The following is a 56,695-nucleotide window of genomic DNA, read 5'->3' on the forward strand; positions in this document are numbered from 1 at the left end:
TGGCCGAGGCGAAGCCGTAGACGCTCCAGTTCGGGGTGAACTTGTAGCCGACCTGGAGGTAACCGCCCTTGTCCTTGATGTCGCCGAACTGCGAGAGGTCGCCGAAGATCTGGCCGATGGCATTACCCGTATAGAGAGCGCTCTTCACGATGAAGTTGCCCGGCATCCACATGCCGCCCACTTCGAACGCCGTGCTCTTGATGTTGCTCTTGATCGGCGTGATCACCGTGCCGTCCACGCCATGCAGGTCCATCTTGCTGTAGTGGCCGGCGGCGAAGGCCTGCCAGTTGCTGCCCTTCGCCGTGATCCTCGCTTCGACCTGCGGCTTGAAGCCCGCATTGCCCGCCGTGAGGTAGTTCGTGGTCAGGCCGGGGCCGTTCCAGCTGCCTTCGAGCACGGCGAGGTCGAAGCGCCACTTGGTGCCCGTCGAGCCGTGGTTGAGGTCCTGCATCCAGATCACGCCCGGATAGCGCCAACCGATGACGCCGGTGCCATAGCCCAGCGGGAAGGCGATATGCGAGAGCGACTGCGGCACGTAGTCGAGCGGGAACATGAGGTCCCACATCTGGCCCACGCGGAAGGTGGTGCCCGTATTCGCGTTGGTGATGTCCATGTACGCCTGGCGCAGGCGCGGTGTCGGCTGCTGCTGGCTGTAGGGACCGGTACCGTTGAAGCCGCCGAAGAAGTCCATCTCGATGCGGCCACCGCCACCCCAGTTCTCGGTGAACTTGGCGCCGGTGAAGTCGAGCCAGAAGCGCGTGTTGCGCACGTCCACGCCGCTGAGCGAATCGTTCACGCGGCCGCCCTGGCCGGGAATCGGATATTCGGCGTTGGCACCGTTACCGAAGGTGTATCCCTTGCTCTGGGTGAAGGCGTTGGCGTTGATGAAACCGTGCAGCGCCACGGATACGCCGGGCGCCGAGGTGAACGTGGGCTTGGCCGGTACGGCGGCGACGGTCTTCTCGACCTTGGCGACCTTGTCATCGGTCTGCTGCGCCTGGGTCTGCGCGGCTTGCGCCGTGGCCGTGGCCTGCGTGGTGGCCGCCTTCTGTTCCTGGATCATGGCTTTCAGCTCGGCGAGCTGCTGCTCGAGCTGGTTCACCCTGGACTCGAGTTCCGCTTCGCGGCTGGAGGCCTTCTTCGACTTGGACTGGGCGTGGGCCGTGTCCGGCACCGCCGCCATGGGCAGCATCAGGGCACAGGCCACACTCAGGGCGATGGCCTTGCGGCCACCGGAACGGATCGTCTTCATCATGGTCTCCCCAACCATTGGCGAGCCGAGCATGTGACACACCCGGGTGGGGTGCCATTCGCCAAAGGTCGAACCTCGACCAAAGTCGTAGCGGAGTCGCAGCTTTATGTTGCGCCGCGAGGCTAAACTTCGGGCATAGCCCCACGCACCCTCGTCTCCAGGAGCAAGCATGTCCGATATCCATCCGGTCGATCCCGCCTTCGCCGCCCAGGCGCGCGTCCGCAAGGGCGACTATGAGCGCATGTACGCCCGTTCCATCCAGGACCCCGAGGGCTTCTGGAAGGAAATGAGCGAACGGCTGGACTGGATCGTGCCGCCGACGAAGATCAAGGACGTGTCCTTCGACCCGGCCGACCTGCATATCCGCTGGTATGAGGACGGCCAGCTCAACGTCTCGGCCAACTGCCTCGACCGGCATCTGGACCAGCGCGGCGACAAGACGGCCATCATTTTCGAAGGCGACGATCCGGGCGAGTCGCGCAGCATCACCTACCGGGAGTTGCACGCCGAGGTATGCAAGTTCGCCAACACGCTGAAGAACCTGGGCGTGGCCAAGGGCGATCGCGTGGTGATCTATCTGCCGATGATCCCCGAGGCGGCCGTGGCGATGCTCGCGTGCGCGCGTATCGGCGCGGTGCATTCCGTGGTGTTCGGCGGCTTCTCGCCCGATTCCCTGGCCAGCCGCATCGCCGATTCCGGCGCCAAGCTGATCGTCACCGCCGACGAGGGTTGCCGCGGCGGCAAGAAGATCCCGCTCAAGGCCAACGTCGACGAGTCGCTGACCCGGCCGCGCACCAACAGCGTGGAAACCGTGATCGTGGTGCGCCGCACCGGCGGTGCCATCAACCTGCAGTCGCCGCGCGACCGCTGGTACCACACGCTGATGGAAGGGCAGTCCACCGACTGCGCCTACGAGCCGATGAACGCGGAAGATCCGCTGTTCACCCTTTATACCTCCGGCTCCACCGGCCAGCCCAAGGGGGTGTTGCACACCAGCGGCGGCTACCTCGTCTATACCAGCCTGACGCATGAGCTGACCTTCGACCTGCGCGAGGACGACATCTACTGGTGCACGGCCGACGTGGGCTGGATCACCGGTCATAGCTACGTCGTCTACGGCCCGCTGGCCAATGGTGCCACCGTGGTGATGTTCGACGGCGTGCCGAACTACCCGGACTTCAGCCGCTTCTGGCAAGTGGTCGACAAACACAAGGTCACCCTGTTCTACACGGCACCGACGGCCATCCGTGCGCTGATGCGCGAGGGCGAAGGCCCGGTGAAAAAGACCTCGCGCAAGAGCCTGCGCCTGCTCGGTACGGTGGGCGAGCCGATCAATCCCGAGGCATGGAACTGGTACTACCGCGTGGTGGGCGACGAGCGCTGCCCGATCGTGGACACGTGGTGGCAGACGGAAACCGGCGGCTTCCTCATCACGCCGTTCCCCGGCGCGACCGACCTGAAGCCGGGTTCGGCGACGCTGCCGTTCTTCGGCATCGTGCCGGCCATCGTCGATGCCGAAGGCCGTCAGCAGGAAGGCGCATGCAGCGGCAACCTCGTGATCACGGATTCGTGGCCGGGGCAGATGCGCACCGTGTATGGCGATCACCAGCGCTTCATCGACACGTATTTCAAGACCTATCCGGGCAATTACTTCACCGGCGACGGCGCGCGCCGCGACGAGGATGGCTACTACTGGATCACCGGCCGCGTGGACGACGTGATCAACGTGTCCGGCCACCGCATCGGTACCGCCGAGGTGGAAAGCGCGCTCGTGGCGCATCCGAAAGTGGCCGAGGCCGCCGTGGTCGGTTGCCCGCACGACATCAAGGGCCAGGGCATCTATGCCTTCGTCACCCTCAATGCAGGGGAAACGGGCAGCGACGAGCTGATCAAGGAGCTGATCGCCGGCGTGCGCAAGGAGATCGGCCCCATCGCCGCGCCCGATCACCTGCAATGGGCACCGGGCCTGCCGAAGACACGATCGGGCAAGATCATGCGCCGCATCTTGCGCAAGATCGCGGAGAACCAGCCCGATCAACTGGGCGATGTGTCCACGCTGGCGGACCCCGGCGTGGTAAAGAACCTCGTGGAAGAACGGTTGATCAAGTAGCCCATGTCCGATGTCCTGATCGCAGACGACCATCCGCTGTTTCGCGACGCATTGCAGCGTGCGGTGCTGGCGGCGCTGCCGGACGCCACCGTGCATACCGCCGACAGCGTGCCCGCGCTGTTCGCCCTGATCGAATCCCTGCCCGACGCGGACCTGCTGTTGATGGACCTGCACATGCCGGGCGCCCGGGGTTACTCGGCACTCGCGCATATTCGCGGGCAGTACCCGGGATTGCCGACGATCGTGGTATCCGGCCACGAGGAAGGGCAGATCGCCCGGCGGGCGCTTGCACACGGCGCATCCGCGTACATCCCGAAGTCGGCGGCGGTGGAACAGATCGTCGAGGCGGTGCGCACCGTGCTCGATGGCGACGTATGGCTGCCGCATCAGCTGGTCGGCGGCAGCGTGGAACTGAAAGCGGACGAGGCCGACGTGGCCGCCCGCGTGGCGTCACTCACGCCACAGCAGTTCCGTGTGCTCACGATGATCGCGGAAGGTTTGCTCAACAAGCAGATCGCCTATGACCTGGGTGTGTCCGAGGCGACGGTGAAGGCGCACATGACAGCGATCATGCGCAAGCTGGGCGTCTCGAATCGCACGCAGGTGGCGCTGGCGGCAAGCCACCTCGACGTGGAGAAGGAAACCTTCCCGGGCGTTTCCCAGGAAGGTTGATTCAGGCGGCGTGCGTGCCGGTTCGCTTTGCCAGCGCGACCAGCAAGGCACGAAGCGCGGCGGGACGCACCGGCTTGTGCAGCAGGGGATAACCCAGCGTGCGTGCGCGTTGCTTCAGTTCCGTGCTGCCATCCGCCGTGACCATCGCCGCCGGTGGCATCGGCGCGATCTTCGTGCCGAGAAGATGCAGTGCCTCCAGCCCATCCATCTCGTCGCCGAGATGATAGTCGGCGAGGATCAGGTCGACGTGTGTCGTGGAAAGAATGTCCATCGCTGTATCGACATCGACGGCGAGACGACAATCGACACCCCAACGGCCGAGCAGCGCGCGCATGCCCTCCAGGATGGTTTCGTCGTTGTCCAGGCAGAGCACGGTGAGCGGCAACTGCTCGCCACCACCTGGGCGAACGACGGCGGGGGCACGCTTGCGCGACACGGCTTCGGTACGCGGCACGGAGATGCTGAAGCAGCTGCCGTGTCCCACGCGCGAACGCAGGCCTAGCGGGTGGCCGAGAATCCCAGCGAGGCGGTCGCAGATCGATAGCCCCAGACCGAGGCCTTTTTCGCCCCAGGGCGAGGGCCGTTCCAGTCGCTGGAACTCACCGAAGATCCGCGCTTGCTGTTCGTGTGCGATACCCGGGCCGCTGTCCCAGACTTCGATGCGTGCCTGCTCGCCGTTGCGACGAACGCCCAACACGACACCACCGGCGCGCGTGTATCGCAACGCGTTGGAAAGGAAGTTCGCGACGATACGGCGCAGCAGCTGTGCATCGGTACGTACGGATAGCGAAGTCGGCACGACGTGCAAGGTCAATCCGCGCTGCTCGGCGACCACGGCGAACTGTTGTCGCAACGAGTCGAACAGATCGGCCAGCGCGAAGGGAGCGATTTCGGGGCGGTAGCTGCCGGCATCGAGTCGCGAGACGTCGAGCAAGGCATCGAGCAGGTCTTCCGCGGCGCGGAACGAGGCATCGATACGCTCCGCGAGTTGGGCCGCTTCGCTGTCGAGTCCCGGGTGTTGTCGAAGTGCCGACGTGAAGAGGCGCGCGGCATTCAGGGGCTGGAGAAGATCGTGGCTGGCCGCGGCGAGGAAGCGTGTTTTCGACGCGTTGGCCGCTTCCGCCTCGCGGCGTGCAATCGCCGTCGCGGTCAAGGCTTCGGACAGTTCCGCCGTGCGCACGTCCACGCGTTGCTCCAACGTTTCGTTCGCGTCGATAAGCGCCTGCTCGACCGACTTGTATGCCGTGACATCGGTGAAAGTCGTCACGAAGCCGCCGCCAGGCAAGGCGCGTCCGCGCATTTCGATCACGGTACCGTCCGGCCGCACGCGCTGGAACACGTGTGGCGAGCCGGCGCGCATGTAGCGGATACGCTTGGCCACGTGCTCGTCTACCTCACCGGGACCGCACTCGCCATGTTCGGCATTCCAGCGGATCAGGTCGGCGACGGGCAGGCCGACGTACACCATGCCTTCCGGGTAATCGAACAGTTCCAGGTAACGGCGGTTCCACGCAACCAATCGCATCTCGCCGTCGACCACGCTGATGCCTTGCGAGACGTTCTCCAACGTCGTCGACAACAGCTCGCGGTTGAAGCGTAGTTCCTGCGACGCCTCGTCCATGAGTGCCATGGCCTCGGCGATATCCAGGCCTGTGCCGGACAACGCGCCCATGAGGATGCGTCGCGCACTGGCCGCGCCCACGGCACTGGCGAGGAGGCGTTCGGTGAACTGGATGAGCGGGCGGTCGGCGGAGTCGGTGGGGGAGAGCGTCACGCCATGACGTTGGCCGTACTCGTTGAATGCGCGCACCGTCACGCGGTCGCCGACGATCCGGCCGGCGATCGTGCCGAGGTCACGCACGGTCACGCGGCCACGCCAGTCGCCCGCGCCGGTGGCGCTGCGCACGAAGGGATCGACGAAGAGTGCCGCATGCAAGCGTTCGGCCACGCTCGGGCGGAAGCGCAACGAGATGAAGATGAGACAGCCCACGTTGAACAGCAGCGACCAGAATGTTCCGTGCGTGACGGACTCCCATCCTGACAGGTGGAACAGCTCGGTCGGTTTCAGCCAGCCGATACCGAAGGGACCGTCGTCCATCCATGCAGGATGCAACCATCCCGCACGCGTCATCGCGGGAAGCAGCAAGGTGTATGCCCAGACGATGAAACCCGCCAACAAGCCGACATATACGCCTACTCGGCTCGCGCCACGCCAGTACAGCGCGGACACGATGGCGGGTGCGAACTGTGCAACGGCGGCGAACGACAGCAGGCCCGTCGCGGCAAGATTCTCGGCATCCGCAATCACGCGGTAGTACATGTATGCGAGGCCCGCGAGCGCCACGATGGCGATACGACGAACGAGCAACACGATGTTCGACAGATCGCCGCGCCGCTCGAGGTCGAGGCGTTTCACGCGCAGCAAGGCCGGCATCACCAGGTCGTTGCTGATCATGGTCGCCAGCGCGACCGCGGCGACGATCACCATGCCGGTGGCGGCGGAGAATCCTCCGACGAACGCGAGCAGGGCCATGCCGTTGTCGCCGAGTGCGATCGGCAGGTTCAATACCCAGGCGTCCACGTGGCCCTGTGTCACCTGCGGCAGGTGGAGGCCGGCGCTGACGATAGGCAGCACGGCCACCGAGATCAGGATCATGTAGATCGGAAAGAACCAGCGCGCACGGCGCAGATCGCGCGGGTCTTCACACTCGACGACACCGATCTGGAACTGCCGGGGCAGGCAGAACATGGCGCAGAAGGCGAGCAGGGTCTGTGCGACGAAGCCCGGTGGCATGCTGCCTTTCTCCACCTGGAGCATCGGCGCGCGCATGGTTTCGACGATGCCCGGTCCATGCAGGTAGGCGTAGATGCCGATGGCGACGAAGGCCAGCAGCTTCACCAGTGATTCCACCGCCACCGCCAGCATCATGCCGTGGTGATGTTCCGTGGCATCGATGTTGCGGGTACCGAACAGGATGGCGAAGACGGCGAGAAGGGCGGCGCACCACAGCGCGGTATCCCCGAACCACCATGCGGTACTGCCCGAACCCAGCACGGAGAACGACATCGCCACGGCTTTGAACTGCAGCGCGATGTACGGAATGATCGCGACCACGGCGATGATGGCGACGAGCGCGGCGAGACCGTGCGACTTACCGAAACGTGCGGCGATGAAGTCGGCGATCGAGGTGATGTTGCGCTCGCGAGCCACGAGCACCAGCCGTTCGAGCAGGCCGAAACCGAGGACGAAGAGAAGCAGGGGCCCGAGGTAGATCGGCAGGTAGGACAAGCCCGAACGGGCGGCGGTACCGACCGCGCCATAGAACGTCCACGACGAACAGTACACCGCCAACGCCAGGCTGTAGACGACGGGACGCAGCTTCGGCTGTCGTGGATACAGCGGGCGTCGATCTCCCACATAGGCGATCGCGAAGAGAAGCCCCACATAGAGCAGCGACACCAGCAGCAAAAGCCAGCCTGCGATCACGAATGGCGCTCCCCGTATGGCACGGGCTCATTCTAGGGCCTGATGGCTGCGTGTTGCAGATCCGTTCCATTCAAAGCACGATCAACCGAATGAGCGATGCCCCGCCTCCCGTCCCGGTCCTGGGTCACGATGAAATCCACATCTGGCCCACCCGCTGGTCCGGCGGCGCCGGCGAAGTGGCGTTCGCCAGCCTGCTCGCCACCTATGCGGGCGCCGGTTCGCCGCCCATCGAACGCGGCGAACACGGAAAACCCCGGTTCCCGCCGCCGTTCGACACCCTGGGTTTCAACTGGTCGCACAGTGGCGATGTCGCCGTGCTGGCAGTAGGACGGGGACCGGCGGGCTTCGAGGTGGGTGTCGACGTCGAAACCATCCGTCCACGGGCGCGCGCCCTCGAGCTTTCGAAGCGATTCTTTGCACCGGATGAGACGGCCGTGCTCGAAGCGTTACCCGACGTGGACCGCCTGGCTGGCTTCCTCTCCCTGTGGACAGCCAAGGAAGCCGTGTTGAAAGCACACGGCGGCGGGCTTTCCTATGGTCTGCATCGCGTGTCGTTCAGTTTTTCGGCCGGCGTCGCCACGCCAGCCCACTTCGATGGCGACGTGGGACCGGCATCAGGATGGCGCATTCAGCCACTCACCTTGGGCGAAGGCCTGGTGTCCGCCGTTGCCTGGCGCGGTCATGAACGGCGCGTCCGCGTCTTCACATTTCCGCTTTGAACCTTTTCCCCGCGGGCCGTGTCTGATTCAACGTGTGTGTGACCGTGGAGTGCGCCACAGGGACGTGGCGAGTTATGCTGGGATGACAGTCATTACGCACGTTGCAATGGCGGCGTGCGTTTTTTTATGGACCGTCGATGACCCTACTCAGCGTCAACCTCAACAAGATCGCCGTGTTGCGCAACTCGCGCGGCGGCGATGAACCGGATATCGCCACCGCCGCGAATACCTGCATCGATGCGGGCTGCGGCGGTCTCACCGTGCATCCGCGCCCCGACATGCGCCACGTCACGCCCGACGATGTACGCACCTTGGCCGGATTGCTCCGCGGCCGCGTCGAGTACAACATCGAAGGCAATCCCTTCGCCGGGCCGCGTGGCGCATATCCCGGCCTGATCGAACTCGCCCGCGAAGTGAGGCCCACCCAGGTCACCCTGGTACCCGACAGTGACGGCCAGATCACCTCCGACCATGGTTTCGATCTCACCCAGGACATCGAGCTGCTCAAGCCGGTGGTCGCCGCGTTCCGCGAGCTCGGTTGCCGGGTCAGCGTGTTCGTCGACGCGGGCGGCGAGGGCTTCGCTCAGGCGAAGGCCATCGGCATCCAGCGCATCGAGCTCTATACCGGTCCTTATGCAGCCGCTTTCGGGAAAGGCGATGCACGGGCAGAGCTCGCATCGTTCGTGGATACCGCGACGCGTGCGCAACAGGCGGGGCTCGCGGTAAACGCGGGGCACGATCTCAGCCAGGCGAACCTAGGTACGTTCAAGTCCGCCATTCCTGGCCTCGCCGAGGTATCGATCGGCCATGCGTTGATCGGCGAAGCGTTGTACCAGGGCTTGGCCAACACCGTACGCGCGTACCTCGACATTCTTTCCTGAGCGCAACGGCGGAAGCCGAAAGCAAACCCGACACGGGAGCGATGAACCGGCAAGCCCCGGTGGGCAGAGCCGTTACGTGTCAGCCTCCCACCCGGTTCCGGCAGTGGCATGTGCGCATGCGAACCCGGAAATGCGCGAAGAACCAAAAAAAAACCCCGCCGGAAGGCGGGGTTTTCGGTGTTACCGGACGACCGTTGCGATCAGTTGTTGACGAAACCGATCTTGGTCAGGCCCTGGCCCTTCGCGTCGGAGAGCACGCGTGCCACGACCTCGTACTGGACCGCGTCATCCGCGTCGATCTGCAGTTCCGGCTGGTTCGACTGCTGGGCGATCACCGCGATCTGAGCCTTGAGGCCCAGTTCGTCGACCGGTGTGTCGTTCCAGTACAGCGAGCCATCCTGGCGAATCTGCAGCCGGACGGGATCCGGCGGATTCTCTGGGTTGACGATGTTCGGGTTCGGCTGCGGCAGATCGATCTTGATCTTATGCGACAGCATCGGAGCCGTGATCATGAAGATGATCAGGAGCACCAGCATCACGTCGACGAGCGGCGTGACGTTGATGTCCGACATCGGGCCACCGGAGTTGCCTGAGCTGAATGCCATGGTTCGTTACTCCTTGCCAGTCGACATGAAGCCGACGTGGACCATGCCGGCATCCTTGGCGTCGCCAAGGATCTTCTTTACCACCTTGTATTCGGTGGTGCGGTCCGCACGGATCTGGAGTTCCGGCTGCGGCGACTTCGCCGCCGCAACCGCGAACTGGGCCTTCAGTTCAGCCTCGCTGACTTCACCGTCATTGAGGAAGTACGTACCGTCCGGCTTGACCGCGAGATCCATCGGTTCGACCGGGGTGTCATCCTTAACGTTCGGATTAGCCTTCGGCAGATCGATCTGGACCTTATGGGACATCAGAGGTGCCGTGATCATGAAGATGATCAGCAGAACCAGCATCACGTCGACGAGCGGCGTGACGTTGATTTCCGACATCGGACCGCCACTGTTGCCCCCGCTGCTCATAGCCATGGGTCAGTTCCTCACTTCTTGGCAGGTGCGACCGGCGCATTGCCTTCGACGCGGGCGCCGGTGGCGAAGAAGTCGTGCAGGTCATGCGCGAATTCGTCGAACTGGGCGTACGTCAGGCGGTTCGAGCGCATGAAGAAGTTGTACGCGAGCACGGCCGGGATAGCGGTGAACAGACCGAACGCGGTCATGATCAGCGCCTCACCGACGGGGCCGGCGACCTTGTCCATCGAAGCGGAGCCCGAAGCGGCGATACCGATCAGTGCGTGGTAGATACCCCACACCGTACCGAGAAGACCGATGAACGGAGCCGACGAACCGACCGTGGCGAGCAGGGTCAGGCCGCCTTCCAGACGCAGGCTCTCGCGAGCCACGGCCTGGCGCAGGGCGCGGTCGATGAATTCCGAACGCGACAGCGTCTCGGCGAGGCGACCACCGGCGGCAGCCTGGTGGTGAGCGACGGCCGAAGCGGCGTCGAGAGCGATCTTCGAGAACGGTTCGCCCTTCGGCTGCTCTTCGAGCATGCGGATGGCTTCCTGCGTCGACGAGGTGTTCCAGAAACCCTGGATGACCTTGTCGGCGCGCGCACGCACCATGCTGTTACGGATGAAGTTGGCGACGATGAAGTACCACGAGAGTACGGACATCACGACCAGCACCACGAACACGATCCAACCGAGGGGATCGAAGTTGTGGATCAGGTGGTCGAAGCCCATCTGCTTGAGGGCGTCGGCGTTGGAGTTTTGACCTGGATTAGCAGGCTGAGCGGAGGTGTCTTGCAACATAACGCTACCCTTGGGGAAATCAAACATTAACGGAGCAGTAAGTCGAGGAAAACTTACAGCTGGTTTAGGTTGAACGTAACGGGGACACGTGCATAGCCTTCGACGGCCTGACCGCCTCGCTTGCCCGGGTTGAATCGCCAGTTCCTTGCCGCATCCTGCGCTGCCTTGTCCAGTTCGCGGAAACCGCTGGACTGATCGATCTGGATGTCTTTCGGTGCACCGTCGACACCCACGAGGACCAGTAGTACCACCGTACCTTCATGCCGCTGACGAACCGCCTGCGGCGGATACTTTGGCGGATTACGCTGACGGTACGACAGATTCTCGCTAGGTGCGATGTCGGCCGGCGGTGCTGGCGGCGCGGGAGGCGCCGGCGGCGGTGCCGGAACAGCATTCGTGCTCGCCTCTTCGACAGCCGGCGGCGGTGGGGCCGGCGGCGGAGGTGTCGGCGGCGGCTTCACCTGCTGGATGATTTTCGGGGGCGGCTGCTTAGGGGGTTCCGGCGGCGGCGGCGGAGGAGGCGGGGGCGGCGGCGGCGGTTCGATGAAATCGACCTGTACCACCTTCTCTTTCTGCTTTTCCTGCGACTTCGGCGGCGCCATCGGCGCGACCAGCAGCAGGAAGGCAAACGAGTGCAGTGCAATGGCTACTGCCAACGCACTTGTGCGCCCCCAACTGAACGGCGCTTGGCCGGTTGATTCGTTACTTGAGGCCATCAGTCACTATCAAGAGCTAATCAAGCGGAAGTGAGCCCGCACTGCTCTTCCGGCGCTCGGCGTGTTGACATTGCCGAAAACGCAGGTTTCTGCAAGCGGAAAGATATGCAAGTTACACCAGCATATGGTGTTTGTATAGACACCTGAAGGGAGGATTTACGGCTATTCACAAGCCCCCCTTCTGGGACTTTACAAGCACTTACTTGCCGGTACCTGCGGTTTTCAACCAGGCGTTGGCCTTGGCAGACGTTTCCGGGTCCTGCGCTGCCTGTTTCATGGCGGCGATGGCACCCGGCTTGTTCTTCAGACCACGCTCGGCTTCCGCGAGCACCATGTAGGCTTGACCCTTATGTTGCACACCCTTGCTGATGGCGTCCGTCGCGGCCTTCTTGGCCTCGCCGTACTTGTTTTCCTGTAGCTGGAGGCGCGCGACGCTGAGCGTCACCTCGCCATCCTTCGCGAGCGGCGCGGCCTTCTGGTAAGCGGCCAGCGCGGCCTTCATGTTGCCGCCAGTGATCGCTGCATCGCCCTGGAGCTTGTAGACCTCGGCGCTGGGCTTGACGACGCCCTTGGCAAGACCGTCCTCGAGCACCGAGCCTGCCTTGGCGGCATTGGCTTCCTGGCGGTCGGTGTGGTCCTGGCCGTCGATCAGGTAGACCTTGGCGAGGTTCACGTACTGCTTCTCGTCCTTGAAGGCACCCGCGGCACGACCCTTCTCCATCAGCGAGATCGCTTCCGGATACTTCTGCGCCTGGATCAAGGCCGAGGCGGCGTTGTTCAGCGCGGTGGGGTCGTTCGGGTTCTTCGCCAGTTCGGCGGCGGCGAGATCGGCGGCCTTGTCACCCTGGCCGGTCTCGGCATAGCTGGCGGCGAGGATCTGGTCCCACGAACCCTGCGGCTTCGCGTCCGGCATGGACTTGGCCTTGGTGATCGCGGCGATGGCTTCCGGGTACTTCTCGAGGCGGTAATCGATGTTGCCCTCGAGGCCGTACGAGTCGGCGGTTTCCTTCTTGCCTTCGGTGCGCCATTCCTGCAGTGCCTGAAGCGCGGGAGCGTACTGCTCGTCGGCGACGAGGAACTGCACGTACATGTACTTCAGCTGGAAGTAGGTGTCGTTCGGCATGACGCCGATATCGAGCGCCTGCTTCAGCGTGGTGATCGCACCCTTCACGTCACCATCGTTGTACTTGAGGTTGGCGATGCCCTGCAGCGCGAGCGCCTGTGCGTATTTGCTGCTCGTGCCCGAACCATCGGCGAGCGGCTGCAGGATCTGAAGCGCCTTGTCCTTCTCGCCATTGTTGGCGGCATCCAGGCCTTCGTTGATGGCCTTCTGGTCTTTCTCGCTCTTGAGGTCGAGCTTGGGCTCCGTGCGGGTGGCATTCGGATACAGCGCTTCTTTCTTTTCCTTGGGAGCGGTATCGCGAGCAACCGCGGCGCCACTGACAAGGGAAAGTGCGATCGCGGTAGCGAGCGCCATCTTGATGAAGGAACCCTGTTTCATTGACTGACCTCTGTTGAAGGAGTCGTCGCACAGTGACGTGCTCCGGGGGACTACAGAGGTTAACCCGATTCGATTCCTAAGAACAAGTCGCAGTGCAAGAAAAAATTCCAAATAAAACAATCACTTGTTATAAGAATGTTGGGACTTACCGATTTATGGCCAAAAGGCTGCCTTGAAAACGGCATTTTCGTCCCCGTTACGCGGAAATGTGACGGAGCACAAAAAAACGCCCGGTCGCTGCCGACCGGGCGTTCCTGTCCCTTCCACTGGCGTGGTAGAGCGTCCTCAGATGTCGAGGTTGGCGACCTTGAGCGCGTTTGCCTCGATGAAATCACGGCGGGGTTCCACCGCCTCGCCCATCAGCATCGAGAACATCTGGTCCGCCGCGACGGCGTCTTCGATGCCCACCTGGAGCATGCGGCGCGTCTCCGGATTCACCGTGGTTTCCCAGAGCTGCTCCGGATTCATTTCACCCAGGCCCTTGAAGCGCTGGATCGTGCGGCCCTTCTTGGCTTCATCGAGCAGCCAGTTGCGCACCTCGGCGAAGCTGAGCACGCCACGCGAGGCATTGCCACGACGCACCACCGCGCCGGGCTGCAGGCCCAGTTCGGCCAGCTGCTGCGAGATGGACTGGATCGCGCGGAACTCGGTACCGCCGAAGAAGCTCTGCGGCATGATCCACGTATGGCTGAGGCCATGCTGCATGCGCTCGACCTCGATGGCCGCGCCCTGCTGCTCGTTCAGGGCCGGACGGAAACGCAAGGCATAGGTGGGCTTGCCCAGGCCGCTGGCACTGAGTCGCTGGGCGATGCCGTCGAGCCATGCCTGCATGCGTGCCGGATCGGACCATAGCGCCTCGTTCATGGGCACGTGCTCGATCATCGCCGTGAGGGTCACGGTGTCGAAGCGGTGGCTGAGGCGCGCGATCTGGTCTAGCGAAGCCTGGTAGTCGCGCAACAGCTTTTCGAGGGTCACGCCATCGATGCCGGGAGCGCCTTCTTCCGGCGTCAGCGAGGCGTTGTCCACGGCGCTGGCGATCAGGTACTCGTTGAGGACGGTGTCGTCCTTGATGTACATCTCCTGCTTGCCCTGCTTCACCTTGTACAGCGGCGGCAGGCCGATGTAGACGTGCCCACGCTCGATCAACTCGGGCATCTGGCGGTAGAAGAAGGTGAGCAGCAGCGTGCGGATGTGCGAGCCGTCCACGTCCGCGTCGGTCATGATGATGATGCGGTGGTAGCGCAGCTTGTCCGGGTTGTATTCGTCCTTGCCGATGCCCGTGCCCAGCGCGGTGATCAGGGTGCCGACTTCGGCGGACGAGATCATCTTGTCGAATCGGGCCTTTTCCACGTTGAGGATCTTGCCCTTCAACGGCAGCACGGCCTGCGTACGACGATTGCGGCCTTGCTTGGCCGAGCCGCCGGCGGAGTCACCCTCGACCAGGAACAGTTCGGACAATGCCGGGTCCTTCTCCTGGCAATCGGCGAGCTTGCCCGGCAGGCCCGCGATGTCGAGCGCACCCTTGCGACGGGTCATCTCGCGGGCCTTGCGAGCCGCTTCACGCGCACGCGCGGCGTCCACTGCCTTGGAAGCGATGTTGCGGCTCTCGGCCGGGTGCTCGAGCAGGAACTCGGCGAGTTTCTCGTTGATGACCTGCTCTACCGCCGTCTTCACCTCGCTGGAAACCAGCTTGTCCTTGGTTTGCGACGAGAACTTCGGGTCCGGCACCTTCACCGAAAGGACGGCGATCATGCCTTCGCGCATGTCGTCGCCAGACAGGCCGACCTTGGCGTTCTTCGCCAGGCCTTCCTTCTCGATGTAGTTCTGCAGGGTACGCGTCAATGCGGCGCGGAAACCCGTGAGGTGGGTGCCACCGTCTCGCTGCGGAATGTTGTTGGTGAAGCAGAACATCGTTTCCTGGTACGCGTCCGTCCACTGCATCGCCAGCTCGACGGTGATGCCGTCGATCTGCGAGCTGAAGCTGATGACGGTCGGGTGCAGCGCGGTCTTCAGCTGCGCCAGGTGCTGCACGAAGGACTTGATGCCGCCTTCGTACGCGAAGATGTCCTTTCGTTCGTTGCGCTCGTCGACCAGCTCAATCGTGACGCCCGAGTTGAGGAAGGCCAACTCACGCAGGCGCTTCGCCAGGATGTCGTAATGGAATTCGATGTTGTTGGTGAACGTGGCCGGGCTCGGCAAGAAGCGCACCATGGTGCCGCGACGGCTCGTGTCGCCGAACACGGCGATCGGGGCGACCGGTTCACCGTGGGCGTACTCCTGGCGATGTTCCTTGCCCTCGCGCCAGATGGTCAGCCAGAGCCTGGAACTGAGCGCATTGACCACCGAGACGCCGACGCCGTGGAGACCACCGGAAACCTTGTACGAGTTCGCGTCGAACTTACCACCCGCATGGAGCACGGTCATGACCACTTCGGCCGTGGACCTGCCCTCTTCCGGATGGGTATCGACCGGAATGCCGCGGCCGTTATCCGCCACGCTGACGGAGCCATCCTGGTGGATGGTGACGGTGACGTAGTCGCAGTAGCCGGCAAGGGCTTCGTCGATGGCGTTATCGACGACTTCGAACACCATGTGGTGCAGACCCGTACCGTCGTCGGTGTCGCCGATGTACATGCCTGGACGCTTGCGGACGGCGTCCAGGCCCTTCAGGACCTTGATGCTGCCGGAGTCATAGGCGTTCGAATTCGTCGGATCGAGAGGTTCGTTCATGCGATGCCTGGTGATGGCGCTAGAGTGCGGTCCCGATGCGGCGCGGAAAAGCTTCGGGACAGTCGGTCGATTATAGCAAAGCCGTGACGGCACCCTGTTCCACGTGGAACATCGTGACGGACTGATCGGCAAGGGCGGACGGGATCTCGGTACCCGTGATAAAGACCTGCGCATCGCGGCCCAGAAGCTGCGCGACAACCCACTCTTGATGGGTACGATCGAGCTCGGATGCAAGGTCGTCGAGGCAGACGACAGGCCATTCTCCGCGGATTTCAGCGTGAAGGGAGGCCTGCCCGAGCAGGCAGGCCAGGGCACACAGTTTTTCCTGCCCGCGGGAAAGATGTTCCCGCAACGGGGCCTGTTCGAATGCGATGGAGAAGTCCGCGCGATGCGGCCCTACCGTGGTATGGCCCCTCGCCAGGTCGCGCAGCCGTCGTTCGGCCAAAGTGGTGGCAAGGTCAGCCGCTTCGTCCCAACCAGGCCGATAGCGCACGGAGAATTCGCCGAGTTCGGGAAGGACATTCGTGGTGAATCCGCGGATGTGGGGGATCAACCGGTCCAGATACCCTCTCCGGAAGTCCGTCATGCCCTCTCCCGCAGCGGCCAACTCCGCTTCCCACGGCTCCAGGAGTCCCCCGTCCAGCGGACCGCCGGCTCGAAGCAGCGCATTCCTCTGTTTCAGTGCCCTCTGGTACCGGCGCCAATGGTTCACGAAAGCATGTTCCACGTGGAACAAACCCCAGTCGAGGAACCGGCGGCGCTCGTCCGAGGCTCCCGCGATCAGGTCGTGCGAGCCCGGTTCGAAGCACACCACGGCGCATTCTTGAACCAGTGCGCCAAGCGACGCGGCGGAATCCCCGTCGACACGGGCCTGCCACCGCCCTCCTTCGCGACCCAGGCCGAGCCGGCGTGTCCGGCCGTCCTCGGAGCGCACCTCGGCAAAGACCGAAAGAGCGCTGGAACCCCGCTTCAACAGGACGTCGCGGGAGCCGGCTCGGAACGAGCGGCCATGGGACAGCAAGTAGGCCGCCTCCAGCACGCTGGTCTTGCCGGCGCCGTTCGGGCCAACGAACACGTTGATCCCGGCTGCCGGCGTCAACGACACCGATTCCAGGCAACGCAATCCGGCTATCCGCAGCGACTCGAACTTCATTCCCAGCCTTTCCCCGTCCAAAACGAACGACGCCGGGGTGTCGAAGACATCCCCGGCGTCGTGGGCCGAACTTTAACGTGCCTGCCCGTCAGAGGCGAAGCGGCATCACCACATGGCGAGCTTCTTCGTTGCCCTCTTCCTGCAGGAGGCAACTCGACTGGGCGTCTCGCAGGTTGATGCGAACCTTGTCGCCTCGCAGCGCCCCGAGTGCGTCCAGCAGGTAACCCACGTTGAAGCCGACGGCGAGATCATCGACGACGGTCTCCGCTTCGACTTCTTCCTGGGCTTCTTCCTGCTCGGGATTGTGCGCCACGATCTTGATACGACCAGGGGTGAGTTCGAGCTTCACGCCGCGGTACTTCTCGTTCGACAGAATCGCCGCACGCTGCAATGCGCTGCGCAGCACATCTCGCTCGATCGTCGCCGTCTTGTCGGCACCCAGCGGAATCACCGCCTCGTAGTCGGGGAAGCGGCCGTCGATCAGCTTCGAGGTGAAAACAACTCCGCCGCGGCGTACACGCAGGTGGTTCCGACCGAACTCGAGTTCGACCGACCCCTCGCCGGCCTCGAAAAGACCGATGAGTTCGTTGACACCCTTGCGCGGGATGATGATCTGACGGCGGGCGGAAACCGAGCTTTCAAGCTTGGTTTCCTTCAGCGCCAGGCGGTGGCCATCGGTGGCCACGCAGCGCAGCGTGTGTTCCTGCAGATCCAGCAACATGCCGTTCAAGTAATAGCGCACGTCCTGGTTCGCCATGGCGAACGCGGTGCGATCCATCAGGTCACGCAAGACTTCTTCCGGCAGCGTGACCCGTTCCACCAGTTCGATTTCGTCGATGGTCGGAAATTCGCTGGACGGCAAGGTGGCCAAGGTGAAGCGGCTGCGGCCCGCGTTGAGCGCGATCCGCTCGCCATTCAACTTGATGTCGATCTTCGCGCCGTCGGGCAACGCACGAACGATGTCGAACAGCTTGCGCGCTGGAATCGTGATCTCGCCTTCCTGCACGCCGTCGGCGGCGGTGGTGGCGATCATCTCCACTTCGAGGTCGGTGCCCGTGAAGGACACCTCGCTACCGGAGGCGCGCACCAGAAGGTTTGCCAGCACGGGCAGCGTCTGGCGGCGTTCCACCACGCCCACCACCTGCTGCAGGGGTTTGAGCAGTACTTCCCTCTGGATGCTAAATTGCATGCGTCCCCTACTCCTGCTTTTAAGTTTTTAAGATTTTAATAGTGGTAGTTGTAGGGCCGGTGGATATCTTGAGAAGTCTAAAAAAATACTACTATTCAAAGACTTGTTCAGAGATATCGACTGGCCCAGACACGCGATTTCATGTGGGTGCCTTGTGGATAACTTCAGGCCTCAAAACCGTCCTCCGTCCATCCACCTATTATCCACAGGTTCTCAGCCCGTCAATATACGGATGAGCTGCTCCCAGTCCTGGCGCATGCGCACGTCTTTTTCGCAGAAGCCGCGGATCGTGCGGCAGGCATGCAGCACCGTCGTGTGGTCGCGGCCGCCAAAGGCTTCCCCGATCTCCGGCAGGCTGTGCTCGGTCAATTCCTTGGACAGCGCCATGGCCACCTGCCGGGGGCGCGCCAGGGAGCGCACACGCCGTTTGGAGAGCAGGTCCGAGAGGCGCACCTGGTAGTAGTCCGCCACCGTCTTCTGGATATTCGGCACGGTGACCGCCTGCGCGTGCGTGTTAAGCAGGTCGCGCAGGGTTTCCTCGGCGAAGTCGGTGGTGATGGGCTTGCGGTAGAAGTTGGCGCGGGCGGCGAGCGTATTGAGCGCGCCCTCGAGGTCGCGCACGTTCGAACGGATGCGCCGGGCGAGCAACATCGCAACGTCCTCGGACACTTCCATGCCCTTGTCCGACGCCTTGGAAAGCAGGATGGCCGCGCGCGTCTCGAAATCCGGCGGCTCGATCGCCACCGACAAGCCCCAGCCGAGGCGCGACTTCAATCGCGGCTCCAGCTTGTCGAGTTCCTTCGGGTAACGGTCGCAGGTGAGGATGATCTGCTGCTTCGCCTCGAACAACGCGTTGAAGGTATGGAAGAACTCTTCCTGCGTGGTGTCCTTGCCGGCGAAGAACTGGATGTCGTCGATCAGAAGCGCGTCCACCGAGCGGAAGCGGCGCTTGAAGTCGTCCATGTTTTTCTGTTGCAGCGCCTTCACCATGCCGCTGACGAACTGCTCCGAGCGCAGGTACAGCACCTTGGCTCCGGGGTTGTTCTGCATCAGCAGGTTGCCGGCGGCGTGCATCAGGTGCGTCTTGCCCAGGCCCGTGCCGCCGTACAGCAGCAGCGGGTTGTATGCGCGGCCGGGATTCATCGCCACTTGCATCGCCGCGGCCTTGCCCAACTGGTTCGATTTGCCTTCCACGAAGGTCTCGAACGTGTAATGCGGGTCGAGGTTGTGCACGTGCGGTGGCTCCGGCGCCGCTTCCGGCGCGCGTGGCGATGCCGGCATCGAAGCGTGCGTGGCCGAAGCCGGGCGCATGGGCGCGGGGCGGCCGCCGGACGAACCGACTTCCAGGCGCACGGGCAGGGCGCGGCCCGTCAGGTGTTCCACGATCGACTGGATTTTCACCAGGTATTGCTCGCGCACCGTATCCAGCGAATAGGGATTGGGCGCGTACAGGAACAGGCCGGTCGGGTCCTCCCGCGGCTGCAGGGGCATCAGCCAGGTATGGACATCCTCGGCGCTCAATTCGCCTTCAAGACGCTCGAGACAGCGTCTCCAGAGATCACTCATCGGGTATTCTTGCCACAGAAGGGGCGCATGCGCGCGGGGTGGACGACGAAGTCTACCAGCGTCCGGCCCCTCGCCGGAGTCCGCGGGTCCGTGGTCTTCACCTTGAAGCCGTGCCCAAACGGTTGACAGTCCTCGCGAATCTCGGCCATACTTTCCGGCCATATTCAATCTTCACCCGGATGTAAGCGCCATGAAGCGTACTTTCCAGCCCAGCAAGCTCAAGCGCGCCCGCACCCACGGCTTCCGCGCTCGTATGGCCACGGCCGACGGCCGCAAGATCCTCAACGCGCGCCGCGCGAAGGGTCGCAAGCGCCTGATCCCGTAAGCGGCTCGCCTGTCGTGCGTGCCGCAGCCTTGCCGCGCGATGCGCGGCTTCGCCGCGCCGCCGACTTCGCAGCGTTGCGAACAGTCAGCGGTCGCCTCGGCGGCCGCTGTTTTCTTTTGCGCTTCGGAAACAACGAGCTCGACACCGCCCGGCTCGGCCTGGCCATATCCAAGCGCTGTTCCAAGCGCGCCGTCGACCGCAACCGGATCAAGCGCCTGGCACGTGAGGCATTTCGCCACGCACGCCCCGCCCTGCCACCCGTCGATATCCTGGTCATGGCCCGCGACAGCGCGGTCAACGAGACCGGCGCCGTGCTGCTGGCCGAGCTCGACGCCCTGTTCCGCCGTATCCGGCCGTTGAAGCGCGAGGGTGCCGACGGCACAATCGCGCGTTGACCTTCCCGTCCTCCCCGCCTTTCCCGGCCATCCGGCCGTGGCGCCATTCGGATCTGGCCCTGCAATGAATCAAACGCGCACGCTCCTCTTCTTCGCGCTCATGTTCGTGGCGTACCTGCTGTGGACGGAATGGGAGAAGGACTACGGTCCCCAACCCGCCGCTCCGACGCCGGCGGCCCAGACCGATGCCGGCAAGCCGAACACGGACAGCAGCATTCCCGGTGCCGCCGCGCCGGCCAAGGTGCCGGGTGACACCACCGCCCCTGCCGAGGAAGGCAAGGCCGAGCTGGTCACCTTGTCGAACGACGTGCTCCGCCTGACCATCGACACCCGTGGCGGCAGCATCGTCCGTTCGGAACTGCTGGCCTATCCGAACGAGCCGGTCACCAAGAAGAATCCCAGCCCGCCGCCGGCACGCCTGCTCGACGACGAGGCCGCGCATTTCTTCGCCGCCCAGGATGGCCTGGTCAGCAACACGGGCCCCGCGCCCGACCATCGCGCGTTGTTCCATGCGGAGAAGACCCAGGCCGCGTTGGCCGATGGCGAGAAGTCGGTGAGCATCGACCTCACCTGGACCGATCCGTCGGGCCTCAAGGTGGTGAAGCGCTATAGCCTGAAACGCACCGACTACGTGGTCGATCTCGACCAGCGCGTGGAGAACGGAACGAGCACGGCATGGACGGGCAACGCCTATCACCAGCTGCAGCGCGTTCCCGCCGAGAAGGTGAACTGGTTCAAGGCTTACACCGATCCGGCCCAGCACAGCTTCTTCGGCGCCGCGTGGTACAGCCCCGAAAACAAGTTCGAATCGCTGCCTTTCCTCGATTTCGCCAAGAAGCCGGTCAACCGCCAGATCACCGGTGGCTGGATCAGCATGCTGCAGCATTACTTCTTCGTCGCCTGGATCCCGCCGGCCGACCAGTCGGTGAACTACAGCAGCACCATCGTCGATCCCAACTCGGCCACGCCGCGTTATCTCGTGCGTGCGTTCGGTCCCACCCTCCAGGTGGCGCCGGGCCAGGCCGTGGACAGCGTGGCGCGCCTGTACATCGGTCCGAAGCTGCAAGGCACGCTCGATGTCATCGCCCCGGGCCTGGAACTGACCAGCAATTATGGTTGGCTGACGATCATCGCCCAACCGCTGCACTGGCTGCTGTCGCAGCTGCACGCGATCAGCGGTAACTGGGGCGTGGCGATCATCCTGCTCGTGTTGCTGATCAAGGCCGCGTTGTACAAGCTCACCGATGCGCAGTTCCGCTCCGGCGCGCGCATGCGCAAGTTGCAGCCGCGTGTCGCCGCGCTCAAGGAGCGTTACGGCGACGATCGCATGAAGATGCAGCAGGCCATGATGGAGCTGTACAAGAAGGAGAAGGTCAACCCGATGGCGGGCTGCCTGCCCATCCTGATCACTTTCCCGATCTTCATCGGCCTGCTCCGCGTGTTGTCCGAGTCCATCGAACTGCGTCATGCGCCGTTCTTCGGCTGGATCCACGACCTCTCGGCGCCCGATCCGTTCTATGTGCTGCCGGTGCTCTACTTCCTGGTCACGCTGCTCACCCAGCGCATGATGCCGACCGCAGGCATGGACCCGACCCAGGCCAAGATGATGAAGGTGATGCCGTTGATCTTCGGCGTCTTCTTCGCCTTCTTCCCTTCGGGCCTCGTGCTCTACTGGACCGTGAACGGCGCCACCAGCCTGCTCCAGCAGTGGTGGATCAACCGGAGCGTCGACAGGGCCGATATCAAGGCCAAGACGGCGTGATCACCGGGCGGCGCGTCGAAAGACGCGCCGCTTCGCTATCGACAGGTAAGCCATGAACCACGGTGAAGACACCATCGCAGCCATCGCCACGGGTGCCGGCGCGGCCGGTGTCGGCGCGGTTCGTGTTTCGGGTCCCCATGCGCCGGCGATCGCCCGCGCCATGCTGGGACGCGAACCGGTACCGCGTCATGCGTACTTCGCCGCGTTTCGCGATGGCGACGGTGAGCTGATCGATCGCGGCATCCTGCTTTATTTTCCTGGCCCCGCGTCGTACACCGGCGAACACGTGCTCGAACTGCAAGGGCACGGCAGCACGGTGCTCCTCGACGCGTTGCTTCGCCGGACGATCTCGCTCGGTGCCCGCCTCGCCCGGCCGGGCGAATTCACCGAACGCGCCTTCCTCAACGGTAAGCTCGATCTCGCCCAGGCGGAAGCGGTGGCCGACGTCGTCGCCGCCACGTCCGAAGCGGGCGCGCGCGCCGCGTTGCGCTCGATGGAAGGCATGTTTTCCGCGCGCGTGGACGAACTGCTCGGCGAGTTGATCGCGCTACGCGTGCATATCGAGGCGGCCATCGATTTTCCCGAAGAGGAAATCGATTTCCTCGCCGATCCGGTGATCGGACGGAACCTTGCCGCGTTGCGCGTGAACCTCGATACCCTGTTGGTCGAAACCCGCCGCGGTGTGCGCCTCAACGACGGCATCGTGGTGGCCATCGTGGGACGCCCGAACGCGGGCAAGTCGAGTCTGTTGAATGCGCTCGCGGGTCAGGAGCGCGCCATCGTCACCGATATTCCCGGTACGACCCGCGACGTGCTGCGCGAGTCGGTCAGCATCGACGGCGCCACCTTCGAGCTCGCGGATACAGCGGGTCTTCGCGAGTCCGACGATATCGTCGAACGCGAAGGCATCCGTCGCGCGCGCGCGCAACTCGAACGCTGCGATGTCGCGCTACTCGTCACCGACGATGAGCATGCGAATGAGGACCTCGCCTTCTTCGAGGGCACGCCAGGCCACGCCACCCGCGTCGTCATCATCAACAAGATCGACCTGTCGGAATCGGTGGCCCATCGCGAACAGCGTGACGGGCACGAAACCCTCTGGCTCTCCGCACGCACGGGCGAAGGCTTGGATCGGCTACGCGCGATGTTGCGGGACCTGGCGACCGCCGGGGCCGGTGAAGGCGCTTTCAGCGCGCGGCGTCGTCACGTCGTGGCGCTCGAATCGGTGCGCGACTATCTGGATCGTACGGCTATCGCCTTGCACGACAGCCATGCCGGCGAACTCGCTGCTGAAGAATTGCGTCATGCGCAGCAGGCGCTCGGTGAGATCACGGGGACGTATTCATCCGACGATCTGCTTGGGGCGATATTCGGTTCGTTCTGTATCGGGAAGTGAGGTGGGATCAATCGCGGACAGGGTCCGCTCCCACCGAGCGTGGAGCTTTCCGAAGTCTGTAGACCGGTCGGCTCTTGGTTAGCAGTGCTCTGGCGTCATGGCGATAGCGCGGCGCTCGTTGGCGACGGAAACCGACCAGATCGCCAACCCAGCGACCGCCAGCAAGCTGCCGACCCATCCCGGCGACGTCCACCCATACCCATGCGCGATCGCCAGCCCGCCGAGGAAGGGCCCCAGTGCGTTCGCCGTATTGAATGCCGAGTGATTGAGCGAAGCAGCCAGCCCCTGCGCATCGCCCGCGACATCCATCAGCCGCGTTTGCAAGACGGTGCCGAGTGCGCCGCCGATACCGATGAGAAAGACGTCGAGGCCGAGTGTCCAGACATTGGCGGCGGCCAGTGGGAACAGCGCAAGCATCACCATGCTCCACACCAGCAAGCCACCGGCGGTGCGCATCAGCGCACGGTCGGCGAAGACGGGCACCACCATGTTGCCGACGGTCAGGCCCACGCCGAAGATGCCGATCACCCAGGGAACGGTGTGCAAGGGCATGTGCGTGACGGAGAGGAGGATGTCCGCCAGATACGTATAGACCGCGAACATGCCGCCGAAGCCGATGGCTCCGATGGCGAGGGTGAGCCACACCTGCGAACGCTTCAGCGCACCGAGTTCCCGTAGCGGGCTGGCGTCCTTGTCCGCCGCGACTTCCGGCGCGAACACCGCGACGGCCGTCATCGTCGCGATGCCGAGTACCGCGACCAAGGCGAACGCCCAACGCCAGCCCACCGCCTGGCCGAGCCAGCTGGCCAGCGGCACGCCTACCACCGTCGCGAAGGTCAGGCCGAGGAACATCTGTCCCACGGCACGGGTCCGCCGGTTCGCAGGCACAAGGGATGAGGCGACCAAGGCCGCGACACCGAAGTAAGCCCCGTGCGGCAGTCCCGCGAGGAATCGGAACACCAGCATCCAGTGGTAGTTCGGCGACAACCCGGTGAGGCCGTTGAACACCGTGAACATGGCCATGAGGATGAGCAACAGCTTGCGCCTGGGCACGCGCGCACCCAGCACCGTCATGATCGGCGCACCGACCACCACGCCCAGGGCATAGGCGCTGATGACGTGGCCCGCAGTGGGCGCGTCGATGCCGAGCCCCTGCGCGAACAACGGCAGCATGCTCATCGAGGCGAACTCGGTGGTGCCGATGGCGAAGCCGCCCACGGCCAGGGCAAGGATCACCAGGCCGACATGGGGGGCGCGGACGGGCGGCGTGCCCGGAGCGATCGCGGGAGCGGTAGAGGTCATGGGTGGCCCGGGACGAGGGGCGCATCGCCGTGGTGCGACGCAGCATGCCGTCTAGGATACGCCCGGTGCCGGGTCGGTCGCCACCGTCCAGCGGGCGTCGCGGACGAATTCCACGAAGGCCCGCAGGGCCGAGGTCACCCGCCGCTGCCGCGGGTAATACAGCATGAAGCCCGGGTACGGAGGGCACCAGTCCTCCAGGACGCGAACCAGCTTCCCTTCGCGAACGAGGTCCGCCACCTGGTCTTCCAGCACCAGGGTCACGCCGATGCCGGTAAGGGCGGCCTCGACGGAAAGGCGGAAGTCGCCAAAGGTGACCCGGCCGCGCACATCCAGGTCGAGCTTCGTGGCGCCTTGCTCGAATTCCCACTTGTAGAGACGCCCGCTGGGAAAGCGAAAGCGGATGCAGTCGTGCTGGAAGAGGTCGTTGGGATGCTTGGGAATGCCGTGCGTGGCGAAGTATTCCGGCGACGCGACGCAGGCACCCCGCTGCTCGCCTCCGATCGGCACCGCGATCATGTCTTCGGGCACCGCCTCGAGGAAGCGGATGCCCGCGTCGAAGCCGAGCGCGACGATGTCGACCAGGCTGTCGTTGTCCACCGCCTCGAAATGGATGTCCGGATAGGTGGCGAGGAATCGGGGCAGGAGGTCCGGCAGCAGCAGCTGGGCCGTGACCCGGGGCATGTTGATGCGCAAGGTACCGGCGGGTGTCGCGCGGAAGTTGTTCATTTCCTCCAGCGCTTCGTTGACATCGGTGAGCGCGGGCTGCAACCGCTCGAGCAGGCGCTGCCCCGCCTCGGTCAGCGAAACGCTTCGCGTGGTCCGGTGGAACAAGGTCACGCCCAACCGTTCCTCGAGCCCTCGGATCGCGTAACTGATCGCCGAGGTCGACAAGGTGAGTTCCGCCCCGGCCTTGCGAAAGCTGGCGTGGCGGGCGACCGCGGCGAACGCGGCGAGATGGGAAAGATTGTCAGGGCGCATGATTGTGAAGGATAACTCAACGATTCATCCCGTAATCCCCGTTGGAAGGAACGATTGTTGAACCCTTATCGTTGCCGGCTACCGAACCACTCCAGAAGAGGATGACTCCCCATGTTCGAAGTCCGCGGATTCGCCGCCCCCCAGGCAAAGGCACCCCTCGTTCCCTTCAAGGTTCCCCGTCGCGATGTCGGCGCCCATGACGTCCACATCGAGATCCTCTACAGCGGCATCTGCCACTCCGACCTGCACCAGGCCCACAACGACTGGGGCAATTCCATCTACCCGATGGTCCCGGGCCACGAGATCGTCGGCCGGGTGAAAGCCGTCGGCTCGGCGGTGAAGAAGTTCAAGGTCGGCGACTACGCCGGCGTCGGTTGCATGGTCGACTCCTGCCGCGAGTGCGAGTCGTGCAAGCGCGACCTCGAGCAGTACTGCCTGAACCACACGAGCTTCACCTACAACGGCACGGAACAGGACCGCAGCACGCCGACCTATGGCGGCTATTCCACCGATGTCGTGGTCGAAGAGCGTTTCGTGGTGAAGGTGTCCGAAAAGCTCGACCTGAAGGCTGTCGCGCCGCTGCTTTGCGCGGGCATCACCACGTATTCGCCGCTGCGCCACTGGAACGTCGGCCCCGGACAGAAGGTCGGCGTCGTCGGCCTCGGTGGCCTCGGCCACATGGGCGTGAAGTTCGCCAAGGCGATGGGCGCGCACGTCACGATGATCACCACCTCGGCTTCCAAGGGCGCGGACGCGAAGCGCCTCGGCGCCGATGCCGTGCTGCTCTCCACGGACGCCGAAGCGATGAAGGCGGCCGCCGCCAGCTTCGACTTCCTGCTCAACACGGTGCCGGTGTCGCACGACCTGAATCCGTACATCAACCTGCTCAAGCTCGACGGCACGATGGTGCTGGTTGGCGTGCTGACGCCTATCGACGGCATGATCGGTGGCGCCCTGATGCTCCCGCGCCGCACGATCGCCGGCTCCGCCATCGGCGGCATGGCCGAGACCCAGGAAATGATGGATTTCTGCGCCGAGCACAACATCGTGTCGGATATCGAACTGGTCGACATGGCGTCGATCAACGAGACCTTCGTGCGCCTGGTGAAGAACGACGTGCGCTACCGCTTCGTGATCGACATGGCGACCATGCCTGCCTGAAGCGACCGACGTTCGTGACCGGGGCAGCTCCCATAGGCCGCCCCGGTCGTGAGCACTATTCGGCGATGACCAACCCGGGACTACCCGCTATCGTCGAAGCGAATCCCAAAGGACTCCGGGCTTGAAACGATTCCTCCGTTACCTGGCCGTCGTCGGCGGCCTGCTCGCCGTCTTTCTCGTCTTCGCTGTTGTTTCCGCGTGGCCCAACATTGGTTCGCGAGCGAACGAACCGCACGCCGCGAATATCGTCCGTTCGCCGCAATGGCACGGCGATCGCTTCGCCAATCCCTTGCCGATGTACAGCAACCTCAAGGGCGGCATCTGGCAGATGCTCGAATCGCGGCCGGGCGAGGAACCCGGCGTCCCGGTACCCACGATCGACTCATCGGCCGTCTATGCGCAACCGCCCGCGAGTGGATTGCGCGTCACCTGGTTCGGCCATTCCTCGATGCTGGTTGAAATCGACGGTGTGAACATCGTCGTGGACCCGCTATGGAGCGAACGGCCTTCACCCTTCCCATGGCTTGGCCCGAAACGCTGGTACGAGCCGCCGGTGCCGATCGATCGCTTGCCGCGTGTCGACGCGGTCGTGATCTCGCACGATCATTACGACCATCTCGACCGCGCGTCCGTGCAGGCACTGAACGCTCGTGGCACGCGCTTCATCGTGCCCCTCGGCATTGGTGCGCATCTCGTCGGTTGGGGCGTGCCGCGGGACCGGATCACCGAACTGGACTGGTGGCAGGAAGCAAAGGTCGGAAATGTACGTGTCGTGTCGACGCCGTCGCGGCACGCATCGGGACGCCTTTCGCCACAAAGCAACCAGACGCTGTGGACGGGCTTCGCGTTCGTCGGTCCCGCTCATCGCGCCTTTTATTCCGGTGACACCGGTCTCAACGATACCTTCGTCGACGTGGGCACGAGATTCGGTCCGTTCGATGTCACGATGATCGAGGCCGGCCAGTACGACCCGCAGTGGCCTGACTGGCACCTCGGCCCGGAGCAGGCGATGCTGGTGCACGAAGAGGTTCGTGGCCGCGTATTGATCCCCGTGCACTGGGGGCTGATCAAGCTCGCTCATCACGCGTGGACGGAACCGCCGGAACGCATTCTCGCGGCGGCGCGGTGCAGCCACGCCAATGTGCTGGTTCCGGAGCCGGGACAGGCGGTGGAACCGACGACGCATCCGGTGATTCCACGCTGGTGGCCAGCGCAGCGCTGGTTCTCGGGGGAACAACACCCGATCGTCGCGTCACGCCACGGCGATCCGGACGAGAAATTCGACGTGCCCGTGTGCCGAAGCGACGCCTGAACGCGCAAGCCGTGCGGGGATAGCCAGCAACCGTTTACGGGCGCCCGCGTTACGCCGGCAGCGATCCGTCAGGCATTTCCAGGTGCATCGGTATGCCGCCGAGCGGCTTGCCCGTCGACTCGTCCACCACCACGGCCCGTACCGGGCAGCCGGTCTCCTCGTTGACGAGGTGGCTGAGCTTGCCTTCGCCGTTGTACCGGCGACCCCATTCGCCCATGGCCATCAGGATCGGGATGAAATCCCGTCCCGCCTGGGTCAGCACGTATTCGTCGCGCGGCGGACGCTCGCTGTAGCGGCGCTTTTCCAATACGCCCGCCTCGGTCAGGGACTTCAATCGACGGGAAAGGATGTTCGGCGCGATGCCCAGGCTGGTCCGGAACTGGTCGAACTGGGTCATGCCGCGGCTGGCGTCGCGAAGGATCAGCGCGCTCCAGGCATCGCCTACCAGGGCGAGACTCCGGGAGATCGCGCAGGTGCCTGAAGAAAGTTTGTCGATGTCCATTGCATTATGATAGTGAAGTCACTATCGTAGGGCAACCTAGTTACTATCACTTTGCAAGTAACCCTACGGAGTCATCGTCATGAGCACTGAAAACAAAGGTACGGCCCTGGTCACAGGCGCTTCCTCGGGTATCGGCGAGGTCTATGCCGAGCGCCTGGCCGACCGCGGCTACGACCTGATCCTGGCCGCCCGCCGGGTGGATCGACTGGAGGCGGTGGCGCAGAAGATCGCCGCCCGCACCGGCCGTAAGGTCGAGGTATTGCGCGCCGACCTGACCGACCGCAAGGACATCTCGGCCGTGGAGCGTCGTCTCGCCGAGGACGCCTCGATCACCCTGCTGGTCAACAACGCGGGTGTCTCGCTCGACGGGAGCCTGCTCGAGAACGGCAGCGAGCCGATCGAGAAGCTGATCACCGTGAACATCCTCGCGCCCACCTTGCTCACCGCGGCGGCCGCGAAGGCCTTCGTCGCGCGCGACAAGGGCGGCATCATCAATATCGCCTCCGTCCTGGCCTTCGCGCCCGAAATGCTTGATGGCATCTATAGCGGTTCGAAGGCCCATCTGATCGCCATCACCCAGAGCCTCGCAGCCAGGGTGCAAGGCACGAACGTGCGCGCGCAGGCCGTGTTGCCGGGCGCGACGCGTTCGGAAATCTGGGAAAAGTCGGGCAAGGACGTGGACGCGCTGCTTCCGGGCATGGTGATGGAGACGGCCGACCTGGTCGACGCGGCGCTGGTCGGATACGAGCGCGGTGAGGTGGTGACCATTCCGCCGCTGCAGGATGAAGGTCAGTACAAGGCGTTCGAGGCGGCGCGGTTGGCGATGGCACCGAACCTCTCGCGCAAGGAAGTGGCGCCGCGCTACCGCGTGTGACGTCAATCGCCGACAAGTCGGCTCCCACCAGCCAACCGCAGCCATGTGGGAGCCGACTCATCGGCGATCCGGCGGCAGCCTGGTGGGAGCCGACCCTGTCGGCGATGCTCTCCAACACGAACAGTGGCTTACCACCACTTCCGTTTTGGCCCCGCACGAATGCGCGCTAAACTGTCGAACTCGCTAGGTTCTCGCGGTTAGGCATGCTCTCCTTCGTGTTCGGTGCCTTCGGGCTGTCCACCCTTTGGTTGCTTCCCCTGCTCTGGCGTCTCGGTGTCGCGATGGTCCGGCGACGGCGTCCGCCGACGATAGGCCCTGGTGCGATTCGTTTCTGGGCGGGGTTCCTTCTCGTGTTGCTTTCGAGCACCACGCTCGAAGGACTCGTCCTGTCGCACTACACGGACGATCCCTCCGTGGGCGGTGCGGTGTGCCATTGGCTGGCGGGGGTTGTATCGGGCTTCCCGGGCTTTGCCGCGCTGCTGTGTGTCGTCGCTATCGTGATCGCCTTGCCCTGGTACCTGGGTGTTTCCTGGTCCGCGTTCCTCTCGCGTGGCAATGCGCTGGTCGAACCGTTGGGCATCCTCGCCGTTGGCGGAATACGTCGGCTGTTCAATCGCTCGGCGACTCGCGCGACGGGCAGACGTTCCGTTCCCGCCGTGCGTCGTCCGGACCGTGCGCCCGCTCGACGGAGGAAAACGACAACGGCCGCTTCACGCGCGGCACCCGCTGCGCATAAGCCGCGCGTCGACACCGCGCGCCGCGAGCCCGTTCCGTCCGTTCGCCCTTCCGTCGCCACACCGGTGCCGCCGAGGCATCGCGCGCTCCCGGACACGGTGATTCGCGAGCCGTGGCTGGCGCCGAAAACGGCGGCTGCCGCGAGTGGTGGATCGGAGGTGGTCGCGCGCGCCGTGGAGCGTGAGGCGAGAGTTGAATCGCCGACAGGGGCGGCTCCCACCGGGCGCGGCATCGCGATGCCGGTCGAGCATGTTGCCGAGACGGTTTCGCAGAAGCGCTCGGACGATGTTTTCTACAGCGCGCCATCAGTTACCGTAGCAGTGCCTCCGGTAATCGCACCGTCAGTTGCAGCCGCCGTGCCTCCACCAGTCACGCCGTCTGTTGCGCCTGTTCCGGTCGCTCCCGTGTCGCGGTTCGCGATCGCGGCGAACGACGAAATGGCCGTCGAGTCAGTGCCCGTCGTTGCACTGAATCCGGTTCGTCCCCTGTGGGCGACGGAAACGAGTGTCGTTACGGTGCCACCGCTTTCCCTGCTCGCCGCCGCGCCGGCCAACGCCACCACCGCGATCTCCGAACAGGAACTCATCGATACCGGTGAACTGATCGAGCAGCGCCTGCGCGAGTTCAAGGTGCCCGTGCAGGTCGTCGGCGCGTCCGCCGGTCCGGTGATCACGCGGTACGAGGTGGAGCCTGCCGTTGGCGTGCGCGGCAACCAGATCGTCGCCTTGATGAAGGATCTCGCCCGCGGTCTCGGACGCACGTCGATCCGCGTGGTGGAAACCATCCCCGGCAAGACCTGCATGGGCCTCGAGTTGCCGAACGAACAGCGGCAGATGATCGCCTTGTCGGAGATCCTCGACTCGGCGGAATACCGCGATTCGGATTCGTTGCTGACCTTGGCCATGGGCAAGGGCATCACCGGCGAGCCCGTGGTGGCCGACCTGGCCAAGGCGCCGCACATGCTGGTCGCGGGGACGACGGGCTCGGGCAAGTCGGTCGCGGTGAACGCGATGATCTTGTCGATGCTCTACAAGGCCACGCCCGACGACGTGCGCATGATCATGATCGATCCGAAGATGCTGGAGCTCTCGGTCTACGAAGGTATTCCGCATCTGCTCGCCCCGGTCGTGACCGACATGAAGCTTGCCGCGAACGCATTGAACTGGTGCGTGGCGGAAATGGAAAACCGCTACAAGGTGATGTCCGACCTGCGCGTGCGCAACCTCGCGGGTTACAACCAGAAGGTCCGCGAGGCGCGGGCCGCCGGCAGGCCGTTGTTCAATCCTTTCCCCGCGCATCCGGAAGTGCCCGAGCACCTCGACACGTTGCCGATGATCGTGGTGGTGATCGATGAGCTGGCCGACCTGATGATGGTCGCCGGGAAGAAGATCGAGGAACTGATCGCGCGGCTGGCGCAGAAGGCGCGCGCCGCGGGCATCCATCTCATCCTCGCCACGCAGCGGCCGTCCGTCGATGTCATCACCGGCTTGATCAAGGCCAACATCCCCACGCGCGTCGCCTTCCAGGTGTCGTCGAAGATCGACTCGCGCACCATCCTCGACCAGATGGGCGCGGAAAGCCTGCTCGGCCAGGGCGACATGCTGTTCCTTCCTCCCGGCACGGGCTATCCGCAACGCATCCACGGCGCCTTCGTCGCCGACGAGGAAGTGCATCGCATCGTGGCATGGCTGAAGCAGTTCGGCGAGCCCGACTACAAGGACGAAATCCTCGCTGGCCCAGCCAGCGAAGCCGTCGATGGCGAGCCGGGCGAAGACGGCGTCGACGCCGAGCTTGATCCCCTCTACGACGAAGCGGCCGCCTTCGTGCTCCGCTCGCGTCGCGCGTCCATCTCCTTCGTGCAACGCCAGTTCCGCATCGGCTACAACCGCGCGGCACGACTTGTCGAGGCGATGGAGGCCGCGGGCCTCGTCTCGTCGATGGGTATCAACGGCCAGCGCGAAGTCATCGCACCCGGCCCGCAGGACTGACCAGTCCCGGTAAAGACTAAACCAGCCTCGGTTATGCAGGTCTGAGGTTCCTCGGTTATGCAGGTCTGGGGTTCCGTGTAGGTCCGGGCTTCGGTGGGAGCCGACCCTGTCGGCGATGGGTGCTTGCCATGACCTGGCCCGCTGCCGCGGGATCGCCGACAAAGTCGGCTCCCACAGGGTCTACTCCTACCTGGTTCATTCGACATCGATAGCGGCAAGTTCCGCTGTTGTGGGAGCCGCTTCAGCGGCGATTCCCGCGAAGCGGACGCATGAAAAAAGGCCGGGCCACCTTGTGGTGGCCCGGCCTTTCACGTAGCACGCGTATTACCTACGCACTTATTCCTTGGTGAGCAGCTTCAGCGGCACCGCGATCGACTTCTCGACCGGCTGCTTGTCGATGAGCTTCTTCGCCGTTTCGACGCCGAGCTTGCCGATCTCTTCCGGCTGCTGCGCGACGGTGGCGGCCATCGCGCCGCTCTGCACGGCGGTCTTGCCGTCCGGCGTGCCGTCGAAGCCGACGACCAGCACCTTCTTGTTCTTGCCGGCCAGGGCCTGCACCGCACCCAGCGCCATTTCGTCGTTCTGGGCGAAGATCGCCTGCACGTCGCTATTGCCCTGGAGCAGGTTCTCGCTCACCGAGAGGCCTTGCGCGCGGTCGAAATTGGCGGGCTGCTTCGCGACGACCTTCATGCCGGTGGTGGCGATCTCGTCGTCGAAGCCCTTGCCGCGCTCACGCGCCGCCGACGTGCCGGCCACGCCTTGCAGCTCGATGATGTTGCCCTTGCCACCCAGCGCCTTCGCCAGGTAATCGGCGGCCATCTTGCCGCCGGCGACGTTGTCCGAAGCGATGTGCGAAGCGACTTCGGCACCATCGACGCCGCGGTCGAGCGTGACCACCGGGATGTTCGCACGCTGCGCGGACTGCACCGCGCCAGCCAGGGCCGAGGAATCGGTCGGGTTGAGCAGGATCACGGAGACGCGCTTCTGGATCAGGTCTTCCACGCTGGAGATCTGGCGTGCCGGATCGTCCTGCGCGTCGACCACGACGAGCTGCACGCCGGCGTCCTTGGCGGCTTTCTCGGCGCCGTCCTTGAGTTCGACGAAGAACGGGTTGTTCTGCGTGGACAGCGCGAGCCCGACCACGGGCGTGCCCGAGGGCGCGGCGCCGCCGGCGGTCGCACCGGCGGCCGGCGCGGATTCGCCCGGGCCCTGCTGCGAGCAGGCCGCGAGAAGCGTTGCCGCGGCCGCGGCGAGGAATGTCAGTTTGCGCATGGTGTGTTCCCTCGTTGTTATTACTGCCGCCTGTCGAGCAGGACGGCGATCAGGATGACGATGCCCTTCACCACCTGCTGGTAGAAGGAGCTTACGCCGAGCAGGTTGAGACCGTTGTTCAGGAAGCCAATCAGCAGCGCGCCGACCAGGGTGCCGAAGAGCCAGCCACGGCCGCCGGCGAGACTGGTGCCGCCGAGTACCACCGCGGCGATGGCGTCCAGCTCGTAGCCGGCACCGGCGGTGGCTTGCGCGGAATACAGGCGCGAGGTGAGCACGATGCCCGCGAAGGCCGACAGCAGGCCCGAGAGACCGTAGATCGCCAGCTTCATCGGCGACAGGCGGACGCCTGACAAACGCGCCGCTTCCTCGTTGCCGCCGATCGCGATCACGTGGCGACCGAACACCGTGCCGCGCAACAGGAAGCCGCAGAGCACGAAGGCGACGAACATCCAGATCACCGGCAACGGGATCAGGTTGGCTACGTAGCCACCACCGAGCAGCGCGAAGCTGGGATTGGTGACGGGAATCGGGCTGCCCTGCGTATACGACAGCGTGACGCCGCGCAGGAGGGTCATCGTGCCCAACGTCGCGATGAAGGGAGCGACCTTGCCCCACGACACCAGGGCGCCGTTGACCATGCCGAGCACGAGGCCGAGCAGCAGGCCCGCGCCCGCCGACAGCACCATGCCGTGGCCCGCGGCCATGAGGCCGGCCGTGACCGCGCCCGTGAGGGCGAGGATGGCGCCGACCGAGAGGTCGATGCCGCCGGCCAGGATCACGAAGGTCATGCCGAAGGCGATCAGCGCGTTGATCGACACCTGGCGCAACACCGTCAGCAGGTTGCCCGTGGTGAGGAAGTCCGGACTCATGATCGACAGCGCGATGAAGAGCAGGATCAGCCCGATCACGGAGCCGAGGCGTTGCAGGAGCGTCGTGGCGCGGCTCCAGTCGAGTGGGAGAGTCATGTCACTTGCCTCCGGTCGCGGCGGTCATCACGGATTCCTGGGTGGCGCCGTGGGCGTCGAGCAGGGCCGTCGCACGGCCCTCGTGCATGACCAGGATGCGGTCGCTCATCGCGAGCACCTCCGGCAGTTCCGAGGAAATCATGAGGATGGCCACGCCCTGCTCCGCGAGTTGATTGATGATGTGATAGATCTCGGCCTTGCCGCCGACGTCGACGCCGCGGGTGGGCTCGTCGAGGATGAGCACGCGCGGCTTCAACGCCAGCCACTTGGCCAGGACGACCTTCTGCTGGTTGCCGCCGGACAGGGCGCGCACGTCGAGTTCCATGTCGCGCGTGCGGATCTTCAGGGCGTCGATCAGGCCGCGCGTCTGTTTCTTCTCGCCCGGGCGGTCGACCAGGCCCGCATGCGCAGGCACGCGCGGAAGGCTGACGTTCTCGCGCAGGCTCATGCCGAGCACCAGTCCCTGCGCCTTGCGATCCTCGGTGACGAAGCCGAAGCCGGAGTGGATCGCTTCGTTCGGCGACTTCGGCGTCACCACCTTGCCATCGAGCGTGACCGTGCCTTCGCTGAGCTTGTCGAGGCCGAACAGCAGGCGCGCGAGTTCGGTGCGGCCCGCGCCGAGCAGGCCGGCCACGCCGAGTACCTCGCCCGAGTGCAGGTCGAAGCTCACGTCCTTCACCATGCCACCGGTCACGTGCTCGACCTTCAGGCGCACCTCGCGGATGTTCGGCGTGCGCGTGGGGAAGCGCGCGTCGAGCGTGCGCCCGACCATCATCTTCACCACTTCGTCGAAAGCCAGGCCCGGTACCGGCCGCGTGCCGACGAAGTGACCGTCGCGCAGCACGGAGATGCGATCGCACAGGGCGAAGATCTCTTCCATGCGGTGCGACACGTAGACGATGCCCGTGCCCTGCGCGCGCAGGTCGCGGATGAGTTTGAACAGCGTGTTGGTCTCGTGTTCGGTCAGCGCCGCGGTCGGCTCGTCCATGATCAGCACGCGCGCGTTCTGGCCGAGCGCACGTGCGATCTCGACCATCTGCTGCTGTCCGACGGACAAGCGTTCGATCAAGGTACCGGGGTCGAGCCGCTCCATGCCCACGCGTGCCAGCCATTCCATCGCGCGCTTGGTCATCGCGCGATGGTCGAGCAGGCCGAAGCGCTGGATCTCGCGGCCGAGGAAGAGGTTGTCCGCGATGCTGAGCGCGGGAATCAGGTTGAGTTCCTGATGGATGATGGCGATGCCGTACTTCTCGGCATCCGCGGGCGTGGTGATCGACGCCGGCTTGCCGTCGACCTCGATGCTGCCGGAGTCCGGTGCGTAGATCCCGGTGAGGATCTTCATCAAGGTGGACTTGCCCGCGCCGTTTTCGCCCATCAGCGCATGCACTTCGCCCGGCAGCAATTCGAAGGCCACGCCTTCGAGCACCTTCACCGGGCCGAAGGCCTTGTGGATGTCTTGCATCCTGACCAGGGGCGCGCTCATCAGAACGTGACGCCGGCGTGCAGGATCACATTCGCATAGGGCGAGGTTTCGCCGGTGCGAACCACGGCGACAGCGCGTGCGGTCAACTGCTTGAGTTCGTCGTGCGACACCTCGTCGACCGTGAGGCCGTCGCCGGCGAGGCGACGCGACAGCGCGACGAGCGCGGGATTCCTTTCATGGATCTCACGCGCCACGGTGACGCTTTCGACGGCGAGTTCCGCGTATACCGCGTCGAATACCGCCGCGAAAGACGGCATGCCGGGCAGCACCGCCAGGTCGATGCAGGGAACGCCGCGCGGCACCGGCAGGCCCACGTCGGCGATCACCAGCGTGTCGGTGTGGCCCATCGCGGCGATGACGCGGTTGAGTTCGGCGTGCAGCAGGCCGCTACGTCTCATCGATGTGTCTCCAGGAACGCCGCGAGTTCAACGGCGCGTGGCATGCCGTCCTGCGCACCCAGGCGGGAGACCGCGATCGCGGCGGCGGCGCAGGCCTTGCGCACCGCCACGTCGAGGCCTTCGGCCAGGTGCACCGCCAGTGCGGCGTTGAAGGTGTCGCCGGCGCCCGTGCTATCCACGGCGTCGACCTTGAAGCCCGGCTGGTGCCGCGGCTCGTCGTCCTTGTCGCGGAACCACGCGCCGTCCTCGCCGCGGGTCAACACGACCGGGCAGGGCGCGCGGCGCATGAGCTCGCGGAAATCGGATTCGCCTTCCGCACCGAGCACCGTGGCGAGCTCGTGCTGGTTCGGCGTGAGGAAGCGCACATGCGACAGCCATTCGACCGGAAGACGCTGGGCGGGAGCGGGATTGAGAATGACCGGAGCACCCTCTTCCCGCGCGATGCGCAAGGTGGCCTCGACCGCGTCCAGCGGAATCTCGAGCTGGACCAGCACTGCGTCGGCGCCGCGAAAGAGTTCGCGCGCGGCCTCGACCTGCGCGGGGGTGACGCGCCCGTTGGCGGCGGGCACCACGACGATGTTGTTCTCGCCACCGGCGACGGTGATCGACGCGGTACCGCTGCCGATGCCATCGATGCGGGCGACGTGGCGGACATCGATGCCTTCGGCGACGAGGCCGTCGTAGAGCTGCTTGCCGAAGGCATCGTCGCCGACGCAGCCGACCATCGACACCGAGGCACCGAGCCGCGCGGCGGCTACCGCCTGGTTCGCACCCTTGCCACCGGGAATCGTGAGGAACCGGTCGCCGGTGAGCGTCTCGCCCGGGCCGGGAAAGCGCGGCGCGAGAGTGACCAGGTCCATGTTGATGCTGCCGACGACGACGATTCGCGTCATGCTGGTTTGCTCCGGAATAGGGATCGCGGAACGTCCGGTGTTCGCTGGTAGATGCGGGATGGCGCGCAAATATACGCCTTGCACGCGCATGTTGCTTTCATGCGCATGCTTTCCCTTACCGGGACAGGCCCTTGGCGTCGAGTTCGGCGAGGTAGGCGGGCCATGCCGTGTCGTAGGCCCGGCCGAGGTCGTAGAGCGTGTCCCAGCCGAAGATGCCCGTGGCGTGGCCATCGTCGAAGCGGATCAGCACGCCGTAGTGGCCGGTGGGTTCGAGCGCGGTGATACCTACGTTGCGCTTGCCGGAGACCAGGATCTTCTGGCCGGGCCCATGGCCCTGCACCTCGGCACTGGGCGAGTTCACCCGCAGGTATTCACAGGGAAGGTGGAAGCGTTCGCCGTTGTCGAAAGCCACCTCGAGGATGCGCGAGGCCGAATGCAGGACGATGTCGAGGGGGCGCGGATGGGGCATGGGCCGATGGCCTTGGATGGAGCAAAGGATCGAGGGACTGAGGACCAAGGAGCCGAGCTTAAAGCTTCTTGTGGGAGCCGATTTATCGGCGATGCCTGCCTACGAAGGGACGCCGGACATGGTCGCGAGCGCCCTTTCGCCGCTGAAGCGGCTCCCACATTTACTACACCAGCGACTCAGGGCGCGCGGCCGAAGCCGTCGCCCGTGCCCTGTTCCAGCGGCGGCGGATCGCCGGCAACCGCCAGGAGAGCGGTCGCGTAGGCGTCTTCCATGCTCACCGTGGAGACTTCGTCCCAGGAGAAGAACGACGGCTCGCGCAGCCACTCCGCGTCGGGAGTGATCTCCTGCATGTTGAAGCCTTCGTCTTCCACGCTGACCACGCGGCCGATGTAGCAGACCTCGGACTCGTCCTCGCTGTCGACGTGCACGCCGATGACCGGCGCGTGCGCCGCCGCGGCCTGTACGACCTGGGCGATGTCGTCGAGGGGGAAGTCCGCCGGCGGTGTCGGGCGGATGCCCTTCATCGCGAGCGCCTTCTCGAGGAAGCCGGCGTGCTTGTCCGGCGCCTCGAATTCGGAGATGTCGCGGTGCCGCATGATGTACATGCCGTCATAGCTGACGCCATCGCCGACGACCCAGAGCAGGAAGAACTCGCGGCCGACACCGCCCACGTAGCCGCAGAAGCTGCCGTGTTCGAGTTCGTCGCGCCATAGACGCACCAGCTGCTGGTTGTCCTGCGCTTCGCGCAGGTTCGCTCGCTGGCCGTTGGTTTTGAGATGTATAACCTTGCCCATATACGTCAATAGTTTAGCAGAGGGGGAAGCCCCCGATGTTCAGAGGATGTAACGACTCAAATCCTCGTCCTGGACCAGGGAAGCCAGGTTTTTATCGACATAATCGGCGTCGATCACGTATTTTTCGCCGGACTTGTCCGCCGCTTCGAAGGAGATCTTCTCCAGCAGGCGCTCCATGACCGTGTGCAGGCGGCGGGCACCGATGTTTTCGGTCCGCTCGTTGACCTGGAAGGCCACGTCGGCCAGGCGGTCGATGCCCGTCTCGGTGAAATCCAGGGTCACGCCCTCGGTATGCAGCAGCGCAACATATTGCTTGGTCAGGGCGTTGTTCGGCTCGCGCAGGATGCGCTTGAAGTCGTCGACCGAGAGCGCGTTCAACTCCACCCGGATGGGCAGGCGGCCCTGCAATTCCGGGATCAGGTCCGACGGCTTGGCCAGCGAGAACGCACCGGAGGCGATGAACAGGATGTGGTCGGTCTTGATCGAGCCGTACTTGGTCGAGACGGTGGAGCCCTCGACCAGCGGCAGCAGGTCGCGCTGCACGCCTTCGCGGCTGACGCCGGCGCCGCCCCATTCCGAACGCTGGGCGACCTTGTCGATCTCGTCGATGAAGACGATGCCGTTCTGCTCGGCGCTGTCCACCGCGCGGCTGCGCAGTTCGTCGTCGTTGAGCAGTTTGCCGGCCTCTTCCTCGACCAGGAGCGGGCGTGCCTGGCGGATGCTCATCTTGCGCTTCTGCGACTTCTGCCCGCCGAGGTTCTGGAACATCTTGCCCAGCTGCTGGCTCATTTCCTCCATACCCGGCGGCGTCATGATTTCCACGCCGACGTTCATGGCGAAATCCAGTTCGATCTCGCGGTCGTCGAGGGCGCCTTCGCGCAGCTGCTTGCGCAGTTTCTGCCGCGTGTCGCTGTCGATCGCCGTGACGTTGCCGCCGGTGTCGTCCCAACCCGTGGCTTGCCGCCGCGGCAGCAGGACGTCGAGCAGGCGATCTTCGGCCGCATCCTCGGCCTGGCTACGCACGCGGGTCTTCGCGTGATCGCGCACCAGCTTGTACGAGATATCGGCCAGATCACGGATGATCGACTCCACATCCTTGCCGACGTAGCCCACTTCGGTGAACTTGGTGGCCTCGACCTTCACGAAGGGCGCGTTGGCCAACGTGGCGAGGCGGCGGGCGATCTCGGTCTTGCCGACGCCGGTCGGGCCGATCATGAGGATGTTCTTCGGCGTGACCTCGTCGCGCATGCCCGGTTCGAGCTGCATGCGGCGCCAGCGGTTGCGCAGGGCGATGGCCACGGCGCGCTTGGCGTCGTGCTGGCCCACGATATAGCGGTCCAGTTCGTTGACGATCTCGCGGGGAGTCAGTTCGGACATCGGGTCAGAGCTCTTCGATCGAATAGTTGTGATTGGTATAGATGCAGATATCACCGGCGATCTTGAGCGCTTTTTCCACGATCGTGCGCGCATCCAGCTCGGTATTCTCCATCAGGGCCAAGGCGGCGGACTGGGCGTAGGGGCCGCCGGAGCCGATGGCGATGAGCCCGTGCTCCGGTTCCAGCACGTCGCCATTGCCGGAGATCAGCAGGGAGGCTTCCTTGTCGGCAACGGCGAGCATGGCCTCGAGGCGGCCCAGGCGGCGGTCGGTGCGCCACTCCTTGGCCATCTCCACCGCCGAGCGGGTGAGGTTGCCGCCGTGCTTGACCAGCTTCTCCTCGAACAGCTCGAACAGGGTGAAGGCGTCGGCGGTGGCGCCGGCGAACCCGGCCAGGACGTCGCCCTTGCCGAGGCGGCGCACCTTGCGCGCGTTGGCCTTCATGACGGTATTGCCGAGGGTGACCTGTCCGTCACTGCCGATGACGACCTTGCCGTCGCGGCGGACGCAGACGATGGTCGTGGCATGCATCGGTTCCATAGTGCGTTCCTTGGGGGAGACGCCTGAGGTGGGGGCCGGCCGGGGGTGTCGCAAGTACGGGCCGGCCGGAGCCGCCGGACACAAGGGGCCTTCAGCCCTTCCGCTTCGCCCGTGGATGGGCCGCGTCGTACACCTTCGCCAGATGCTGGAAATCCAGGTGGGTGTAGATCTGGGTGGTGGCGATGTCGGCGTGGCCGAGCAGTTCCTGGACCGAGCGGAGGTCGCCCGAGGATTCCAGCATGTGGCTGGCGAAAGTGTGCCGCAGCATGTGCGGGTGCACGCGCTTGGCCTGGCCGCTGGACAGCTTGGCCAGGCGAAGTTGAATGGCGCGGGAGCCGATGGGCGCCCCACCGCGGCCCTTGAACACCGGCTGCTCCGGACCAGCCTCGCCGAGGGCGGCCAGGGCCCTGAGCGCGGCGACCGCGTACCGTCCCACCGGCAGGATGCGTGTCTTGTTGCCCTTGCCGAGCACGCGCACCTGGCCGTCGTCGAGGTCGAGGTCGCCCCAGTGCAGGCCGCACAACTCCGACAGGCGAAGGCCGCTGGAATAGAACAGTTCCATCATCGCCGTGTCGCGCGGTGCAAGGGTTCCGCCCAGGTTGGTCTCGACCAGTTCCTTCGCCTCGTCCGCATCGAGCACCTGGGGCAGCTTGCGGCGCACCTTCGGGCCGCGCACGCCGGCGGCGGGATCGTGGTCGAGCCGGCCTTCCCGGCTGAGGTAGCGGAACAGGCTGCGGCAGGCGGAGAGCAGCCGCTGGATGCTGTTCGGCTCCAGGCCCTTCGTCTCGCGTCCGTCCTTGCCGCGCGGGGGGCGATGCAGGCGCGCGATCATCGAGCGCATGCGGTCCGGCCCAAGGTGATCGAAGCTGGCAAGGCCTTCGGCATCCATGAACTCGAGCAGCTTGCCCAGGTCGCGCCGGTATGCCGACAGGGTATGCGCCGAGGGCGCGCGTTCGGCGGCGAAATGGCGCAGGAAGGCCTCGACGGCCTCGTGCGGGTTCACGCCGCCTTCCGGGCCCGTTCGATGGCCGAGCCGACGGTGGTCGAGATCATGTCGAGGAACAGCGTGCCCATGCCGGGATGGAACCGGTCGGGATCGGCGCTGCCGATGGCGAGCAGGGCGTCCTTGCCGATCCGCATCAACGCGGCGGAACGGACATCGGGCGCGGTATCGCCGAACAGGCGATGCAGCTTGTCGGGTGCCAGGCGACCGGCGACGGGGTCGCCGTGTTCCAGGAACGAGGCGAACTCGGGCAGCCCCGAGGCACCATGCGGCTCGCGCAGCAGCCAAGGCTCGTCGGGGAGCCCCGCGAGGTCGCCGAAGAAGACCAGGCGGACCCGCTCGGACTGGAAATCCTCGGTCAGGCGGCGCACCACGTGCCTCACGGTGTCCTCCACGTCGCTGGCGCCCAGCAGCGCGAGCATCAGGCTGTGCACGCGACGCATCAGCTTCTCGTTGTCGGCGGCGACCGCCGTCAACTCCTTGAGCCGTGTTTCCAGTTCGGTGTTCTTCTCGCGCAGGCCGCGCAACTGGTGCACGGCGAGCGAAGCGGCGGGACCGTTCGCGCTGGGCAGCACCAGTTCGTTGGCGAGTTCGGGATAGCCGACGAGGAAGTCCGGATGCCGTCGCAGGTAGGACGCCACGGTGGCTGGCTTGATATCGCCGTCGATCGCGGTGTCGGTCATGTCGTTTCTTCCTCGAAGTGCTGCATGTGTCGCAGTGTGCCCCGTTCGCGCGCGAACGTCACACCTCGCCTTCGAAAACGAAGGCGGCGGGGCCGGTCATCCCCAGGGTATGGCCAGGGCCGTGCCACTCGATGGTCAGCGTGCCGCCGGGGAGTTCCACGTCGACGATGGGCGCGGCCAGGCCCAGGGATTGCGCCACGGCGGCGGCGGCGCAGGCACCCGTACCGCAGGCGCGTGTCCAGCCGCTGCCTCGTTCGTGCACGCGCAGGCGAATGCGGTTCGGACCCAGGCGCTGGGCGAAACCCACGTTCGCACCTTGCGGGAAGGCCGGATGGCTGGTGACCAGCGGCCCGAGCGTGTCCACGCGCGGGTCGTTCACATCGTCCACGAACACCACCGCGTGTGGATTGCCCATGGAGACCGCGCCGAAGCTCACGTCTTCGCCATCGATCGCGAGCGTGTAGATGGCATGCGCGGGACGGTCGAGCGGAATGGCGGATGGGGTGAAGTCGGGCTCGCCCATGTCGACCACCACCCTCCCCTCGTCGATCACGCGTACCGTGACCGGACCGGAGGGACTCTCCAGGCGAACGTCGGCGTCGCGCTCGATGGCGCCGTCGCGGTACAGCCACGCGGCCACGCAGCGGACGCCGTTGCCGCATTGTCCCGAAGGCGTGCCGTCCGCGTTCCAGATGCCGTAGTAATAAGCGCAGGAAGGATCGCGTGCAGGCTCGATGCTGATCAGCTGGTCGAAGCCGATGCCCGTGTGCCGGTCGGCCAATGCGGCCACGCGCGCCGCGTTGGGCGTGCGCGGCGCGTCTTCACGCCAGTCGACGATCACGAAGTCGTTGCCGATTCCATGCATCTTGGTGAAACGGGAAGGCATCGCGGATTACTGGTGGATGACCGGATTGAACGGCGCGCGCGTGCTGCTGGCCGGCGGCGGAGCGAGCGACGTCGAACTGGCGGCCGGGTGCGCTTCCGTCTGCGGCTTGGCGGTGGCCGAAGCGGCGGGCGGCGGCGGCATGAACAAAGGCCCCTTCTGGCCGCAACCGGACAGTGCGGCGACGGTGGAGGCGAGGGCAAGCGGCAAGATGAGTCGGCGCATGGGCGATTCCCCGGAAACGGAGGCCAGTATAGCCTCGGGTCCGCTCAAAGCAGCTTTTCGAAGCGGAAGGCGTCCGCGCCGTCGGCGTAGTACTTCGCGTATTCACCGATTCGTACATAGCCCAGCCGTTCGTAGAGACGGATAGCCACGGCGTTGTCCTTGCGCACTTCCAGGCGAAGCGACCGGCAACCGTGTCCGCGCGCCGCGTTTTCCGACGCGTGGATCAATGCCGAGCCCACGCCCTTGCCCTGGGCCTGCGGCGCGGTCGCGATGGAATACAGCCGTGCGACGGTCGTGCCCTTGCGGAAGAACACCACGGCCGTGCCGAGGAAGCGGCGATGGTTGGCGCTGGCGACGAGCACCAACGCGCTTTCGCTGTCGAGGTGCTTGCGATACTGGGCACGACTCAGGCGATCCTGCGCGAAGCTCGATTCCTCGAGTGCGACCAGGTCGTCGAGATCGCTCACTTCGGCGCGACGTACGCGTACCGAGGCGGTGACCGGGGGTGGCTGCATGCGCTTTGGGGACTCCGGCGCGGGTGGAGGACGGCTCGCGGGCCGAGTGGGGCGAAGCAAGCGCGGCACTGTAGACCTCGGGTCGGTACGGATCAATGACTTTTTCATGAATCCGTCCGGCCGTCCGTCGACGGTCCCGCTTGTGTGTCGCACCATCGCGGGCACACACTGCGGCACCGGCGAACGATCGGCCCCGGGCGGGGTCGAGTGAACGGAGTTGCCGTCTGTCGAGGTCTCATGAGCCGGCTCGTCATCGTCGTGGAGAAAGCCTCGGACTGGGGCTCGTATTACCCGTCCGCCGATGTCGTCACCGCCATGGATTACCTCCGTCAACCGGTGGGCGGCGACGACGAGCGCACCCAGGTCATCAACCTGTGCCGCAACTACAAGTACCTGGGCACCGGCTACTACGTCTCGCTGCTGGCCGAGGCGCGCGGGCACAAGGTCATACCGTCCGTGCGCACCGTGAACGACCTGCGCCGCCGCTCGCTTTACGGCCTGGACATCGACGACCTCAACCAGAAGCTGGCCAAGTTCCTGCCGGCCGGTGGGCGCGATACCACCGACTTCGGCGTGCTCGTCTATTTCGGCGAAACGTCCTACGGCGACCTGCAAGATCTTGCGAGGCAGGTGTTCGACATGTTCCCTTGCCCGCTGATGCGCATCGAGTTCGAGCGTGACCGGGTCTGGCAGGTCTCCGCGATCAAGGCCGTGGGCCTGCATACGCTGGACGATGCGCAAGAGGATTCCTTCGCCCTGGCGCTGGAGAAGTTCTCGCGCAAGCTCTGGCGCAAGCCGCGCGCGCGCCGCCGTTTCCGTTACGACATCGCCATGCTGGTCGATCCGAACGAACAGATGCCGCCGTCGAACAAGAAGGCGTTGAAACAGTTCGTCGAGGCCGGCAAGCACCTGGGCATGGAAGTCGATCCGATCGGCAAGAACGATTACCAGCGGCTCGCCGAATACGACGGCCTCTTCATCCGCGAAACCACCGCCAGCGACAACCATACCTACCGCTTCGCCCATCGCGCGGAGAAGGAAGGCATGGTGGTGATGGACGATCCCACGTCGATCCTTCGCTGCACCAACAAGATCTTCCTGAACGACATGATGGTCTCGCGCAAGTTGGCCACGCCGATCACGGAGATCCTCTACCGTGACGACCCCAAGCGCCTGCGCGACCTGCACGAGCGGCTGGGCCTGCCCATCGTGCTGAAGATCCCGGATGGCTCGTTCTCGCGCGGCGTGGTGAAGGTGGAAACCCGCGAGGCGCTTGAGAAGGCGGCGGGCGAACTGTTCTCGCACAGCGCGCTGCTGATCGCGCAGGAATACCTCTACACGGAGTTCGACTGGCGCATCGGCGTGCTCAACCACGAGCCCTTGTACGCATGCCAGTACTTCATGTCGCGCGGCCACTGGCAGATCTACAACCACGGCGCCAAGGGCACGGCGAAATCCGGCGGCTTCCGCACCGTGCCCGTGCGCGACGCGCCCGCCGAGGTCGTGAAGCTGGCACTCAAGGCCACGCAGACCATCGGTGACGGCCTCTACGGGGTGGACCTCAAGCAGGTCGGCGAGCGCCCGGTGGTGATCGAGGTCAACGACAACCCGTCGATCGACGCGGGCGTCGAGGACGCGTACCTCGGCGAGGACCTCTACCTGCGGATCATGCAGGAGTTCCTGCGCCGCCTCGAACTCAAGCGTCTGGGCATCCAGGCCTGAGCCAGGGCCTCAGCGGCGGAACAGCGCCATCAGCAGGGCCATCGGCAGGCTCGGCTTCATCGCCACCAACACGCTCGCCGGGGCCAGCAGCAACCAGAAGGCGGGGGTCCAGCCCAGCGTCTCGCTATGCCCCGACAGCGGCGTCAGCAGGAGCAGGAGGGCGCCCGCGGCCAGCCAACCCAGGGCGATGAGGGCGCGCAGGCGGTGCGGCGAGAGCGTGTCGTGCATGGCGTACTCCAGGCGTTGGAATGTCGATGGAGGGAGCCTGGGCCGCCGTCGTCTCAAGGATCGCGACCGGGGGACGGCACGTTGTTAGAATCCTTCCGCCGGGCAGGGTGTTCCGGCGCTGTGCCAGGAGAATCCATGAGCGCTGAAGCGCACCGTTACGCCGTGTTCGGTCACCCGATCGCGCATTCGCTGTCCCCGGAGATCCACAGGGCCTTCGCCGCGCAACTCGGTATCAGGCTGAGCTACGAGACCATCGACGCCGGTCCTGGCGATTTCGAGGCCGCCGTGCGCCGTTTCTTCGCCGATGGCGGGTTAGGCGCCAACGTGACCCTTCCCCACAAGGAAGCGGCCTTCGCACTTGCCAGCGAGCACAGCGAGGCCGCCGCGCGTGTCGGTGCCGCCAACAGCCTCACCCCCCTCGTGGGCGGCAAGCTGCATGCCCACAACACGGACGGCAGCGGCTTCGTCCGTGACATCACCGAGCGTCACTCGCTCGACCTGCGTGGCCACGATGCCCTGCTCTTGGGCGCCGGCGGCGCGGCCAAGGCCGTCGCCTGGGCCTTGCTCGATGCCGGCGTGCAGACGCTGACCATCGTCAACCGAACGCCGGAGCGCGCCGACCAGCTGGCCGACGCGATCGGCGATCCCGCGCGCTGCCATACGCGGTATTGGGACGGCCTGGACGGCGAATGCTTCGACCTCGTCGTCAACGCCACCTCGATCGGCGTCACCGGGGGGTCGTTCGACCTGCCGATGTCGATCCTGCAGGACCATTCCACCTGCTACGACCTTTGCTACGGTGCCGCGGCGGCCAGCTTCAAGGGCTGGGCCACCGCCGCGGGCGCCCGTTATTTCCGTGACGGCCTGGGGATGCTGGTGGAGCAGGCGGCCGATGCCTTCGAACGCTGGCACGGCACGCGTCCCGATACCGATCCGGTCTACGACGCGTTGCGGCAGCGCTTCTGAGTCCAGGGCGCAGCGTTCGAGCGCATGTTCATCTCCGGCCCGCTCAGGCTTCCGCCACGCGGGCCGCCTCCGGCGTGTTGCGAAAGCTGATCGCGAGACGGTTGTAGGTGTTCATCAGGCCGATCGCGAAGGTGAGATCGACCAGCTCCTTCTCGCTGAACACGCTCGCCGCCGCCTGGAAATCCTCGTCCGGCACGCCTGTCCGCGCCACCTCGGTCACCTATTCGGCCCAGGCGAGGGCGGCTTGTTCGCGGGCGTCGAAGAGCGCGCCGGCTTCGCGCCATGCTTGCAGAAGCGCCAGCTTCTCGATCGAAACGCCCTTCTTGATCAGGTCGCGAGTGTGCATGTCGAGACAGTAGGCGCAGCCGTTGATCTGGCTCACCCGCAGGTAGACGAGGTCGACCAGCCGGACATCCAGCCCGGACTGGGACACATAACCGTAGACACCGCCGAGCGCTTTCGCGCCGTTCGGCGAAACCTTCGTGTAATCGATGCGTTGTGACATGACGGAACCTATTCGTGCGGGGTGGTGAGGGGTGTGTCGCCGCTGTCGACGACGAAGACGGCGAGCAGTTTGGCGGGGGCCGTGGCGCTCGCGTTGCGGCTTATGCGGTGCCGGGCTCCCGGCGCCTCATAGAAGGATTCACCGGCGTGGTAGACGCGTGCGGGGCCGTCGTCGACCTGGCTCTCGATCGCGCCCGATACGACATACGCGTAGATGAAGGCAGACTTCGCGTGCGTGTGCGGTGCCGAGGCGCTGCCTGGCGGGTATGTGACCTCCACGGCGACCAACGACTTGCCCGGGATGTTCGGGATCGCGTGGGAGAAATTGGGCGTGACCGTTTCGCCCGGTGTGTGCGCTCCCGCCGTCGCCGACAAGGTGACGGCGGTCAGCAGCGCTGCAAGAAAACGCTTCGTTCTCATGATCGACTCCTGAAGTAGAACGTCATCGTGCGCCTGCTTCAGGTCATCGAAAAGAACCAGAAGACGTGTATCCGGATGTACCATGGCGCATGACCTCCGCGCTGCACATCAGGATCGACCGTTCCGCCCCCACCACCCTGACGGAACAGATTCGCGCAGGCGTGCTGGCGGCGATCGACAGTGGCGCGCTGGCGCCCGGCGCCCGGCTTCCATCATGGCTGGCCCTGGCGGCGCAACTCGGCGTGGCGCGGGGTACGGTCAAGGCGGCCTACGAACGCCTGGCCGACGAACAGGTCATCGTCTCGTCGCGCCCGGGTGGTACCCGCGTTGCCGATCATCCTGCGAGCCGGGCTGGCGTGGCGCCGCAAAGCGAGGCGGAAACACCGCCGGCTCTGTACCAGCACCTGTTCGGTGGGGCTGCCATGTTCCAGATGGGAGTGCCGGGCTCCGACGGTTTCCCGGCCAGCCTGCTCGCCCGTTTGCGCGCCCACGCCGCGCGCGCCGAGACGGTCGCGCCCGCGCTCTACCCCGATCCCCGTGGCGAAATCGAACTCAGGCGCGAGATCGCCGCCCACCTGGCATTGGCGCGCGGCATCGAATGCCGCCCCTCGCAGGTCTTCATCACCGCCGGTTTCGCCGGCGCGCTCGGCATGACGTTGAGGGTGCTCGGTGTCGAAGGGCGGGAGGCATGGATGGAGAATCCGGGCTTCTTCCAGAGCCGCAAGGCGCTCGAACTCGCCCGGCTGGTTCCCGTGCCCGTGCCCGTGGACGGCGAAGGCATCGACGTCTTCCAAGGCATCGAGCGGGCGCCCGCGGCGGCCCTGGCCCTGGTGACGCCCGGGCAGCAGGCGCCGCTCGGCGCCACGCTGTCCCTGGCCAGGCGGGTCGCGTTGCTGGCCTGGGCGGCGCGCACGGGAGCGTGGGTCCTCGAGGACGACTACCTTGGCGAACTTCAGCTCGAACGACGCGCCGCGCCGGCCCTGGCGTCACTGGACCGCGAGGGTCGCGTCATCCACATGGGGTCGTTCAGCAAGACCATCAGCCCGGCGCTGCGGCTCGGCTTCATCGTCGCCCCCGCGGGCCTGGTGGGTTCGTTCACCGAGGCGGCACTCTGCTTCGGATCGGCGCCGGGTCCCGCGGTCCAGCATGCGATAGCCGACTTCATGCGGGAGGGGCACTACATGAGGCATCTGCGTCGCATGAAGCGCATCTATTCCGCGAAGAGCCACGCGCTACAGGCGGCATTGGAAGCGAATGGCTATCGCGCGCACATCGGCGGCCTGGGTGCCGTCATGTATCTCCCGGACGATGTTCCGGATATCGATGTGGCGCGGGAGGCAAGGGTGCATGGGCTCGCGCCGGTACCGCTGTCGCCGTGGTTCAGTCCCGGCACCACCCACCGCCCAGGCCTTTTGCTCGGGGTCGCCACCGTGGACGAAGCGCGGCTTCCCACGGCGTGCCGGCAGTTACATCGACTCATCGACAATGCGGCGCTCAAGGCGCGTCCGCGCTCGTCACGCTGACCGGGCAGTTATACGTGGCGCGGTAGTCGTAGCGCTGTTTCGTTCCCACGCCATCCGCCGTCGCCACCGGTGCCGCCAATACCAGCTGGATGGTGTCCACCGTCGGCGCGCTGCACTTCTGCCGCGCGATGGCGACGCACGGTTGTTCGCTCAACGTTTCTTCCGTGCACGACACCGCGATGGGCGCGGCCGGTGGCGTCACGGCGACCGGCGTTGTCGTGGAGGCGCAAGCTGCGAGCAGCGCCAGTGCGGGCGACCAAAGGAAACGGCTTCGGCAACGCATCGGACCCTCCTCAGGGGTGGCTCGCGCACGGGAAGCCCGACTGTACCCACCGGAAGGATGGACGTCCAAATGTTTCAGTCGTAACGGTTGCCAACCTCGTCACGCTTCGGGGGACAGTCAAACATCCGTCACACCGGAGTAAGCAGGGTTACATGCGCGGGCCACAGTCTCGCGGGCTCTTGTCTCCGATGGATCGTCCCCGATGACGCGTGTTCGCATTTCCTTTCGTCGTACCGCCCTCGCCGCCGCACTCGCCCTGTCGCTGCACGCCGGGTTCGCGCACGCCACCGCAGGTGACGACGACAAGGCGGCTCCGGCCCCCGCCGCCGCGACGGACGCTCGTGACAACCCGAAGCAACTGGACGCCATCTCGGTGATCGCACCGGGCGAAACGCGACAGATCCAGAGCATCGGCGTCGAAGAGATCGTGCGCCAGCAGACCCCGGGCAGCAGCGCCCTCAAGGCGCTGGACAAGCTGCCCGGCGTGCAATTTCAATCGGCCGATCCCTGGGGCGCCTACGAGTGGTCCACGCAGATCACCCTGCACGGGTTCGACCAGTCCCGCCTGGGTTTCACCCTCGACGGCATCCCGCTCGGCACGATGGGCTACGGCGTGACCGACGGCCTCCAGGTCACCCGCGCCATCACGTCGGAAAACCTCGCCACGGTCGAGCTGGCGCAGGGCGCCGGTGCCCTGGGCACGGCCTCCAACACCAATCTCGGCGGCACCGTTCAGTTCTTCTCCGCCGATCCGGACGCCAAGCCGGGCGTGCGCTTCAACCAGGTCATGGGTTCCGACTCCACCAGCCGCACCTATGTACGCGCCGATAGCGGCGACCATGGCGGCTTCTCCATGTACGTGTCGTTCGCCCATGCCGACACGGATAAATGGAAAGGTTTCGGCGACCAGAAATCGAACCAGGCCAACCTCAAGGCGGTGTACCAGTGGGGCGACGGTAACCGCATCAGCCTGTTCGCGGACGGCAGCAAGCGCAAGGAATACGACTACATGGACCTCTCCCTGACCAGCCAGCGCGCGCTGGGCTGGGACTGGGATTACCTGCAGCCCGACTGGAACACCGCCGTCGGCATCGCCAACGCGCTCAACGGCAAGGGCCCATATCCCGCGCTGCTCAACGCGTTGCCGGCCGATTACGGCAAGGGCGACGCGACGTATTACGCCGGCGGCGGCATTCGTCGCGACGGTCTGGCGGGCCTGTCGGGTTCGTTCAACCTCGGCGGTGCGACGCTCGACGCCACGGGCTATTACCACGCCGATCGTGGCGAGGGTCAGTGGGCCACGCCTTACCAGGCCTCGTCGCCCACCGTGCCGCTTTCCATGCGCACCACCGACTATGGCCTGGACCGCTACGGCCTCACGTCAGCCCTGAAGTTCAGCCTGGCCAACCACGACATCGAACTGGGCGTGTGGGGCGAGAACGCCAATACGAACCAGGAACGCAACTTTTTCACGTTGGACGGCCAGTACACCGCGCTCTACACCTTCTACAACGACCAGCAGCCGTTCCTTCGCGCGTTCCTGCAGCACTACGAAACCAAGACGCGCATGGCTTACGCGGAAGACACCGTGCACTTGCTCGATGACCGGCTCACCGTGAACTTCGGCGCGAAGTCGCTGCGCGTGACCACGGATGCGACGTCCCTGGTGCCGACGACGTCGTTCGCCCAGGGTGAGATGAAGGCGAGCAAGGGCTTCCTGCCGCAGGCGGGCGTCGACTACCGCCTGGACGAGAACCAGGACATCTACGGCTCCTATGCGAAGAACCTGTCCGCCTTCGGCATCACGCCGTTCAGCACCTCGCAGTCGGCGTTCGATGCGGCGAAGAGCCGCCTGAAGCCCGAGGAGTCGCAGACCTGGCAGGTCGGTTACCGTGCGCATGGCGAAACCTTCGAGGCGTCGCTCGGCCTGTTCTACACGCGCTTCGAAAACCGCCTGCTGGTGACCACGCCCTGCCCGGCCGTCGTCACCTGCGCGTCCTCGTTGAACAACGTCGGCGACGTGAAGAGCCGTGGCGCGGACGTGGCCTTCATCTGGAAGCCGGTGCGCGGATTCACCTGGCTCAACTCGCTGTCGTACAACAAGTCGCAGTACCAGGACGACTACCAGAACGCCGGTACGGTACCCACCGCCGACAAGTACGTCGTCGGCGTGCCGAAGACGATGTTCTCCACCTCGCTGAGCTACGAGATGGACGGCTGGCGCGCCAACCTCGAAGGCAAGTACACCGGCCGCCGTTACATCACCTATACCAACGACTCCGCCGTGCCCTCCTACTGGGTGGCGGACGCGGGCATCGCATACGATTTCGGCGCGGTCTCGGCGTTCAAGGGCCTCAGTGTCGGTCTGAACGTCACCAACCTGTTCGACAAGCACTACTTCGCTTCGACCGGCACCAACGGCTATGTCGCCTCCGACCCGCAGGGCTATAACCAGACCCTGATGGCCGGGGCGCCACGCCAGTACTTCGTGAACCTCAACGCGCAGTTCTGACCGGTCAGACGAGGAAGACCACGACGAGGGCCAGCACGATCGTCACGATGTCCTCGATGACCGCGCCGGGGAGATCCTTGTGGAATTTGGCGGCCATCCACGCGCGGGCCGCCGAACCGCCGTAGGTACCGAGTACCGCACCGATGATGCCTGCGATCAGGCCACCGACGAGGCTCTCGTCGGTGGCACCGACACAAGCGCCGCTCAGCGCGCCCGTGATGACCCGGGTGCCGAACTGCAAGGGAATCTTGCGGCTGGGGGTGGTGGGCAGCTTGTCGGCGACCAGCTCACCGAGGGCGGCGATGCCGAATATCCATGGTGTCCAGGCATAGCCCATGAACGCGAGCGGTGTGCCGGTCAGGTGCAGATCGCCGAAGCGGGCGGCGAAGGCGACGGCCGCGGGGGCGAGCATGGCGCGATAGCCCGCGACGATACCGATGAGCAAGGCGAGAAACAGGATCATGGCGCGCTTTCCTTTCCCGGAGGGTGGCTGCATTCAAACCCAACCGGAGACGCCCGGATAGTGCAATGCCACCGTGGCGGGACGGAGAGGGCGCCACGCGTTTGCAACAATCGGGCGGGAAGATGGCGCGCCCGCTGGGGTCGTCCGACAGGGGGACGGCCTGGTTGCGGGTCGTTCCCCGGATCTTCCCCATGCCCAAGTTCATCCCGACCGCGCTTCCCCGCCGCGCGGTCATCGTCATTGCTGCCGTCGTCGTCGCCCTCGCCACGGCCGCCGCGTTCGCCACGTTGCGTGCCCGTCATGCCGAATCCGCCTCATCGGCCGATGGCGCCCCCAGCGCATCGTCCGGTTCGGGCGACGCGGATACGACCGGAGTCGACATCCTCCTGGGGCTCGCCCGCGACGCCACCCGCGAAGGCCGTCTCGTGGCGCCGCAGGGCAACAACGCGTACGAGTATTACCTCAGCGTCATCCAGCTCCAGCCGGACAACGCCACCGCGCAGGACGCGTTGCGTGAAACCTTGCCCTTCGCCTCGCAGGAGATCGAGCGGCTGATAAACCGGCGCCAGCTCGAGGAGGCCCGGCGCGAGATCGCCCTGCTCCGCGACTACGACCCCACCAACTACACGCTGATCATCCTCGGCGCCAAGCTCGACGCCCAGCAGCAGGTGGTCACCGCGGAAGACGAGGCCAGGGCCGAGGCGATGCGCAGGCGTAACGGTTAACCGGTTCATGGTACGTGGCGGTGGCCGGGGCGATAATCCCGGCTCCGCAAGGCAAGGAGCCCTCATGAATCGCTTTACCGCCCTCTTCTTCCTGGCCGTCCTCGGTGGCGCCGCCGTGACCGCCTGCCAGACCACCCCGGCGGCCCAGCCCAAACCGGTCGCCGGTTTCGTCACCGACATGAAGGCGTTCGATGCCTTCATCGCCACCCGGCCCACGCCCGAGCAGTTCCGCGCGGCCTATCCCGACGTCATCCTGGTGACGCCGGACATGATGACCACGCGGGAAATGCGCCAGAACAACAGCCGCTATTTCCCCAAGCTCGACGCGGAAGGCCGCATCGTGGGCGGCTCGTTCATGTGAACCCGGCGGGCATGGCGCGAGCGGCTACAATTCCGCCATGTCCACTTCCATCCGGCCCTTCAAGGGCATCCTCCCGCGACTTGGCGCACGCGTCTATGTCGATCCCGCCGCCACCGTCATCGGTGACGTCGAACTGGCCGACGATGTCTCGATCTGGCCGGGCGCGGTAGCCCGCGGCGACGTGCACCACATCCGCATCGGTGCCCGCAGCAACCTGCAGGATGGCGCCATCATCCATGTGACCCACGACGGCCCTTACAGCCCGGGCGGATTCCCCACGCTCATCGGCGCCGACGTCACCATCGGCCACGGCGCGGTCATCCACGCCTGCACCATCGAGGATGGCTGCCTGATCGGCATGCACGCCACCGTGCTGGACGGCGCGGTGGTGAAGAAGAACGGATTCGTGGGTGCCGGCGCGCTGATTCCCCCGGGCAAGGTCGTGGGCGAACGCGAGCTGTGGTTGGGGAATCCGGCAAAAATGGTGCGCGTGCTCAGCGATTCCCAGGTGGAGCAGCTGTACTACTCGGCGGCCAACTATGTCCGGCTCAAGGACGATTACCTCGCTTGAGGTCAACGCCGGCCCGCCCGGGGCCGCCACGCCGCGCCGCCGCTTGATTTGGGCCGGCCACGGCACCACGCTGGGTGCCTGAAAGGAGATCCCGATGGACACCAGCACCAACCCCCTTCTCGACCCGAACGGCTTGCCCGCTTTCTCGGCCATTCGTCCGGAACATGTCGAACCGGCCATCGATGCCTTGATCGCCGAGCAGCGCGTCGCCATCCAGCGCATCGCCGCGCCCGACGGCGTCCGGGACTTCGAGCATGTGATGCTCACCCAGGAGCGCCTCGACCAGACCATGGCGCGCGCCTGGGCGCCCGTGAGCCACCTGCATTCGGTGGCCGACTCCGAAGCGTTGCGCAAGGTGCATGGTGCCGCGGAGGAAAAACTCACGGACCACGGTATCGAGGTGGGCCAGAACCGCGATCTCTACGCCGCCGTGCAGGCGGTGGCCGATCGGTCCGACTTCGCCGCGCTTCCCGTCGCCGGCCGTGCCGCGGTGGAGCACGCATTGCGCGATTTCAGCCTGTCCGGCGTGGCCCTGGAAGAGCCGGCGCGCAGCCGCTTCCGTGAAATCGGCGTCGAGCTGTCCAAGCTCACGACCGAATTCTCCAACGCGGTGCTGGACGCCAGCGAAGCCTGGCACAAGCACATCACCGACGAGCGCGACCTGGCCGGCATTCCCGCGTCGGGCCGTGCCGTTCTTCGCGAGTATGCGCGTGAGGAAAAACTCGACGGCTTCCTGGTCACGCTCAAGCAGCCGAGCGTGCAGGCCGTGCTCACCTACGCGGAAAATCGCGACTTGCGTGAGGCGGTCTACTACGCCTACCAGACCCGCGCATCCGACCAGGGCCCGGACAAGGGCAAGTTCGACAACTCGGCGCGCATCGAGAAGATCGTCGCGCTGCGGCACGAGGCGGCCCAGCTGCTGGGCTACGCCAACGCGGCCGAGGAATCGCTGGCCACGAAGATGGCCACGTCGCCCGGCAGCGTGCTCTCGTTCCTGCGTGACCTCGCGACCCGTGCGAAGCCGGTGGCGCGCGAGGAACTGGACGAACTGCGCCGCTTCGCCACCGGGGAACTGAAGATCGACAACCTCGAGCCCTGGGACGTCGCCTTCGCCGCCGAGCGCCTGCGGCAGCAGCGCTATGCGATCGACGAGGAACAGATCAAGCCGTACTTCCCCGCCTCGGCCGCCATCGAGGGTCTTTTCATGGTGGTCGAGCGCCTCTATGGCGTCCGTTTCGCGCCCCGTGACGATGTCGACACCTGGCACAAGGACGTGAAGTACTACGACCTGAAGAACGCCGACGGCACGATTTTCGCCGGTGCCTACCTCGACTTGTACGCCCGTTCGGGCAAGCGTGGTGGCGCGTGGATGGACGTGTGCGCCTCGCGTTTCCGCGACGGCGATCACCTCCAGTTGCCCATCGCCTTCCTCACCTGCAATTTCCCGCCGCCCACCGACGGTGCGCCAGCCTTGCTTACGCACGATGACGTGCTGACCCTGTTCCACGAATTCGGCCACGGCCTGCATCACATGCTGACCGAGGTGGATATTCCGTCCGTCGGCGGCATCGACGGTGTGGAATGGGATGCCGTGGAATTGCCCAGCCAGTTCATGGAGAACTTCGCCTGGGACCGGGAAGCCTTGCGTTCGTTCGCCAGGCACTACGAAACGGGGGAGCCGCTCCCGGACGACATCTACCAGCGCATGCTCGATGCGCGGCACTTCCACGCGGGCCTGTTCCTCGTCCGCCAGCTGGAGTTCGCCCTGTTCGACTTCCGCCTGCACCTGGAATACGACCCGTCCCTGGGTGCCCGCCCGCTCGATGTGCTGGAAGAGGTACGCCGTGAGGTCGCCGTGCTCCATCCGCCAGCCTGGCAGCGCTTCCCGCATGCCTTCACGCACATCTTCGCCGGGGGATATTCGGCCGGTTACTACAGCTACCTCTGGGCGGAGGTACTTTCCGCGGATGCCTTCGAGGCCTTCGAGGAGGCCGGGGTGCTCGACCGCGCCACGGGCGAGCGTTTCCGCAGGGAAGTGCTGGCGGTGGGGGCCACCCGGCCGGCGCTGGAATCGTTCGAGGCCTTCCGCGGCCGCGAGCCCCGCCCGGACGCGTTGCTGAAAAGCTACGGCCTGGCCTGAGCCCTGCTCCCCCGCGCGGCGCCCCGGGCGCCGCGCGGCTTCCTTTACAATGGCGCCATGAAGATCGCGTCATGGAACGTCAACTCCCTCAAGGTCCGCCTGCCCCACCTCCAGCAATGGCTGGCCGAGGCGCAGCCCGACATCGTCGCGTTGCAGGAAACCAAGGTCACCGACGACAAGTTTCCCGTCGACGAGATCGCGGCCATGGGCTATCGCGCCGTGTTTTCCGGGCAGAAGACCTATAACGGCGTCGCCATCCTCGCCAA

General features: G+C 65.3%; 54 protein-coding genes and 1 pseudogene (2 of these 55 only partly in view). 21 read left to right on the forward strand and 34 right to left on the reverse strand.

Features of this window, described 5'->3' with window-relative positions:
• Positions 1-1,255: the 5' portion of a hypothetical protein gene (locus tag AB6730_RS14720; protein WP_371024361.1), read on the reverse strand. Its footprint begins 221 nt before the window's first position; 1,255 of the gene's 1,476 nt are visible here — the first part of the coding sequence; its start codon is at positions 1,253-1,255; the stop codon falls past the left edge of the window.
• Positions 1,256-1,421: 166 nt separating this feature from the next.
• Between AB6730_RS14720 and acs the strand changes: the two genes are divergently transcribed.
• The gene (gene acs, locus AB6730_RS14725) at positions 1,422-3,362 is read left to right on the forward strand and encodes an acetate--CoA ligase (RefSeq protein ID WP_371024362.1); all 1,941 of its coding nucleotides are present in this window, start codon (positions 1,422-1,424) and stop codon (positions 3,360-3,362) included.
• Between the two features lie 3 nt (positions 3,363-3,365).
• Positions 3,366-4,034, forward strand: coding sequence for a response regulator transcription factor (locus tag AB6730_RS14730; RefSeq protein ID WP_371024363.1), 669 nt, complete (start codon positions 3,366-3,368; stop codon positions 4,032-4,034).
• Position 4,035: 1 nt separating this feature from the next.
• Here AB6730_RS14730 and AB6730_RS14735 read toward each other — a convergent pair whose 3' ends face one another.
• Positions 4,036-7,521: a NahK/ErcS family hybrid sensor histidine kinase/response regulator gene (locus AB6730_RS14735; RefSeq protein WP_371024364.1), complete on the reverse strand. Its 3,486-nt coding sequence runs from the start codon at positions 7,519-7,521 to the stop codon at positions 4,036-4,038.
• A gap of 89 nt (positions 7,522-7,610) precedes the next feature.
• Between AB6730_RS14735 and AB6730_RS14740 the strand changes: the two genes are divergently transcribed.
• Both AB6730_RS14740 and AB6730_RS14745 read left to right on the forward strand, forming a co-directional pair.
• A complete protein-coding gene (locus AB6730_RS14740; RefSeq protein ID WP_371024365.1) occupies positions 7,611-8,240 on the forward strand; it encodes a 4'-phosphopantetheinyl transferase superfamily protein in 630 nt (209 codons plus the stop codon).
• A 137-nt stretch (positions 8,241-8,377) separates the two neighbouring features.
• The gene (locus AB6730_RS14745; RefSeq protein WP_371024366.1) at positions 8,378-9,121 is read left to right on the forward strand and encodes a pyridoxine 5'-phosphate synthase; all 744 of its coding nucleotides are present in this window, start codon (positions 8,378-8,380) and stop codon (positions 9,119-9,121) included.
• 200 nt (positions 9,122-9,321) lie between these two features.
• Here the strand turns inward: AB6730_RS14745 and AB6730_RS14750 are convergent, their stop codons facing one another.
• The 9 genes from AB6730_RS14750 to dnaA all read right to left on the reverse strand — a co-directional run bounded on the left by AB6730_RS14750 (position 9,322) and on the right by dnaA (position 19,783).
• Positions 9,322-9,726, reverse strand: coding sequence for a biopolymer transporter ExbD (locus AB6730_RS14750; RefSeq protein WP_306848550.1), 405 nt, complete (start codon positions 9,724-9,726; stop codon positions 9,322-9,324).
• A gap of 6 nt (positions 9,727-9,732) precedes the next feature.
• Positions 9,733-10,146 (reverse strand): biopolymer transporter ExbD, encoded by a 414-nt coding sequence (locus tag AB6730_RS14755; RefSeq protein ID WP_072323402.1) that lies wholly within the window; start codon positions 10,144-10,146, stop codon positions 9,733-9,735.
• Between the two features lie 11 nt (positions 10,147-10,157).
• The gene (locus AB6730_RS14760; RefSeq protein ID WP_371024367.1) at positions 10,158-10,928 is read right to left on the reverse strand and encodes a MotA/TolQ/ExbB proton channel family protein; all 771 of its coding nucleotides are present in this window, start codon (positions 10,926-10,928) and stop codon (positions 10,158-10,160) included.
• A 53-nt stretch (positions 10,929-10,981) separates the two neighbouring features.
• A complete protein-coding gene (locus tag AB6730_RS14765) occupies positions 10,982-11,644 on the reverse strand; it encodes an energy transducer TonB (protein WP_306848556.1) in 663 nt (220 codons plus the stop codon).
• A 199-nt stretch (positions 11,645-11,843) separates the two neighbouring features.
• Positions 11,844-13,145, reverse strand: a complete 1,302-nt coding sequence (locus AB6730_RS14770; protein ID WP_371024368.1) for a tetratricopeptide repeat protein — start codon at positions 13,143-13,145, stop codon at positions 11,844-11,846.
• A 285-nt stretch (positions 13,146-13,430) separates the two neighbouring features.
• Positions 13,431-15,875, reverse strand: coding sequence for a DNA topoisomerase (ATP-hydrolyzing) subunit B (gene gyrB, locus AB6730_RS14775; RefSeq protein WP_371024369.1), 2,445 nt, complete (start codon positions 15,873-15,875; stop codon positions 13,431-13,433).
• Between the two features lie 70 nt (positions 15,876-15,945).
• Complete coding sequence (gene recF / locus AB6730_RS14780) at positions 15,946-17,028, reverse strand: DNA replication/repair protein RecF (protein WP_371024370.1); 1,083 nt, start codon at positions 17,026-17,028, stop codon at positions 15,946-15,948.
• Positions 17,029-17,116: 88 nt separating this feature from the next.
• Positions 17,117-18,217: a DNA polymerase III subunit beta gene (gene dnaN / locus AB6730_RS14785; protein ID WP_371024371.1), complete on the reverse strand. Its 1,101-nt coding sequence runs from the start codon at positions 18,215-18,217 to the stop codon at positions 17,117-17,119.
• Positions 18,218-18,430: 213 nt separating this feature from the next.
• Positions 18,431-19,783 carry a chromosomal replication initiator protein DnaA gene (gene dnaA, locus AB6730_RS14790; RefSeq protein ID WP_371024372.1) on the reverse strand — a complete coding sequence of 451 codons (1,353 nt, stop codon included), beginning with the start codon at positions 19,781-19,783 and terminating at the stop codon, positions 18,431-18,433.
• A 190-nt stretch (positions 19,784-19,973) separates the two neighbouring features.
• Here dnaA and rpmH point away from each other — a divergent pair, with 190 nt between their 5' ends.
• From rpmH to mnmE, 4 genes are all read left to right on the forward strand, one after another.
• A complete protein-coding gene (rpmH, locus tag AB6730_RS14795; RefSeq protein ID WP_008211413.1) occupies positions 19,974-20,108 on the forward strand; it encodes a 50S ribosomal protein L34 in 135 nt (44 codons plus the stop codon).
• Between the two features lie 14 nt (positions 20,109-20,122).
• The gene (rnpA, locus tag AB6730_RS14800; protein ID WP_371024373.1) at positions 20,123-20,503 is read left to right on the forward strand and encodes a ribonuclease P protein component; all 381 of its coding nucleotides are present in this window, start codon (positions 20,123-20,125) and stop codon (positions 20,501-20,503) included.
• A gap of 64 nt (positions 20,504-20,567) precedes the next feature.
• On the forward strand, positions 20,568-22,265 hold the full coding sequence (gene yidC / locus AB6730_RS14805; RefSeq protein WP_371024374.1) for a membrane protein insertase YidC: 1,698 nt from the start codon (positions 20,568-20,570) through the stop codon (positions 22,263-22,265).
• Positions 22,266-22,317: 52 nt separating this feature from the next.
• Complete coding sequence (gene mnmE, locus AB6730_RS14810) at positions 22,318-23,661, forward strand: tRNA uridine-5-carboxymethylaminomethyl(34) synthesis GTPase MnmE (protein WP_371024375.1); 1,344 nt, start codon at positions 22,318-22,320, stop codon at positions 23,659-23,661.
• 78 nt (positions 23,662-23,739) lie between these two features.
• Here the strand turns inward: mnmE and AB6730_RS14815 are convergent, their stop codons facing one another.
• The gene (locus AB6730_RS14815) at positions 23,740-24,963 is read right to left on the reverse strand and encodes an MFS transporter (RefSeq protein WP_371024376.1); all 1,224 of its coding nucleotides are present in this window, start codon (positions 24,961-24,963) and stop codon (positions 23,740-23,742) included.
• 51 nt (positions 24,964-25,014) lie between these two features.
• A complete protein-coding gene (locus AB6730_RS14820) occupies positions 25,015-25,941 on the reverse strand; it encodes a LysR family transcriptional regulator (protein WP_371024377.1) in 927 nt (308 codons plus the stop codon).
• A gap of 111 nt (positions 25,942-26,052) precedes the next feature.
• Between AB6730_RS14820 and AB6730_RS14825 the strand changes: the two genes are divergently transcribed.
• Positions 26,053-27,102 (forward strand): NAD(P)-dependent alcohol dehydrogenase, encoded by a 1,050-nt coding sequence (locus AB6730_RS14825; RefSeq protein WP_371024378.1) that lies wholly within the window; start codon positions 26,053-26,055, stop codon positions 27,100-27,102.
• A gap of 121 nt (positions 27,103-27,223) precedes the next feature.
• Complete coding sequence (locus AB6730_RS14830) at positions 27,224-28,414, forward strand: MBL fold metallo-hydrolase (RefSeq protein WP_371024379.1); 1,191 nt, start codon at positions 27,224-27,226, stop codon at positions 28,412-28,414.
• A gap of 49 nt (positions 28,415-28,463) precedes the next feature.
• Here the strand turns inward: AB6730_RS14830 and AB6730_RS14835 are convergent, their stop codons facing one another.
• Positions 28,464-28,916: a winged helix-turn-helix transcriptional regulator gene (locus tag AB6730_RS14835; RefSeq protein WP_371024380.1), complete on the reverse strand. Its 453-nt coding sequence runs from the start codon at positions 28,914-28,916 to the stop codon at positions 28,464-28,466.
• 79 nt (positions 28,917-28,995) lie between these two features.
• Between AB6730_RS14835 and AB6730_RS14840 the strand changes: the two genes are divergently transcribed.
• Both AB6730_RS14840 and AB6730_RS14845 read left to right on the forward strand, forming a co-directional pair.
• On the forward strand, positions 28,996-29,790 hold the full coding sequence (locus tag AB6730_RS14840; protein WP_371024381.1) for an SDR family NAD(P)-dependent oxidoreductase: 795 nt from the start codon (positions 28,996-28,998) through the stop codon (positions 29,788-29,790).
• A 203-nt stretch (positions 29,791-29,993) separates the two neighbouring features.
• Complete coding sequence (locus AB6730_RS14845; protein ID WP_371024382.1) at positions 29,994-32,513, forward strand: DNA translocase FtsK 4TM domain-containing protein; 2,520 nt, start codon at positions 29,994-29,996, stop codon at positions 32,511-32,513.
• A 336-nt stretch (positions 32,514-32,849) separates the two neighbouring features.
• Here the strand turns inward: AB6730_RS14845 and rbsB are convergent, their stop codons facing one another.
• From rbsB to AB6730_RS14915, 14 genes and pseudogenes are all read right to left on the reverse strand, one after another.
• The gene (gene rbsB / locus AB6730_RS14850) at positions 32,850-33,785 is read right to left on the reverse strand and encodes a ribose ABC transporter substrate-binding protein RbsB (protein ID WP_371024383.1); all 936 of its coding nucleotides are present in this window, start codon (positions 33,783-33,785) and stop codon (positions 32,850-32,852) included.
• Positions 33,786-33,805: 20 nt separating this feature from the next.
• A complete protein-coding gene (rbsC, locus tag AB6730_RS14855) occupies positions 33,806-34,750 on the reverse strand; it encodes a ribose ABC transporter permease (protein WP_371024384.1) in 945 nt (314 codons plus the stop codon).
• Between the two features lies 1 nt (position 34,751).
• Complete coding sequence (locus AB6730_RS14860) at positions 34,752-36,233, reverse strand: sugar ABC transporter ATP-binding protein (protein ID WP_371024385.1); 1,482 nt, start codon at positions 36,231-36,233, stop codon at positions 34,752-34,754.
• Complete coding sequence (rbsD, locus tag AB6730_RS14865) at positions 36,233-36,631, reverse strand: D-ribose pyranase (protein ID WP_371024386.1); 399 nt, start codon at positions 36,629-36,631, stop codon at positions 36,233-36,235. The genes AB6730_RS14860 and rbsD overlap by 1 nt, the downstream gene beginning before the upstream one ends.
• Positions 36,628-37,524: a ribokinase gene (gene rbsK, locus AB6730_RS14870; RefSeq protein WP_371024387.1), complete on the reverse strand. Its 897-nt coding sequence runs from the start codon at positions 37,522-37,524 to the stop codon at positions 36,628-36,630. Before rbsK ends, rbsD begins: the two co-directional genes overlap by 4 nt.
• A 115-nt stretch (positions 37,525-37,639) precedes the next feature.
• Positions 37,640-37,993: a gamma-butyrobetaine hydroxylase-like domain-containing protein gene (locus tag AB6730_RS14875; RefSeq protein ID WP_371024388.1), complete on the reverse strand. Its 354-nt coding sequence runs from the start codon at positions 37,991-37,993 to the stop codon at positions 37,640-37,642.
• A 176-nt stretch (positions 37,994-38,169) separates the two neighbouring features.
• A complete protein-coding gene (locus AB6730_RS14880) occupies positions 38,170-38,787 on the reverse strand; it encodes a hypothetical protein (protein WP_371024389.1) in 618 nt (205 codons plus the stop codon).
• 39 nt (positions 38,788-38,826) lie between these two features.
• Positions 38,827-40,164 carry an ATP-dependent protease ATPase subunit HslU gene (hslU, locus tag AB6730_RS14885; RefSeq protein ID WP_371024390.1) on the reverse strand — a complete coding sequence of 446 codons (1,338 nt, stop codon included), beginning with the start codon at positions 40,162-40,164 and terminating at the stop codon, positions 38,827-38,829.
• Between the two features lie 4 nt (positions 40,165-40,168).
• A complete protein-coding gene (gene hslV, locus AB6730_RS14890; protein WP_250339282.1) occupies positions 40,169-40,702 on the reverse strand; it encodes an ATP-dependent protease subunit HslV in 534 nt (177 codons plus the stop codon).
• A gap of 91 nt (positions 40,703-40,793) precedes the next feature.
• Positions 40,794-41,705, reverse strand: coding sequence for a tyrosine recombinase XerC (locus AB6730_RS14895; RefSeq protein ID WP_371024391.1), 912 nt, complete (start codon positions 41,703-41,705; stop codon positions 40,794-40,796).
• The gene (locus AB6730_RS14900) at positions 41,702-42,388 is read right to left on the reverse strand and encodes a DUF484 family protein (RefSeq protein WP_371024392.1); all 687 of its coding nucleotides are present in this window, start codon (positions 42,386-42,388) and stop codon (positions 41,702-41,704) included. Before AB6730_RS14900 ends, AB6730_RS14895 begins: the two co-directional genes overlap by 4 nt.
• A gap of 58 nt (positions 42,389-42,446) precedes the next feature.
• The gene (dapF, locus tag AB6730_RS14905; RefSeq protein ID WP_371024393.1) at positions 42,447-43,274 is read right to left on the reverse strand and encodes a diaminopimelate epimerase; all 828 of its coding nucleotides are present in this window, start codon (positions 43,272-43,274) and stop codon (positions 42,447-42,449) included.
• 141 nt (positions 43,275-43,415) lie between these two features.
• A pseudogene (locus tag AB6730_RS14910) lies at positions 43,416-43,496 on the reverse strand (lipoprotein); the annotation flags it as partial.
• 44 nt (positions 43,497-43,540) lie between these two features.
• Positions 43,541-44,011, reverse strand: coding sequence for a GNAT family N-acetyltransferase (locus AB6730_RS14915; RefSeq protein WP_371024394.1), 471 nt, complete (start codon positions 44,009-44,011; stop codon positions 43,541-43,543).
• A 237-nt stretch (positions 44,012-44,248) separates the two neighbouring features.
• On the opposite strand from AB6730_RS14915, the gene AB6730_RS14920 reads away from it, so the two are divergent.
• A complete protein-coding gene (locus tag AB6730_RS14920; protein WP_306848608.1) occupies positions 44,249-45,733 on the forward strand; it encodes a RimK family protein in 1,485 nt (494 codons plus the stop codon).
• Positions 45,734-45,742: 9 nt separating this feature from the next.
• On the opposite strand, the gene AB6730_RS14925 is transcribed toward AB6730_RS14920, so the two are convergent.
• The gene (locus AB6730_RS14925) at positions 45,743-45,961 is read right to left on the reverse strand and encodes a hypothetical protein (RefSeq protein WP_371024395.1); all 219 of its coding nucleotides are present in this window, start codon (positions 45,959-45,961) and stop codon (positions 45,743-45,745) included.
• Between the two features lie 135 nt (positions 45,962-46,096).
• On the opposite strand from AB6730_RS14925, the gene aroE reads away from it, so the two are divergent.
• Positions 46,097-46,927 (forward strand): shikimate dehydrogenase, encoded by an 831-nt coding sequence (aroE, locus tag AB6730_RS14930; protein WP_371024396.1) that lies wholly within the window; start codon positions 46,097-46,099, stop codon positions 46,925-46,927.
• A gap of 43 nt (positions 46,928-46,970) precedes the next feature.
• Here the strand turns inward: aroE and AB6730_RS14935 are convergent, their stop codons facing one another.
• The 3 genes from AB6730_RS14935 to AB6730_RS14945 are packed head-to-tail and all read right to left on the reverse strand — an operon-like array spanning position 46,971 to position 47,851.
• On the reverse strand, positions 46,971-47,138 hold the full coding sequence (locus AB6730_RS14935) for a carboxymuconolactone decarboxylase family protein (protein WP_371024397.1): 168 nt from the start codon (positions 47,136-47,138) through the stop codon (positions 46,971-46,973).
• Between the two features lie 9 nt (positions 47,139-47,147).
• Entirely contained in the window at positions 47,148-47,432 is a 285-nt protein-coding gene (locus AB6730_RS14940; RefSeq protein ID WP_371024398.1) for a carboxymuconolactone decarboxylase family protein, read from the reverse strand.
• Between the two features lie 8 nt (positions 47,433-47,440).
• Positions 47,441-47,851: a cupin domain-containing protein gene (locus AB6730_RS14945; RefSeq protein WP_371024399.1), complete on the reverse strand. Its 411-nt coding sequence runs from the start codon at positions 47,849-47,851 to the stop codon at positions 47,441-47,443.
• 89 nt (positions 47,852-47,940) lie between these two features.
• Between AB6730_RS14945 and AB6730_RS14950 the strand changes: the two genes are divergently transcribed.
• The gene (locus tag AB6730_RS14950; RefSeq protein WP_371024400.1) at positions 47,941-49,374 is read left to right on the forward strand and encodes a PLP-dependent aminotransferase family protein; all 1,434 of its coding nucleotides are present in this window, start codon (positions 47,941-47,943) and stop codon (positions 49,372-49,374) included.
• Here the strand turns inward: AB6730_RS14950 and AB6730_RS14955 are convergent.
• Positions 49,346-49,657: a hypothetical protein gene (locus AB6730_RS14955; protein WP_371024401.1), complete on the reverse strand. Its 312-nt coding sequence runs from the start codon at positions 49,655-49,657 to the stop codon at positions 49,346-49,348. The two genes, AB6730_RS14950 and AB6730_RS14955, sit on opposite strands and share 29 nt — an antisense overlap.
• Before the next feature lie 202 nt (positions 49,658-49,859).
• Here AB6730_RS14955 and AB6730_RS14960 point away from each other — a divergent pair, with 202 nt between their 5' ends.
• A complete protein-coding gene (locus tag AB6730_RS14960; RefSeq protein WP_371024402.1) occupies positions 49,860-52,169 on the forward strand; it encodes a TonB-dependent receptor in 2,310 nt (769 codons plus the stop codon).
• 4 nt (positions 52,170-52,173) lie between these two features.
• Here AB6730_RS14960 and AB6730_RS14965 read toward each other — a convergent pair whose 3' ends face one another.
• Positions 52,174-52,632: a DUF4126 family protein gene (locus AB6730_RS14965; RefSeq protein ID WP_371024403.1), complete on the reverse strand. Its 459-nt coding sequence runs from the start codon at positions 52,630-52,632 to the stop codon at positions 52,174-52,176.
• 191 nt (positions 52,633-52,823) lie between these two features.
• On the opposite strand from AB6730_RS14965, the gene AB6730_RS14970 reads away from it, so the two are divergent.
• From AB6730_RS14970 to xth, 5 genes are all read left to right on the forward strand, one after another.
• Positions 52,824-53,357: an energy transducer TonB gene (locus AB6730_RS14970; RefSeq protein ID WP_371024404.1), complete on the forward strand. Its 534-nt coding sequence runs from the start codon at positions 52,824-52,826 to the stop codon at positions 53,355-53,357.
• Between the two features lie 64 nt (positions 53,358-53,421).
• Positions 53,422-53,718: a hypothetical protein gene (locus AB6730_RS14975; protein WP_371024405.1), complete on the forward strand. Its 297-nt coding sequence runs from the start codon at positions 53,422-53,424 to the stop codon at positions 53,716-53,718.
• 37 nt (positions 53,719-53,755) lie between these two features.
• Positions 53,756-54,289 (forward strand): gamma carbonic anhydrase family protein, encoded by a 534-nt coding sequence (locus AB6730_RS14980; RefSeq protein WP_371024406.1) that lies wholly within the window; start codon positions 53,756-53,758, stop codon positions 54,287-54,289.
• Between the two features lie 94 nt (positions 54,290-54,383).
• Positions 54,384-56,429, forward strand: a complete 2,046-nt coding sequence (locus AB6730_RS14985) for a M3 family metallopeptidase (protein WP_371024407.1) — start codon at positions 54,384-54,386, stop codon at positions 56,427-56,429.
• Positions 56,430-56,486: 57 nt separating this feature from the next.
• Positions 56,487-56,695, forward strand: the start of a protein-coding gene (gene xth / locus AB6730_RS14990) for an exodeoxyribonuclease III (protein ID WP_371024408.1). Its footprint extends 559 nt past the window's final position; the window shows 209 of its 768 coding nt (coding positions 1-209); the start codon lies at positions 56,487-56,489; its stop codon lies beyond the right edge, outside the window.

Origin of the sequence: Luteibacter sp. RCC_6_2 (genome assembly GCF_041360655.1) — a bacterium.
GTDB lineage: Bacteria > Pseudomonadota > Gammaproteobacteria > Xanthomonadales > Rhodanobacteraceae > Luteibacter.

Coding starts and splice junctions, on each gene's coding strand:
- acs (WP_371024362.1), top strand. CDS start 1,422: ATGTCCGATATCCATCCGGTCGATCCCGCCTTCGCCGCCCAGGCGCGC.
- AB6730_RS14730 (WP_371024363.1), top strand. CDS start 3,366: ATGTCCGATGTCCTGATCGCAGACGACCATCCGCTGTTTCGCGACGCA.
- AB6730_RS14740 (WP_371024365.1), top strand. CDS start 7,611: ATGAGCGATGCCCCGCCTCCCGTCCCGGTCCTGGGTCACGATGAAATC.
- AB6730_RS14745 (WP_371024366.1), top strand. CDS start 8,378: ATGACCCTACTCAGCGTCAACCTCAACAAGATCGCCGTGTTGCGCAAC.
- AB6730_RS14750 (WP_306848550.1), bottom strand. CDS start 9,726: ATGGCATTCAGCTCAGGCAACTCCGGTGGCCCGATGTCGGACATCAAC.
- AB6730_RS14755 (WP_072323402.1), bottom strand. CDS start 10,146: ATGGCTATGAGCAGCGGGGGCAACAGTGGCGGTCCGATGTCGGAAATC.
- AB6730_RS14760 (WP_371024367.1), bottom strand. CDS start 10,928: ATGTTGCAAGACACCTCCGCTCAGCCTGCTAATCCAGGTCAAAACTCC.
- AB6730_RS14765 (WP_306848556.1), bottom strand. CDS start 11,644: ATGGCCTCAAGTAACGAATCAACCGGCCAAGCGCCGTTCAGTTGGGGG.
- AB6730_RS14770 (WP_371024368.1), bottom strand. CDS start 13,145: ATGAAACAGGGTTCCTTCATCAAGATGGCGCTCGCTACCGCGATCGCA.
- gyrB (WP_371024369.1), bottom strand. CDS start 15,875: ATGAACGAACCTCTCGATCCGACGAATTCGAACGCCTATGACTCCGGC.
- recF (WP_371024370.1), bottom strand. CDS start 17,028: ATGAAGTTCGAGTCGCTGCGGATAGCCGGATTGCGTTGCCTGGAATCG.
- dnaN (WP_371024371.1), bottom strand. CDS start 18,217: ATGCAATTTAGCATCCAGAGGGAAGTACTGCTCAAACCCCTGCAGCAG.
- dnaA (WP_371024372.1), bottom strand. CDS start 19,783: ATGAGTGATCTCTGGAGACGCTGTCTCGAGCGTCTTGAAGGCGAATTG.
- rpmH (WP_008211413.1), top strand. CDS start 19,974: ATGAAGCGTACTTTCCAGCCCAGCAAGCTCAAGCGCGCCCGCACCCAC.
- yidC (WP_371024374.1), top strand. CDS start 20,568: ATGAATCAAACGCGCACGCTCCTCTTCTTCGCGCTCATGTTCGTGGCG.
- mnmE (WP_371024375.1), top strand. CDS start 22,318: ATGAACCACGGTGAAGACACCATCGCAGCCATCGCCACGGGTGCCGGC.
- AB6730_RS14815 (WP_371024376.1), bottom strand. CDS start 24,963: ATGACCTCTACCGCTCCCGCGATCGCTCCGGGCACGCCGCCCGTCCGC.
- AB6730_RS14820 (WP_371024377.1), bottom strand. CDS start 25,941: ATGCGCCCTGACAATCTTTCCCATCTCGCCGCGTTCGCCGCGGTCGCC.
- AB6730_RS14825 (WP_371024378.1), top strand. CDS start 26,053: ATGTTCGAAGTCCGCGGATTCGCCGCCCCCCAGGCAAAGGCACCCCTC.
- AB6730_RS14835 (WP_371024380.1), bottom strand. CDS start 28,916: ATGGACATCGACAAACTTTCTTCAGGCACCTGCGCGATCTCCCGGAGT.
- AB6730_RS14840 (WP_371024381.1), top strand. CDS start 28,996: ATGAGCACTGAAAACAAAGGTACGGCCCTGGTCACAGGCGCTTCCTCG.
- AB6730_RS14845 (WP_371024382.1), top strand. CDS start 29,994: ATGCTCTCCTTCGTGTTCGGTGCCTTCGGGCTGTCCACCCTTTGGTTG.
- rbsB (WP_371024383.1), bottom strand. CDS start 33,785: ATGCGCAAACTGACATTCCTCGCCGCGGCCGCGGCAACGCTTCTCGCG.
- rbsC (WP_371024384.1), bottom strand. CDS start 34,750: ATGACTCTCCCACTCGACTGGAGCCGCGCCACGACGCTCCTGCAACGC.
- AB6730_RS14860 (WP_371024385.1), bottom strand. CDS start 36,233: ATGAGCGCGCCCCTGGTCAGGATGCAAGACATCCACAAGGCCTTCGGC.
- rbsD (WP_371024386.1), bottom strand. CDS start 36,631: ATGAGACGTAGCGGCCTGCTGCACGCCGAACTCAACCGCGTCATCGCC.
- rbsK (WP_371024387.1), bottom strand. CDS start 37,524: ATGACGCGAATCGTCGTCGTCGGCAGCATCAACATGGACCTGGTCACT.
- AB6730_RS14875 (WP_371024388.1), bottom strand. CDS start 37,993: ATGCCCCATCCGCGCCCCCTCGACATCGTCCTGCATTCGGCCTCGCGC.
- AB6730_RS14880 (WP_371024389.1), bottom strand. CDS start 38,787: ATGGGCAAGGTTATACATCTCAAAACCAACGGCCAGCGAGCGAACCTG.
- hslU (WP_371024390.1), bottom strand. CDS start 40,164: ATGTCCGAACTGACTCCCCGCGAGATCGTCAACGAACTGGACCGCTAT.
- hslV (WP_250339282.1), bottom strand. CDS start 40,702: ATGGAACCGATGCATGCCACGACCATCGTCTGCGTCCGCCGCGACGGC.
- AB6730_RS14900 (WP_371024392.1), bottom strand. CDS start 42,388: ATGACCGACACCGCGATCGACGGCGATATCAAGCCAGCCACCGTGGCG.
- dapF (WP_371024393.1), bottom strand. CDS start 43,274: ATGCCTTCCCGTTTCACCAAGATGCATGGAATCGGCAACGACTTCGTG.
- AB6730_RS14915 (WP_371024394.1), bottom strand. CDS start 44,011: ATGCAGCCACCCCCGGTCACCGCCTCGGTACGCGTACGTCGCGCCGAA.
- AB6730_RS14920 (WP_306848608.1), top strand. CDS start 44,249: ATGAGCCGGCTCGTCATCGTCGTGGAGAAAGCCTCGGACTGGGGCTCG.
- AB6730_RS14925 (WP_371024395.1), bottom strand. CDS start 45,961: ATGCACGACACGCTCTCGCCGCACCGCCTGCGCGCCCTCATCGCCCTG.
- aroE (WP_371024396.1), top strand. CDS start 46,097: ATGAGCGCTGAAGCGCACCGTTACGCCGTGTTCGGTCACCCGATCGCG.
- AB6730_RS14940 (WP_371024398.1), bottom strand. CDS start 47,432: ATGTCACAACGCATCGATTACACGAAGGTTTCGCCGAACGGCGCGAAA.
- AB6730_RS14945 (WP_371024399.1), bottom strand. CDS start 47,851: ATGAGAACGAAGCGTTTTCTTGCAGCGCTGCTGACCGCCGTCACCTTG.
- AB6730_RS14950 (WP_371024400.1), top strand. CDS start 47,941: ATGACCTCCGCGCTGCACATCAGGATCGACCGTTCCGCCCCCACCACC.
- AB6730_RS14955 (WP_371024401.1), bottom strand. CDS start 49,657: ATGCGTTGCCGAAGCCGTTTCCTTTGGTCGCCCGCACTGGCGCTGCTC.
- AB6730_RS14960 (WP_371024402.1), top strand. CDS start 49,860: ATGACGCGTGTTCGCATTTCCTTTCGTCGTACCGCCCTCGCCGCCGCA.
- AB6730_RS14965 (WP_371024403.1), bottom strand. CDS start 52,632: ATGATCCTGTTTCTCGCCTTGCTCATCGGTATCGTCGCGGGCTATCGC.
- AB6730_RS14970 (WP_371024404.1), top strand. CDS start 52,824: ATGCCCAAGTTCATCCCGACCGCGCTTCCCCGCCGCGCGGTCATCGTC.
- AB6730_RS14975 (WP_371024405.1), top strand. CDS start 53,422: ATGAATCGCTTTACCGCCCTCTTCTTCCTGGCCGTCCTCGGTGGCGCC.
- AB6730_RS14980 (WP_371024406.1), top strand. CDS start 53,756: ATGTCCACTTCCATCCGGCCCTTCAAGGGCATCCTCCCGCGACTTGGC.
- AB6730_RS14985 (WP_371024407.1), top strand. CDS start 54,384: ATGGACACCAGCACCAACCCCCTTCTCGACCCGAACGGCTTGCCCGCT.